The organism is Gelidibacter algens (genome assembly GCF_001678675.1).
Lineage (GTDB): Bacteria > Bacteroidota > Bacteroidia > Flavobacteriales > Flavobacteriaceae > Gelidibacter > Gelidibacter algens.
Genome location: NZ_LZRN01000023.1, coordinates 1 through 57,671 on the forward strand (window position 1 = coordinate 1; position 57,671 = coordinate 57,671).

At 36.2% G+C, this 57,671-nt stretch carries 51 protein-coding genes, 3 tRNA genes, 2 rRNA genes and 1 pseudogene (1 of these 57 running past the window's edge); 2 read left to right on the forward strand and 55 right to left on the reverse strand.

What is annotated here, in order from left to right:
* Positions 1-19: 19 nt before the first annotated feature.
* Together A9996_RS11430 and A9996_RS11435 are read right to left on the reverse strand one after the other, a co-directional pair.
* On the reverse strand, positions 20-436 hold the full coding sequence (locus tag A9996_RS11430) for a hypothetical protein (RefSeq protein ID WP_157487213.1): 417 nt from the start codon (positions 434-436) through the stop codon (positions 20-22).
* Positions 437-459: 23 nt separating this feature from the next.
* A complete protein-coding gene (locus A9996_RS11435) occupies positions 460-2,145 on the reverse strand; it encodes a T9SS type A sorting domain-containing protein (protein WP_169817252.1) in 1,686 nt (561 codons plus the stop codon).
* Between the two features lie 895 nt (positions 2,146-3,040).
* Here A9996_RS11435 and A9996_RS11440 point away from each other — a divergent pair.
* The gene (locus A9996_RS11440) at positions 3,041-4,633 is read left to right on the forward strand and encodes a serine hydrolase (RefSeq protein ID WP_248912343.1); all 1,593 of its coding nucleotides are present in this window, start codon (positions 3,041-3,043) and stop codon (positions 4,631-4,633) included.
* A 458-nt stretch (positions 4,634-5,091) separates the two neighbouring features.
* On the opposite strand, the gene A9996_RS11445 is transcribed toward A9996_RS11440, so the two are convergent.
* The 49 genes and pseudogenes from A9996_RS11445 to A9996_RS11685 form a co-directional block, all read right to left on the reverse strand.
* Complete coding sequence (locus A9996_RS11445) at positions 5,092-5,673, reverse strand: hypothetical protein (RefSeq protein ID WP_066434898.1); 582 nt, start codon at positions 5,671-5,673, stop codon at positions 5,092-5,094.
* A 116-nt stretch (positions 5,674-5,789) separates the two neighbouring features.
* Positions 5,790-6,509 carry a GIN domain-containing protein gene (locus A9996_RS11450; protein WP_083993931.1) on the reverse strand — a complete coding sequence of 240 codons (720 nt, stop codon included), beginning with the start codon at positions 6,507-6,509 and terminating at the stop codon, positions 5,790-5,792.
* Between the two features lie 33 nt (positions 6,510-6,542).
* The gene (locus A9996_RS11455) at positions 6,543-6,965 is read right to left on the reverse strand and encodes an ester cyclase (RefSeq protein ID WP_066434906.1); all 423 of its coding nucleotides are present in this window, start codon (positions 6,963-6,965) and stop codon (positions 6,543-6,545) included.
* A gap of 75 nt (positions 6,966-7,040) precedes the next feature.
* Entirely contained in the window at positions 7,041-7,715 is a 675-nt protein-coding gene (locus tag A9996_RS11460) for a porin family protein (protein ID WP_066434908.1), read from the reverse strand.
* A 90-nt stretch (positions 7,716-7,805) separates the two neighbouring features.
* Positions 7,806-8,354 carry a dihydrofolate reductase family protein gene (locus A9996_RS11465; RefSeq protein ID WP_066434910.1) on the reverse strand — a complete coding sequence of 183 codons (549 nt, stop codon included), beginning with the start codon at positions 8,352-8,354 and terminating at the stop codon, positions 7,806-7,808.
* 88 nt (positions 8,355-8,442) lie between these two features.
* Positions 8,443-8,838 (reverse strand): cytochrome c family protein, encoded by a 396-nt coding sequence (locus tag A9996_RS11470; protein WP_245905338.1) that lies wholly within the window; start codon positions 8,836-8,838, stop codon positions 8,443-8,445.
* Positions 8,839-9,181: 343 nt separating this feature from the next.
* Complete coding sequence (locus tag A9996_RS11475; RefSeq protein WP_066434912.1) at positions 9,182-9,787, reverse strand: YceI family protein; 606 nt, start codon at positions 9,785-9,787, stop codon at positions 9,182-9,184.
* 134 nt (positions 9,788-9,921) lie between these two features.
* Positions 9,922-10,302: a hypothetical protein gene (locus A9996_RS11480; protein WP_066434916.1), complete on the reverse strand. Its 381-nt coding sequence runs from the start codon at positions 10,300-10,302 to the stop codon at positions 9,922-9,924.
* 26 nt (positions 10,303-10,328) lie between these two features.
* Complete coding sequence (locus A9996_RS11485) at positions 10,329-10,817, reverse strand: cupin domain-containing protein (protein WP_066434918.1); 489 nt, start codon at positions 10,815-10,817, stop codon at positions 10,329-10,331.
* A gap of 234 nt (positions 10,818-11,051) precedes the next feature.
* Positions 11,052-11,900, reverse strand: a complete 849-nt coding sequence (locus A9996_RS11490; protein WP_066434919.1) for a hypothetical protein — start codon at positions 11,898-11,900, stop codon at positions 11,052-11,054.
* 280 nt (positions 11,901-12,180) lie between these two features.
* Positions 12,181-12,939 (reverse strand): carboxypeptidase-like regulatory domain-containing protein, encoded by a 759-nt coding sequence (locus tag A9996_RS11495; protein ID WP_066434922.1) that lies wholly within the window; start codon positions 12,937-12,939, stop codon positions 12,181-12,183.
* A 334-nt stretch (positions 12,940-13,273) separates the two neighbouring features.
* Positions 13,274-14,140: an AraC family transcriptional regulator gene (locus A9996_RS11500; RefSeq protein WP_066434925.1), complete on the reverse strand. Its 867-nt coding sequence runs from the start codon at positions 14,138-14,140 to the stop codon at positions 13,274-13,276.
* Between the two features lie 163 nt (positions 14,141-14,303).
* Positions 14,304-14,744, reverse strand: a complete 441-nt coding sequence (locus tag A9996_RS11505) for a YybH family protein (protein WP_066434929.1) — start codon at positions 14,742-14,744, stop codon at positions 14,304-14,306.
* Between the two features lie 92 nt (positions 14,745-14,836).
* Positions 14,837-16,297 carry a hypothetical protein gene (locus A9996_RS11510; RefSeq protein WP_146608966.1) on the reverse strand — a complete coding sequence of 487 codons (1,461 nt, stop codon included), beginning with the start codon at positions 16,295-16,297 and terminating at the stop codon, positions 14,837-14,839.
* Between the two features lie 251 nt (positions 16,298-16,548).
* A complete protein-coding gene (locus tag A9996_RS11515; RefSeq protein WP_146608967.1) occupies positions 16,549-18,537 on the reverse strand; it encodes a tetratricopeptide repeat protein in 1,989 nt (662 codons plus the stop codon).
* A gap of 107 nt (positions 18,538-18,644) precedes the next feature.
* The gene (locus A9996_RS11520) at positions 18,645-20,225 is read right to left on the reverse strand and encodes a T9SS type A sorting domain-containing protein (RefSeq protein WP_083993932.1); all 1,581 of its coding nucleotides are present in this window, start codon (positions 20,223-20,225) and stop codon (positions 18,645-18,647) included.
* Between the two features lie 210 nt (positions 20,226-20,435).
* On the reverse strand, positions 20,436-21,278 hold the full coding sequence (locus A9996_RS11525) for an AraC family transcriptional regulator (protein ID WP_066434942.1): 843 nt from the start codon (positions 21,276-21,278) through the stop codon (positions 20,436-20,438).
* A gap of 71 nt (positions 21,279-21,349) precedes the next feature.
* Positions 21,350-22,009 (reverse strand): hypothetical protein, encoded by a 660-nt coding sequence (locus A9996_RS11530; RefSeq protein WP_066434944.1) that lies wholly within the window; start codon positions 22,007-22,009, stop codon positions 21,350-21,352.
* 419 nt (positions 22,010-22,428) lie between these two features.
* Positions 22,429-23,130: a CPBP family intramembrane glutamic endopeptidase gene (locus A9996_RS11535; protein ID WP_066434945.1), complete on the reverse strand. Its 702-nt coding sequence runs from the start codon at positions 23,128-23,130 to the stop codon at positions 22,429-22,431.
* 83 nt (positions 23,131-23,213) lie between these two features.
* Complete coding sequence (locus A9996_RS11540; RefSeq protein ID WP_066434948.1) at positions 23,214-25,664, reverse strand: TonB-dependent receptor; 2,451 nt, start codon at positions 25,662-25,664, stop codon at positions 23,214-23,216.
* 159 nt (positions 25,665-25,823) lie between these two features.
* Positions 25,824-26,645 (reverse strand): enoyl-CoA hydratase-related protein, encoded by an 822-nt coding sequence (locus tag A9996_RS11545; RefSeq protein WP_066434952.1) that lies wholly within the window; start codon positions 26,643-26,645, stop codon positions 25,824-25,826.
* A gap of 53 nt (positions 26,646-26,698) precedes the next feature.
* A complete protein-coding gene (locus tag A9996_RS11550) occupies positions 26,699-27,988 on the reverse strand; it encodes an OmpA family protein (protein WP_066434954.1) in 1,290 nt (429 codons plus the stop codon).
* Positions 27,989-28,019: 31 nt separating this feature from the next.
* Positions 28,020-28,694 carry a T9SS type A sorting domain-containing protein gene (locus A9996_RS11555; RefSeq protein WP_066434958.1) on the reverse strand — a complete coding sequence of 225 codons (675 nt, stop codon included), beginning with the start codon at positions 28,692-28,694 and terminating at the stop codon, positions 28,020-28,022.
* A gap of 415 nt (positions 28,695-29,109) precedes the next feature.
* Complete coding sequence (locus A9996_RS11560) at positions 29,110-30,123, reverse strand: S41 family peptidase (RefSeq protein ID WP_169817254.1); 1,014 nt, start codon at positions 30,121-30,123, stop codon at positions 29,110-29,112.
* 1 nt (position 30,124) lies between these two features.
* Complete coding sequence (locus A9996_RS11565; protein ID WP_146608968.1) at positions 30,125-30,946, reverse strand: hypothetical protein; 822 nt, start codon at positions 30,944-30,946, stop codon at positions 30,125-30,127.
* A 205-nt stretch (positions 30,947-31,151) separates the two neighbouring features.
* On the reverse strand, positions 31,152-31,859 hold the full coding sequence (locus tag A9996_RS11570; RefSeq protein WP_066434964.1) for a hypothetical protein: 708 nt from the start codon (positions 31,857-31,859) through the stop codon (positions 31,152-31,154).
* A 69-nt stretch (positions 31,860-31,928) separates the two neighbouring features.
* Positions 31,929-32,492, reverse strand: a complete 564-nt coding sequence (locus tag A9996_RS11575) for a DinB family protein (protein ID WP_066434967.1) — start codon at positions 32,490-32,492, stop codon at positions 31,929-31,931.
* 53 nt (positions 32,493-32,545) lie between these two features.
* The gene (locus A9996_RS11580; RefSeq protein ID WP_066434969.1) at positions 32,546-33,082 is read right to left on the reverse strand and encodes a Crp/Fnr family transcriptional regulator; all 537 of its coding nucleotides are present in this window, start codon (positions 33,080-33,082) and stop codon (positions 32,546-32,548) included.
* A gap of 147 nt (positions 33,083-33,229) precedes the next feature.
* Entirely contained in the window at positions 33,230-33,691 is a 462-nt protein-coding gene (locus tag A9996_RS11585; RefSeq protein ID WP_066434970.1) for a lipocalin-like domain-containing protein, read from the reverse strand.
* 50 nt (positions 33,692-33,741) lie between these two features.
* The gene (locus tag A9996_RS11590; RefSeq protein WP_066434972.1) at positions 33,742-34,356 is read right to left on the reverse strand and encodes an FMN-binding negative transcriptional regulator; all 615 of its coding nucleotides are present in this window, start codon (positions 34,354-34,356) and stop codon (positions 33,742-33,744) included.
* Between the two features lie 31 nt (positions 34,357-34,387).
* The gene (locus A9996_RS11595) at positions 34,388-34,852 is read right to left on the reverse strand and encodes a RidA family protein (RefSeq protein WP_066434973.1); all 465 of its coding nucleotides are present in this window, start codon (positions 34,850-34,852) and stop codon (positions 34,388-34,390) included.
* 202 nt (positions 34,853-35,054) lie between these two features.
* Positions 35,055-36,362 (reverse strand): S41 family peptidase, encoded by a 1,308-nt coding sequence (locus A9996_RS11600; RefSeq protein ID WP_083993935.1) that lies wholly within the window; start codon positions 36,360-36,362, stop codon positions 35,055-35,057.
* Between the two features lie 357 nt (positions 36,363-36,719).
* Positions 36,720-37,159 (reverse strand): annotated as a pseudogene (locus A9996_RS11605) (GyrI-like domain-containing protein).
* Positions 37,160-37,410: 251 nt separating this feature from the next.
* A complete protein-coding gene (locus A9996_RS11610) occupies positions 37,411-37,773 on the reverse strand; it encodes a GNAT family N-acetyltransferase (RefSeq protein ID WP_245905339.1) in 363 nt (120 codons plus the stop codon).
* A 238-nt stretch (positions 37,774-38,011) separates the two neighbouring features.
* Positions 38,012-38,413 carry a DoxX family protein gene (locus A9996_RS11615; protein ID WP_066434978.1) on the reverse strand — a complete coding sequence of 134 codons (402 nt, stop codon included), beginning with the start codon at positions 38,411-38,413 and terminating at the stop codon, positions 38,012-38,014.
* Positions 38,414-38,431: 18 nt separating this feature from the next.
* Positions 38,432-39,019 (reverse strand): hypothetical protein, encoded by a 588-nt coding sequence (locus A9996_RS11620; RefSeq protein ID WP_245905340.1) that lies wholly within the window; start codon positions 39,017-39,019, stop codon positions 38,432-38,434.
* 97 nt (positions 39,020-39,116) lie between these two features.
* Positions 39,117-39,722, reverse strand: a complete 606-nt coding sequence (locus tag A9996_RS11625; RefSeq protein WP_248912344.1) for a Crp/Fnr family transcriptional regulator — start codon at positions 39,720-39,722, stop codon at positions 39,117-39,119.
* A gap of 120 nt (positions 39,723-39,842) precedes the next feature.
* On the reverse strand, positions 39,843-40,358 hold the full coding sequence (locus tag A9996_RS11630) for an NADPH-dependent FMN reductase (RefSeq protein WP_066434985.1): 516 nt from the start codon (positions 40,356-40,358) through the stop codon (positions 39,843-39,845).
* 606 nt (positions 40,359-40,964) lie between these two features.
* Positions 40,965-41,046: transfer RNA gene (locus A9996_RS11635), tRNA-Leu, on the reverse strand.
* Positions 41,047-41,311: 265 nt separating this feature from the next.
* Positions 41,312-42,544: a site-specific integrase gene (locus A9996_RS11640; protein WP_346210598.1), complete on the reverse strand. Its 1,233-nt coding sequence runs from the start codon at positions 42,542-42,544 to the stop codon at positions 41,312-41,314.
* 185 nt (positions 42,545-42,729) lie between these two features.
* Positions 42,730-42,804 (reverse strand) — tRNA-Val (locus A9996_RS11645).
* Between the two features lie 41 nt (positions 42,805-42,845).
* Positions 42,846-42,920: transfer RNA gene (locus A9996_RS11650), tRNA-Val, on the reverse strand.
* 61 nt (positions 42,921-42,981) lie between these two features.
* Positions 42,982-44,202 (reverse strand): bifunctional folylpolyglutamate synthase/dihydrofolate synthase, encoded by a 1,221-nt coding sequence (locus A9996_RS11655; protein ID WP_066434990.1) that lies wholly within the window; start codon positions 44,200-44,202, stop codon positions 42,982-42,984.
* Positions 44,203-45,090 (reverse strand): energy transducer TonB, encoded by an 888-nt coding sequence (locus A9996_RS11660; RefSeq protein ID WP_066434993.1) that lies wholly within the window; start codon positions 45,088-45,090, stop codon positions 44,203-44,205. It lies immediately after the preceding gene.
* A gap of 88 nt (positions 45,091-45,178) precedes the next feature.
* Positions 45,179-45,571, reverse strand: coding sequence for an ExbD/TolR family protein (locus tag A9996_RS11665; RefSeq protein ID WP_066434997.1), 393 nt, complete (start codon positions 45,569-45,571; stop codon positions 45,179-45,181).
* Between the two features lie 161 nt (positions 45,572-45,732).
* Entirely contained in the window at positions 45,733-46,428 is a 696-nt protein-coding gene (locus tag A9996_RS11670; RefSeq protein WP_066435001.1) for a MotA/TolQ/ExbB proton channel family protein, read from the reverse strand.
* Positions 46,429-46,490: 62 nt separating this feature from the next.
* The gene (gene nhaD, locus A9996_RS11675) at positions 46,491-47,909 is read right to left on the reverse strand and encodes a sodium:proton antiporter NhaD (protein WP_066435003.1); all 1,419 of its coding nucleotides are present in this window, start codon (positions 47,907-47,909) and stop codon (positions 46,491-46,493) included.
* A 14-nt stretch (positions 47,910-47,923) separates the two neighbouring features.
* Positions 47,924-49,150, reverse strand: a complete 1,227-nt coding sequence (locus tag A9996_RS11680; RefSeq protein ID WP_066435005.1) for a Glu/Leu/Phe/Val dehydrogenase dimerization domain-containing protein — start codon at positions 49,148-49,150, stop codon at positions 47,924-47,926.
* A 259-nt stretch (positions 49,151-49,409) separates the two neighbouring features.
* The gene (locus A9996_RS11685; RefSeq protein ID WP_346210597.1) at positions 49,410-50,282 is read right to left on the reverse strand and encodes an anhydro-N-acetylmuramic acid kinase; all 873 of its coding nucleotides are present in this window, start codon (positions 50,280-50,282) and stop codon (positions 49,410-49,412) included.
* Positions 50,283-50,372: 90 nt separating this feature from the next.
* Between A9996_RS11685 and A9996_RS11690 the strand changes: the two genes are divergently transcribed.
* Complete coding sequence (locus tag A9996_RS11690) at positions 50,373-51,515, forward strand: acyl-CoA dehydrogenase (RefSeq protein ID WP_066435007.1); 1,143 nt, start codon at positions 50,373-50,375, stop codon at positions 51,513-51,515.
* Between the two features lie 62 nt (positions 51,516-51,577).
* On the opposite strand, the gene A9996_RS11695 is transcribed toward A9996_RS11690, so the two are convergent.
* The 4 genes from A9996_RS11695 to A9996_RS11710 all read right to left on the reverse strand — a co-directional run.
* Positions 51,578-52,912: a T9SS type A sorting domain-containing protein gene (locus A9996_RS11695; protein WP_066435009.1), complete on the reverse strand. Its 1,335-nt coding sequence runs from the start codon at positions 52,910-52,912 to the stop codon at positions 51,578-51,580.
* Positions 52,913-53,094: 182 nt separating this feature from the next.
* A complete protein-coding gene (locus A9996_RS11700) occupies positions 53,095-55,542 on the reverse strand; it encodes a helix-turn-helix domain-containing protein (protein ID WP_066435012.1) in 2,448 nt (815 codons plus the stop codon).
* A 142-nt stretch (positions 55,543-55,684) separates the two neighbouring features.
* Positions 55,685-55,793, reverse strand: a 5S ribosomal RNA gene (rrf, locus tag A9996_RS11705).
* A gap of 135 nt (positions 55,794-55,928) precedes the next feature.
* Positions 55,929-57,671 (reverse strand): 23S ribosomal RNA (locus A9996_RS11710) (it continues 1,088 nt past the right edge of the window).

Genomic DNA, 57,671 nt, shown 5'->3' on the forward strand with positions numbered 1-57,671 from the left:
CAATAGTGAACTAATATAGTTAAGAAAAATATCTTAATCCCAAACGCATTGAAAGGGGTACAGAGAGAAAAACAAAATCCAAAAAAACGGAATAAGATGGTAAAACAAAGAGGGAAAGATTTTTTCCTTTGGCAATATCAATGATTTTAGATAAAATAGGAGAAAAGGTCCCAACAGATATCCTTGGCCATTTACCAAAAAAAAGAGCAATCGCCCAATAAACCTTATTTTGTGTACATATCCATAATAGTAAAGCAGAAAAAATATCGCGCTTGCAAAGAAGGCTATCAGTAGTTTCTTTGACTGTTGTGTTCTGGATTTTATAAGAAAAAAGATAATCAGTCCGAGAATTGACATACCCGAAATAAGAATGAAATCTACACACCGTGTCCATATTTCCATCTTCGAAAATTAGAACATAATCTGTAGATTTCAAATTACCACTTTTATAAGAATTTGTTAATTTTTAATCACTTTGAATTTATTTATTTTATCGATTATGAGCGTGTAAGCTCCTTTAGATAACTCTGGAAATGAAATGCCTTGGTCATTTGATACTTTTCCGCTTTTTACTTCTCTTCCTAACATATCGAAAATCATGTAGGGAGTATTATATAGATTCAAACCTTTAATAAATACCATATCATCAGTTGGATTTGGGTACACACTAAAAGTATTCAAAACCTCTTCTCCAATTCCCAAATTTTCCAAACCAAATTTGAGAATATATGAATCTCTCCAGTCAACAGCAGTCATTTCTATTACATTTTCAGGGCTTGGATCTATATCGATATTATATCCGTAATGAGCACCAAGAATTAAATCACCATGAATGTCGATTTCCATTCTGTGAGTGTCAATAAAATCTACACCACCAAAATTTACGGCATTGACAAACTCACCATTGGAACTGTAAATAGCCAAAAATGCATCCGTAGCGTTCAATGATTCCACTTCCAAATTGAATTCCGCTGTTTCAGAGGGATTAAAATCTGTAAGATTCTCATAAAACCCAGAAATAAAAACCTGATCTGCATTAGCAACGACAGATAATCCGAAAACAGGTTCTTCAGCATTAACTTTCAGCACCCACTGCAAGTTTGCGTTAAAATCTAATTTCATAACAAAAGCATTTGGGGCAAATGGCGAATCTAAAATGATATCAGCTCCGTTCACAGACCCAAAATTGACAGCATCCTGCATATCTCCAGTAACGTAGATACTGCCATCTTGAGTCACACTCACAGCTCTAAAGTTCACTCTTCCACCATTAGTACTGTGAGCATTTAAAAAGTTCATATCACCATCCAACACAAGCGTGTAGCCAGAATTATTACCGCCTGTGGAGGTTAAAAAATATTCTTCCGTTTCACTTGGATCTAAATCTATAGTTCCTTTAAATATTCCGGTAATCAGAATAAATCCATTCGATGTAATTTTCATGTCCATGCCTAAATCAAAACCGTTGCCTCCATAACTTTTAGCCTTTATTAGCTCTCCAGATTGATTCAATTCTATAAGAAATATGTCAAAAGAACCTTGACTATTAAAAATTTGCTCGGCAACACCTGGATCTGCATCAAAATTTTCCGAGAAATATCCCATTAAAATCAGCGAACCAGAATCGGACATTTTAATTTCCACAATATCTTCATAAAACTCGCTGCCCATACTTTTAGCCCAAAGAAAGTCTCCATTCGCATTTAGTTTCACTACAAAAATGTCCAAGTCACCTATTGAATTTAGAATAAATTCTTCACTACTAGGGTCAAAATCAACGCTACCTTCGTAAGTGCCACCAATATAAACGTTCCCGAGCAGGTCGGTTGTGATGCTCATTCCAGTGTCGTTACCTGCACTTCCGAAACGTTTAGCCCAAAGAAAATTGCCATCCGTATCCACTTTTTGAACAAAGACGTCCTGCAAATCTCCTTCGGAAGTTAAGTTAAACTCGTTTTCACCCATATCGAAATCTGCAGTTTCATTAAAAAAGCCTGTGGTATATATATTGCCGTCAATATCTACATGTAGTGATTTTAGAACGTCTTCACCGCTTCCTCCAAAACTTTTACCCCAGGTCAGCGTCTGGGAGTATATGGAGCCATTTAATGCAATAAATAAAATTGATAGTAAATAATTTTTCATAATCATCTTATTTTTTAAAAATTAATAATTGCAAATAAACATGAATAGGTCTATCAAATCGTATCATTGGAAGCAATGAGACCTATTTTTTTTACTAATATTTTACCTCCTGCAATTATCAATGCTTAAGGAAATAAAATCTCAACTTTGTTATTCACACATACATTCATTGGCAAAACCAAATCCTATTTCTTGACTTTCCCTACAAAAAATTCAGATAAATTCTTTAATAGTTTAATTGAAATAAAAGATTATTTTTAGTGAACTAATTCGAGGTTATTTTGTAGATGAATTACTCCAAATTTTGGCTAATCAAAGGAATAGTCCTTTAAATAAAAACCATGGAATTTAATTTCTAAACACTTTGAAAGCTAAATATCCGAAATCTAATCGTTTGTTGTAGCTATTCTCTTTAATGATTTTAGTTTGCAAATCCACAAAAAATCAAAACGCATCGCCATAATGTATCCATTCAAAAATTAAATTCTTAAAAGAATAATCGGTTGGACGAAAATTCATTCTACTATTTCAATGTGCGATGTTGCAACCAATACAAAACACTATACAATAATAATTGTGTAGGTTTATTGCAATTTGCATCTCGTCTTACTTCAAAATAAAACCTCCACACATCAGTTAACTACACATTCACATCTTTTGCACAAAGATGAAGTATTAATGTTTTATATTAAGTAATCTAAAATTAATTAGATAAATCATTTTGGAAACGGTTACGCAGCATTATTGTAAAAAAGTAATTTCTTGTAACTTAATTTATCTCTAATCGTCTTAACAGCACATTAAAAATTTTATCAATCAAAATCAACTATTATGAAATCAAAAACAATTAATAAAATCAATTGTAATCATATCCTTTGTATTATTAAACTTTCCTTTGGCATCTGCTCAAAGCTACCTTAAGGAAATAGATGCTTACTTAAAGGCCGAATATCCTTCCAACGGGCCTGGATTCTCATTTTTAATTGCAAAAAAAGGCAAACCCATCTATCAAAAAGCATTTGGAATGGCAAATATGGAATCAAACATCCCAATGAGCATAAATCATGTGTTTGAGATTGGTTCAATGACCAAACAATTCACCGCTGTTTCCATTTTAATGCTAGGCGAAGACGGCAAACTCAATCTTGAAGATGACATCACTAAATACATTCCCGATTATCCCACACAAAATAAGAAAATAACCATTCAACATTTATTAAATCATACTTCGGGAATTAAAAGCTACACAGGGATGGCAAATTTCAGAACTCGTGCAAAAGTGGATATCTCTCCGAAAGAGTTGATTGACACCTTCAAAAACGAACCTATGGATTTTGCGCCTGGGGAAAAGTACCAGTACAACAATTCTGGTTATATTTTGCTAGGATATATTATTGAGAATATTACTGGGGACAGTTATTCTAATTTTATAGAAAGCCAAATTTTCAAACCGTTGGACATGACCTCAACCAGTTTTGGTAGTAGAAAGCGTATTATCGCCAATCGCGCTTTAGGATATTCGGAAATTGAAAATGGATATGAAAATGCTGATTATTTGAGTATGAGTGTTCCTTATGCGGCAGGTGCTATAATGTCCACCACTGGAGATTTGCTAAAATGGCAAAATGCACTTAATACGAATACTTTAATTACAGAAGAAAGTTATATAAAAGCCGCTAATGGCAGTACCCTAAATGATGGTACGCATATTTCTTATGGTTTTGGTCTGGAAGAAGGAGACATCAATGGTTCAAAAAGTATCGAACACGGTGGTGGTATATTTGGCTATACCACCATGGGAATATATATTCCGGAACAAGAAATATTTGTCACTGGTCTTACCAATTGTGACTGTAAAGACATCTCTGGAGTCACAGCACGTATTGCCTCAATAGTTATAGGAAAACCTTATCCGGATAAAAAGAATGCCATAAAACTATCAGAAAATGAACTTACAAAATGGGTTGGAAGTTATAAATTTGAAGATGGGACTATTCGTTTCATAACAATGGACAAAGGTCAACTCTACAGTCAAAAGGAAGGCAGTATGAAATTTGAATTATACCCAATGACACCCACTGACTTCATATTTGAAAGCGGCACACAGTCCTATTCATTCTCTGAAAGAAACGGAAAGAAAGAAGTGAATTTTAAAAGAAATGGAAATGCTTTTTTAGGCATCCAAACTGACAGAAAACCTCCTGCAGTAAAAACCGAAATCATATTATCATCAGAAACTTTAGTAGACTATACTGGTCAATATGAACTTGCACCTGACATGATTCTGGAAATCACAACAAAAGATAACCAGATCTTCGGACAACTCACTGGCCAACCATCATTTGAGCTGTATGCAGAAAAAGAAGATTCATTTTTTATTAAGGTTGTGGAAGCTCAATTACATTTTAATAAAGATAATGATGGCAATGTCACTGATTTGGTTCTCACTCAAAATGGAAGAAACATTGCTGGTAAAAAAATAAAATAGACGCTCAAAAATCAATGAACTCCATCTTATAATTTCATTGAATATTTCAAATCATAAAGGAATAAAGCCGCTTAAAAATTAATTGAGACGGCTTTATCATATGTACGATTAATTAGAACATAGTTATAGTTTTGGGGAACTTAAAAATCCACTACATAGTACACAGGAATTACATAATTTTTAAGATGAACTAAGTTCACTTCATTTTCCAAACCGAATGAATCTTTCACGCACATGATTTCCAAATTCTTTATAAAGAGAAAATCCGAACATGTAAAGATTTATAAATGTATGGTGATACTAATATGGGAAACCATTGAATAATATTCATTTATGTAAGAGGCAGGGCGATGAACCATTTTGAAGCAGATTCCCACGCACCAAAGTGAATTTTAAATACAACTATGAAATGAGCACTAATATATAATCCCAAAATCAATGGTAACAACCATCTTCCTTTATCTTGATTCCTTTCTTTGAATATCATTAGAAGAAGAAATGAATACAAAACAATAATCATCAAAAAAATACGCGATAAGGGTTGGAACAATGGTATAATTTATTATTCTAGTCAATACAGGCTCGATAAATGCTATTCCAGTTGCAATCATTCCTCTTGTATGAATTTCAGTTTGTTTGCGGTATCTAATGGCTATACTAAAAGAAATAATCAAAATCACAAGGTCTTTAAAGGGTATAAATAATGAAATATCTAAATTTTCTTCATTTAAAGAGTGACTGTTATGTGCCAATAATATGAAAGACATTATTAGATATGGAAATATCAAATAGGACAATAGGCTGATTAGTCTATGTGCATAGAACCTCTTTTTCTTTACTAAAACAGGTTGAAGAATGAGCATGAATATCCAAGTTATCGTCATCGCAGAATGGAGATGAAAATAAAACACAAAATCAGGGCTCTCATTGTAAAAACTTGAAAAATATGTTAGCAAGAAGGCTAAAATCACAAGTCCAATGAGCACACTAAAGTAATATCCAGAGTCATCAAAATTAATCAGAGATTTTTTTGATTTCATCTTTAATTTGTATGATATGAGGGTAGAAAGATTGAATAGGTATCAAACTGTAATGAGCGCCTTTCCTTTTGATATTTATTCTAATCGTATCGGAAGGCGCTCAAACATATTTCTGTTTAATTTCTTATCAATTTAGAGTTTGAAGAGAGATTTTGATGAATAATTGAAGGATTGCCTTTATAGTATAAAATGCTATTTCCGCTGCCGTCAATAGAAATCGAAGTATCGACCGTTAGTTGTGCGTTGCTATTTCCCGAAAGATTAATTTTCAAGGCGTCTATCGTCAAATAATAATCGGTCAGTTGGCAGTTGCCAACAAGTTTTGCATCCAATGAACCGACATTTCCAGATAAATCAATCATACAATTACCAGTTGCCTTTAAGTTCATCTGTTCTATATTTACGGAACCAGAGAGGAAGCAATTGCCAGTAAGTTCTATGTTGACATTAGTGGGATTGACCAATTCCTCTACCGTCAAATTTGTATTTCCTTTGAGGTTTATATCTGTTATCTCTTGAGTTGTGATGTAAATTTGTAAGATTTCATTCCCTCTAATTTGGCCCACTCCATCCAGTTTTACCGTAATTTTGTTACCGGATTGGGTTATTTTGATATATTGGTGAAGGTTGGTATTAGCCTTTACCTCAAAATTCTCCTCGGTATCGGAAAAAGTTAAAAACACCTTGAAATTGTCATTAATTTCTAAAGCCGTATAATCGTTATATTCATAATTTTTAGAGGTGACCTCGTCAGAAGCCGTAATGGTGTCTTCTGAACAGGAGAACAATAGGACCATAAACATGATTAGTGAAAGTAGTATTGCTTGTGTTTTCATATTTAATTTTTTAGAGTTATTTATTTATAGTATTTAAGATCCGATTTTACAGCTAGAAGACATCTTTTTTAAATTATTCTCTATCTTCTGTCCATCAATTAGCGCCCAATGACTAACAATTTTGTCCTCCCTTATTTCGAAAAATCGAAACCCTTCCACACTCACTTCGACACCTGTTGCCTCCATATCACGCCACATCCCGATATGTTTTAAGTTCATTTTTATTCTTAAACCACATTTTTTCCCTTCAGTGATATGATCTTCTATAAAAGTCATGTGTTCAAAGGACTCTCCAGTGGCAACAATCCAATTCTTAAGACCTTCTTTGTCGGGTGACAGCGAATTAGGCAGAGAATAATCTATAAATTCGGGATGCAAGAAGTCATTTAATCTATTAAAATTTCTATGATTCCAAATTTCCTCAATAAAGCTTGAAATTATTTTTGAATGTTCCATTTGTTTTGGTTTTAAGTTTAAATGTGCTATACAGGGGATATGGTTCAGGTTCTAAATCGAATAAAAGATTCTATTTTAGTAAAAGCAATATCCTAAAGTGACCATCACACTTCTGTTTTTAAATTTGTTATCCTTATATTCATCTGTGTTTTCAATATTGGATAGCCCATGCAAATATCCTAATTGTATCATGCCCCTTTCTAACACACGCATACCGATTACCGCATTCAAGCTAAAATCAAATTTCTTAAATCCAAGCCCGCCATCTTCTATATCCGTAAATGGTTTGTAATACACTGTTTCTGAACTGCCTTCCACGATTAGATTTGTCTCTGCTTTGCCAGAAATTCCATATCCGAATGAAGGACCTGCACCCACGTAATACTTACTTGATTCTTTGCCAATGTTATAGATAAGAAGAATGGGCATTTCTAAATATTCAAGTTTAATTTCTGCCTTTTGTTTACCGGGAATTCCTTCCACAGAAAAGTCGTGATTCATTTTACCTCCTTTTTGCAGATAGTTTAGAGAGGGACGTAGGGAAAGACTATTCATTATTGGAATTTCGGCAAAAGCACCAATCCCATAGCCCAATTTCCATTCTTTGTCGGGAGATTCGCCTTCTATTACAAAAGAGGATTTGTTTAATGCCCCATGTGCCTGTGCTCCAAACTTAATTTGAGCCTGTAACGAGGCGGTCGATACACTAATTATTGATGAGATAATTGCTATTCTAATTTTTGATTTCATATTCGTTTATTGATTATTGAATTTTGATGATTGCTTTATTTGTTTTGATTATTAAAAAAATAATTTTTAATTTTTGTTTGTAGCCGTTTTTCAATTCTTTTCATATCGCAGATGAATAAGCCCAGATTCGAATTGTTTGCTTGGTAAAGCTTTCAGATTGATTATTGGTGTTCCTCCATTAAAAAGTTTTTTCCCATGTCCAAGAAGGATTGGAATTACGGACACTCTATATTCATCAATTAGATTCTTTTCCATCAAAAGCTTTACAATTTGCCCTCCACCATCACAATAGATATTTTTGCCAGTGTCACTTTTCAATCGATTTATTAAGTCTTCAATATCTCCATTGTAGAAAATTATTCCATTTTCACTTTGCACTTCTTGCCTGGTAAGCACATAGCATTGATGGTGTTGGGCAGGCGGAAAGACCCCTCCTGTTAATCGGAGTACAGTTTCATACGTTATTCTTCCGACAATATAAGTATCCACCGTTCTGTTGAATTCAGCATAGCCATAATCTTCTCCTTCCTTTTCTACGACAGAAAGCCAAGAAAGATCATCATCGATTGTGGCAATGTATCCATCCAGACTCATACTTATATATAGAATCAATTTTCTGTTGTTCCTCTTTATTTTCATATTCAAATATTTTATTTCAAAGGATCTATAAAATTAAAGACGATTGGAAATTTGCTCTATTACAGATTCTACTCATTTTTGCGCAGGCTTATAACACAGGAGGAATCGCTTGAGGAACTAAATTCTCGACCGGTTTGATGCTTTTTAAATACGCGAAAATTGCCTTTATATCTTTATCTGGCATTTGGGCATATGCTTGCCAAGGCATGGGTGGTAACAATGGTCGGCTTCCTTCAAGGCCTTTATATTTTCCGTGTTTGATCGCTATTAAAAATTGCTCTTCAGACCAGGTTCCAATGCCTGTGTCGTCAGGTGTTAAATTTGCGGAAAATGATGTTCCCCAGGGGCCTATAGTGGCGGTATTATTCATATTAAACAGAACATACGCTTTTGCGGTTGCCAAATCATAGGGTGCCAATATCTCTTCTGCATTATGTCCCGACAATAATCTGTTAGGGTCGGGTATCGGGCCTCTTTCTGTCATGATTTTAGGTGAATGGCAATCATTGCACCCCGTAATTATGACTAGTTTTTCGCCTTCATCAATTTAATCTTGAAGATTGATTTTAACTTCGTATTCCGTTTTGGCATCATTACATCCGAATAATCCAAAAAACACTAACATTGTCAACTTTATAATATTTTTTTTCATTTCATTTATTTTATAGTTTCTATTATCCGACAGATTTTTGAGAGATCCTACTATTTATTGTGGTTTCAAACCCGTATTGTATTTAAAAAAGCCGTTTCACAAACCGATTCTCTGCACAACTACATCAAGAAAATGAAAACGTATTTGTTTTGAAATTTTCATACTTCTTTTTGGATTATTTCTTCGCCAAAATATCCAGTTTAATATCTACACCAGGCAAGATGTGGTGTTCGCCTAACTCTGGGTCTGCTGCATAGTTCATGCCCCATTTAGTACGATCTATTTCGAAAACAGAGTCCAGCTTTAGGTTGTTACCTTCCAATATAATGAGTGCAGGGAAGCTAATGGGGTGTGTTTGCCCCAACATGGTAAAATTACCTGTAATGATATAATTGGTTTCTGCGGCAGGATTAGTGCTTGGTTCTACTTTCGTTATTATAAATTTTGCATTAGGATGCACAGCCAAATTGAAAAAGTCTGCACTTTTGAGATGATTTAACAGTTCTGGTTTGACCTCTTCTGGCAGGTCGAAATTCTGTATGGACACGATTGGGATTGTGAAAGTACCACTGAAAAGCCTACCATCTATCACCTCTATATCTTCTCCTTTAACGGAAAAGGATCCCACATGAAACAGGACTGGGCTGTATCCTTTCCACTCGATTTTTGAGCTCGCTTCTTGCAATTTGTAGCTATTTGAGCTGATATCATCATCATCCCCACAACTGGTCAAATTTATTACTACAATCAATGCTAAAATTTTAAAAAATGTTCTTTTCATGATTTTTCTTTTTTAAGGTTTAATTATTAATTTAAAGTTTTTGGTTGAAAGGCTTTTTTACTCCCGACCATATTGATTTCCGGTTTTATAATAAGCAGATTACTTGTCAGCGGACTGTTCTAAATGGCTCATTTCTAAATTAAGGTTTTACTGGCCATGGAGATTGAGACCCTTTTGGTTGCCCAGTCATGTAAACACCCCACTTGTTGTATGAGTGTTTTAATATCTGCATATTCTGCAGTGCTTCTACCATTATACTTTAGCTGCTGCTCCAAATGAGCAGCCACCTGTTCAAATAAAACTGGTACCTGCGGCACTGTTTCCTTTGCATTTGAGAGGTAGGCTCTCATTATTTGCAAATATCCGACCAACACTTCAGTCGCATTAGCATCCAGCGGTATTGTTCGATATCCAGTTTTAAGTATTGCCCTTGCACAATCGACAGAGTGATGTTCCATAATCTGGTTTAAGTGCACACTAAAATCGGTGTTTTTAAAGAGAACAACTCGTTTCATGACTGTGGGGATTCGTAATTAATTATTCAGTGAAAATCGCTATTCAAGACGCCGTACTTCTCTTTGAGTTGAGAGATCATATATTCAATGATTTCAGTAGGTGGCGGTCCTTGTGGCGGCATAAGTTTCACTTCATCATCTGCTGGAACACTAAACTCTAAGAAGTATTCTACAAATTGACCAGGAGTGATAAGCGTAAGGAATCGGGCGCTCTCCGACTCAATCACAAAATGATGTGGTACCTGTCGTGGCGCAAACACAGCATCTCCAACAACTCCCTTTGTAACCGTCTCTCCAATGACAAACGTCATGTTTCCTTTTAGGATATAAAATGTTTCGTCTTCACGAGTATGTACATGCATAGGCGGTTCCACCCCCCTTGGTAGCGTCATGTCTATCAGTGCCATATTCCCACTAGTTTGCTCTGGCGAGATCAGGATTTTGAAATATCCTCCCTGATAGCTTCTTATGGCATCAGCACTGCCCATACCAAGCATTCCTTTTAATGTTTCCATCGATTTAATTTATTTTGAATTATAAGTCAAATATCCTAACTCTAAATATCCTAAACTTGTAAAAAAACGACCTACTTTTTATTTTGATTGATTCTTTTACCTAATTGATATACAGAATACACAGACATAATTTTTGCCCACAATTTAAGTGAGTTCCTGATTGAATGAATGTTTGAAACCTACTGTTTGGAGAGGGCAGTAGGACGTACCAAGGTGAGGTTGATCTTTTCTATACTAGTTTTTAAGCCAAAGGCGGCTATTTAAGAGATCCATGGTTATGATATACTTACTAAGGAAAGGTTGCCCCAGATTACCATCCATAATCATATCTGTTACTACAACAGGACTGTCTATTGTGAGTTCGTTTGCTAAATCATACTTAAGTTGTTGCTCTTCTAGATTTGGGTCCAGACCAAAAACTTGGGCATACTCCTTTGAAATCAGTGATACACCACCCGCCCCAGAGTCGAGAAGCAACCAGGTCATCCCATTCTTTGTGTTGACCCCAATGAACACACTAAAACATCTCCCTGAACATTCTCTTGAAACTCGCATAGGAAATTCTATCATATCGTTCGTTCTAGAAGCAAGACTTTCTGAAGTTTCAATGGTCAGTGTTCCCGATGTCGGGTTTATTGTAATGGCCTTCCCATCAAAAGCATCCAGAGATAACAAACCATCAGGTGTAATGTCCCCGGAAAAGCGGTCTCCAAAATCGATTTTTCCGACGTTGGCAGGAGCCAAGATTGCATTGCTTGCTTTGATTTTAATACTATCGCAATGTGCGCCATCACCTCTGGTTCCAAACATGTTGTAACCCGTGGTACGTCCCCAAAACGTACACTCCATATCTCTAGAAAAATCCTCTGAAAGCATGGTAATTCCACCTCCGGTATCCAAAAGAAAATTACCGGATTTTCCTTGGACGGTTACATGTACCTTCCATAGCGCTTTACGGAAACGTTCGAGTTTAATGACTTGTGGTTGTTCTTGTGACAATTGCGAAGTTGATTTTTGAGGAGCGCAACCATAGTTCAATACTACTACTATAATGGCAACCATGGTCTTTATATTTTTTTTCATATCTTAAGAATTAAACGTGTACTTGGCTCCTCATTATTTTTCTCACCACGAAAATATTATAACTTTTTGATTTCTAAACCTATAAAAAAGCGCCTACCTAAATTTACCAATTCCTATTGAATTATTGATTTTTTAAGCCTACGAATTTTAGAACATATGTGCTAATTTTTACCCTGCAAAGGGTTTAAATTCCTCAATTGGGTCTTATTGGCCTGACTAGACAAGCAAAAAAAAAGCAGTGACTTTTTTTAGTATTGCTTTTTTTAAGTATTGGTAATGATTATTGATTATATGAAAGTCTGGCTAAAGGAGTTCCTGTACTGATTTCTTGCTCAAACTCAATGTTGGAAGTTTCACCATACGCTTGATTGGAATCCAATTTTTTTAGCTTTAAAGATGTTCCATTATAAGTTGCCGAAACCGTATAGGTGCCCAAAGGAATGTCATTAACAACAGAATAACTTGTGACCACTGGGCTACTCACTAGGGTGTTTCCCGTAGAGCCGTCTATCAGTGACCCCACTGGAGTTAAGGTCACGATGATATCATTCTCGTCTATGTAGTAGCCTGGTTCATTATAAAGTTCCAAAGTCGCACCATAGAATCCATCTATTGCTATTGGTTTGGCACCCGATAATTTCCATTGAAAGTTCCGTACCGCTCCTTCGTTACCAAAAGCATCATTTTGGTCACAATGAAGCTCAAGTTTGTATTGTTTTCCGTTAAATTGTTTATTGAGATAGGCAGAAGCATGGTAGGTGCCTACGGTTGCTAATTGTATTTTGTAACGACCATTAGTGTCGGTAACACCATTTGCAGTGGAATGGTAACCTACAAGTGTGTTTTCAATTGCTACCTCAACCCCAGCGATTGGTTGACCATTGGTATCTGTAATTAATCCTGTTGCATAGCCATTAGTGGAATTGTTTTCAACGGAACTACTTTCGCAAGAAAAATTAAAGATAGAAAACATAAAAATTGCCGTATAAAGTAAGGTATTTGTTCTCATTTGGAGGTTTTTAATTGTATTTGATTTCATGTGTTATTGATTAAGATGATATATGTTACTTATTTTTAATTGAAAGAATACATGTTAAATTTGATTTTAAACTCGCTTTTTTGACAATAACCCTTTTAGTTGATGGGTAGTTTTTGTTACCATCAACTTTTGGAAATGGCAAGATTAGCAATTGATGCGTGTCCAATAACGATTCTATCCCCTTCTTGTCAAACTATTTAATTATTTTGATTCACGGGACAAATATCTCAACCTTTAGAACTCTAAACTTGTATAAAAGCGACCTGGTGTATGTCTAAAAGAGAGCGTTATCCCCGCTAAACAGAAGTTTAAGTTCATCCAATTATTTTATGATTCAAGATGGGAGAATTGTAGTGCCTGGCTGTACAAAAGAGCCTCCATGTGTAATGAACAATTCGTTCGTGTTTTTAGAAAGTAGTTTTGTGGGTTCTGTACCCGTAATGCTCTTAAAATCCCTACAGAAGTGAGATTGGTCATAATACCCAGCGTCATAGGATAGTGTGGTAAGCGAGATGTCTGGATTTGTTTGTAGCGAGGTGAACGCAGAATTAAGCCTAATAAGTTTACCCATCTTTTTTGGTGATACTCCTATCTTCACCAGAAAAAGACGTTCCAATTGCCTGGTACTAATTCCGAGTTTTTGTTCAAGTCCTTTAATGGAGAGGGTACCGTTGTTGGCTTTCAACTGTTGAATGGTGTAGTCGACGTAATCGATTAGGTCTGGCTGGGGCAGCAGACGTTTTTCTAAAAAACTGTTTAGTTTGATGATTCGATCTGTATCGGACGGGGATTCCTCCAATTGCTCCAAGAATTCGTTTACGGGACTTCCCCAAACGGCCAAAAGATCCAGACTAGGCCAGTTACGTAATTCTGCCATATTTATGGGGACAAATGCCTGTGCACCACAAGATTTAAACTGTATATTAATAAGACGGGAGTGGCCTGTAAATTTCATCCATACAGGCTTTGTGAGAGGACCCACCAAAATAGCCCTATTTTCACGTTGCATGGGTTCCAATGCGCCTTGAAAACTATACTCATAGGTATCCCCATAATGGAAAAACATCGCAACTTTTCCGTAAGGAATGAGTCGCCATATATTAGATATCTCTGTTACGTTACGCCAATCAATATCGAAGAGCATATAATTTTCGATATACGCGCTCAAGGCAGGACTAGGCTTAAAAGTTTCAGCTTTCATAGGATTTACAAAAAAGCGTGATAAAATTACACAAATTTATCATACTGCTCTGAAAATCAATTGTAAAAATGCGACATCGCTTTGTTTTCAATTCAAAAGCTAGCCTTTTACACGCCACCAAATAGGCCAATCCAGAGCCTCTTACTCTTGAACCTTCGTTTTATCAATCGAGTATAAACTTCCAAGTTTCGTCTTTTTGACGTTTCCAAATGGTACTAAATACACCAAAGTCTTTTACCTGCTTCCCTGTTGAATCTTTATAAACTGTGCTATATGTACCATACGTAAAACCCAAATCACCTGATTTAGACACTTTCACAAACTCGGCTTTCCACCTCAAATTTTTAGACGGTTCTTCTTTATATAGACTATCTATTCCTTTATGTCCCTTTACCAATTTGTTGGATCTTATGAGTGTAGCGTCATTATCCGCAAACGCAAGAAAAGCGTTATGTATCCCTTTTGATTGCACCATTTTTTCGAAATTTTCTTCGGTCTTAAGAATTTGTTGTTTCCATTTTTCCCTGTTATCTGTTTCTTGTGCGTTATTGCAAGAATTTAGTAATACAAGGAGAACCAGCAACGCAATCAGCTTTTTTTTCATATAGCATTGATTTTAAAATTCGATTTATTTTTTAGTTTAGAGTCCTATAATCAAAACCAACTCCTTTCATTCCGTTTTTGAAAACGTATGACCTACACCTTAAAATTTAAAGTTCGAATCTTTAATCCCAGCCTTGCGCTAAAATTACTGTCCAAGTAAGGGTTTCCAAACTGCCACCCTTTGGTTTTGTATTGCAAATCGCTATAGATGCTGATATTCTTGGACAATTGAAAACTAGGTTGTACCAGAGCAGAAAAACCACCTGAAGAGTTGGTTGCAAAAAAATATTGATTTTTCGGTTGGAGCCACAATGCGAGTTTAAAATCGAGATTAAGCCGGTCATTATTTTTTGGTTGGAAGTCGTAAAAGGCGAGGTCAATTGAAGGCAATGTCAAATTTTTACTTCTATTGGCCCCAAGACTTAATAGCAGTTTCCTTTGGTTGATTTTCAAGTACAGATCGGCCCCTGAATAGTATCCAAATGAGGTGGGTATACTTTTTAGTGCAAAGTTGAATGTGAAATTATCATTTAATTGCAACTGATTTATTCCGACGATAAAGGGACTTATAAAATTAAGATACTGCATTGTTCCGGCTTCTCTCAAAAAATCCTTCATCTCCTCCGTCAGATCACTTCCTTTGATTGGACGCCTTATACCGATTCCTCCAGGCCATTCCCCCCTGTCTTCGTAGGGTTCATATGGCCTGTGCAAATCATACACCCATGCAGAAAAATCATAGCCTGTAAAATCCCGGGCCAGAATGTCATTTTGGTCGTGGGCAAGGATGCTGTCCGTAATCCTATTGAACCGTGGTTTTAGGGGTAAGTTTACATAATTGACGGCATGTAAGGTCCCCAATATCATTAGACCTACCGATGGATATCCTGCGGCATCAAAAAAGTTGTCTTCCTTGATTCTTTGAAAATAGGCATATTCACCTTCTACGCCAGCTGCTGATAATCTTACGAGATCGGCAGGATGGTCCTTTTTCAGATTGATCAAATCCTCATCTTTGACCCTCGTCACCGCAATATCAAAACCCTTGCCAAATTCCCAGACCTCATCATAACTATAGATGCCTCTGACTGCCATGACACTTCTATGGAATTCCTCATGCTGGTACGCATATCCATAAGGCAATTTTGTAAGTAGGTAATCGGTCGCCAAAGACGATATATTTGCAAATATCCTATTCTTGACATACCGTTTTGTGGTCGTGGGCTTCAATAGTTTGTTCCATAGGATGTTATGTCCGTAATAAAATGTACCATGGAGATTTCTGGCCATCTCGGTATTTTGATTCATGCTCAAGTTTCGGTATCCTTTCCTGAAATCGAGGAATTCGAGATTCCCATTGTCCATTGAGTTTCCATCAACTCGTCTGTTTGCTTCAGCCTGCCCTGCATCTATCATAAAAGGATAGTCAATAATTGGGAGGATCCATTCGAATGAAGGGTCTAACGTATCTTTTACAATTGTCTGGCTTTTCGAAAGGAGTGGGACCATGCCAAACAAAAATGGTATCAATAATCTACAATGTACTTTTATCATTTTTATTATTAGTTTTAACTGCTTTTGAGAGTGTTAATTAAGAACCCCTAAAGCCATTTAAAGTTATAACACAAATGTCATAACTCATTGTGAAACAAAATTGTACAAATACGACTTGATTATTTTGATGATTTTATCTATAAAACAACTTTGAAGAACATATGCTATTTTTTTTCATTGAAAATCATCGAACCCAAAAAATAATTCTATATAATTTATTTTTTATAAATATCCGTTCATCACATCAAAGTTTAGTTCATTGTAAATAATCCAGCAGGCACGGAAGGACTTGCATTGAAACCAGAAATCACTCCGTAATTTGCGGTTAAACTAAATTCAGACCCCACACTCATTTCGCCTACGCCTATACTCGCTGCTCCTTCAATCGTTTGTTTCATTCCCCAATCACTAATTTCTCCTTTGCTATTTACGGTAATGTAAAAAACAGCAGACATTTCTCCGCTCACAGCAACCAAACCATTTCCTTTGACTACCGGGGGTGTGCCAACACCAATTTCAATCGTGGATTCTTTACTAACAAAGTTCTCAGTATATTTAGCTTTTATACCTATTAGGTTAAGACCTAAAGCGGCATTCTTACAATTCATCTTTAATTCTCCCAACCCAATACTTACACTTATATCGATAGGGCAAATACGCTCAAATGGATTGTTAATTTTAACTTTATTAATAGCTATAGTATCCTGACTACAGGAATCTTCTGCCGTTGCAAACTTATATATCGATTTTAAATGCCCGACATAAATGAGTGCAGCTTGATAATAGGCAGCATTTGCTAAATGTTCATTTAAGCCAGCCAAATAATGCCATTTGCTCTGAAAGTGAAACTGCTCTCTTGCAAAATGTAATATGGCCTTATTGTGGGCCTCTGTCGCAGAAGCGCATTTATACAGGTATTCATCCTTTCTTTTGTTCTCTTGTTTACAAAATGCCAACTTCAAATTTTTTATCTTTTCAGACACATTTCCGCCACCTTCTCCCATCTGGTCGTACAAATCTTTAAGTTGTTTTTCATACGTTTTAGAAAGTAAGGCCAAATCTGCTTCTAAGGCCTGTCTTTGTTCATTGAGGTACATTTCATAATCACCCTTCACTTTGACTAGATAGGTCATGTTATCAGGAGCTGTATATTCTGCCATCAGCATTTTCATCGCTCTAGCTGTTATTGGATGTATTGCGTTAATGCTCTTAATTTTTGTTATTTCAGATTCATCAGCTCCCTTATCACGTTCGGATGCATACAAGTCTGTAAGTTCACTTTCCAACTCGTTCAGTCCTTCCAAATAGCTTTTTTGTTCGGAAACCACCTCCATATATTCATCTGTGGTTCTTTGAATTTTGGGTAATTTAAATTTGTATAAATCAAAATAATCGGGAGTCCCTTTTGTGGTTGCCGTAAAGTCGGGCTTCATTTTTACGCCCAGTTGTTCCGCTAAAAGTTCTGCTGCTTCAGAACTTTCATATTTTAAGGATTCGGTTACCAGCTCAATGGCTTTGGCGGTTTTACCTTGTTGCTTGGCAATTAGTGCTGCGGTGGTGTTTGCACGAGCAAAACGAGCATCTTGTTTTAAACATTTATTTAAATACACCTGGGCACTGTCTATGGCACCAAGTTTAATGAATGCCTGTCCGAGATTGTTCAGGACAATGGTGTTTTTAGGTTGCTTTTTTAATAAAAATTTCAGAATTGGAATTGCTAATACACTTTCATTACTTACCGTTAACAATCCTGCCAAGTTACCCACATTCACCGTATCGATTACATTCCTCTTGGCTGCGTAAGCCGCCAGATAAACACCTTCTTTTTCTGCCCCTTTATAAAAAACAAGGACTCCGGTATTTCCCATCTTTAGCGAATCATTTTCACATTTTTCAATGACTTCTTCTACGGACTTTAATTGTTCAGATTTCATTACCTTCTGAAGCTTTTGAATAATGGCGCCAATATGTTCGTCGAGTTCTGTCGTTGTAAATATATGCTTGGGAAGTTTTGACATTGCAACTGCATTGAGAGGTGGGATTTTTAATGTTGATGAGGCTTTCGGCATGGCCTGTGCACCTGCATTCGACTGCATCATCTGCTTCATAAATTCGTCATTCGATTTATCACCTTGTCCCATTTTTTGCTTTGCTTCGGCGATTTTCTTGTTGAGCTCCTCCTGGCTTATGCCTTGTGCCATGGCATCGACATTAAAAGATAGCACTAGAAATAGCGTCAAAAAATTTAATGATTTAAAGAGTGATGCATAAGAAAAAACAGTCGTCATTGTTGTCTGTAGTATTTTAATGTTAGTCTGGTCTTAAGTTTATCGGTTTGGAACTATCCTCAACTCTTGATGAATTTGAGTGTTGTTGTATTATTCTTAATACCTATGATTTTAATCAGATAGGCTCCAGATGACAACTGTGAAACATCGATTGTCTTTCCTGGATTTTTTAAATTGACCATACATTGTCCGGATTGATTATAAATTGTAAGCTCATTAAAGACGTATTCTGATTTTAGCGTGAGCGTGTTTTTTACTGGATTGGGCTCAATTGACACACCATTTGAATTTTGAACTCCATTTAGTGTCAGATTCTCTGTGAGGTCTACCATTGCAACGAAATGTTGCATCTTTTCCCAAAACATAGAGGGATTGGTATTTGGTACAAATCCACTGATGACAATTTTGTCATTCATTACCTCAATGTCCGTGCATATCTCATCCCCATTTTTATTGGGAATGTTTAATTCTGCTGTGTTTTCCAACTCAAAATGTGGTGAATACAGGTTGAGGTTCAAATTCTCCATTTCCAACGGATTTTTAAAACTTCTATATACCAATATAACGGAGCCATCCCCTTTAAGCTTAAGTTTTGATTTTCTAAAAATAGGACTGGAGGAATTTTTGTTGTCAGGTGCTGGAATCACCACCTGATTCAAAACATTACATGAGGCGTCTAATTTTGAAAACACAATTTCAGAAACAATTGCATAACTTAAATAAGTTATATATAAGCTTTGTGTGGTGTTGTCAAACTGAAGCTCCTCTAATCTTACAGCGCCGTCCTTTTCGATATTCAATGTCTTACTCATCATAATATCACCAGAATCAGAATTAATTTTCTGTAAATAAATACCATCTTTTTGCTGACTGTTTTCATCCCACTTCCTTACATGGCGAGCTAGGAAAATTTGACCTAACTCATTAATGGATTTTCTATAGCCCAAGTCCATCTCATTTCCAATCCCATAGTTTTTCTCCCAAACCAAAAGGCCTGATAAAGGATTTATGCATTTTAGGGTGTGGAATTTTTCGTATTCGTAATCCACAACAATGTTACCGTTTGGCAATACATCCACTTTGTCTTGTGACACTGAAAATGCTCCAGAAAACTTCAAAGTCAATTCATTGTTATTTGATACTGACAGCAATGAATAGGTCTCATTGGAATAATCACTAGCCGTAAAATATAGCTGATTGTTGATTTTGAATAGCGTCAGCACTCTGCTCAACGCAGTGTTCCCCGGTAAATCTAAATGATGCTCGTCTATGACTTCAAGATTTTTGTTCAGATATAATAATCTGTACACAGGTGCCGGTCCTTGGGGGGCATTATCAAAAATTATAGCGTAGCTTTCTTCAAGCGATATCATAGTGGTGAATTGACCAGAAGCATAGTTGGTATTCAAACTTTGAATGACTTCACCATTCCCATTTAATTTGTAGAAATTTAGATGATCTTTTTCAACCACAGGGATCAAAATATTCTCATCATCAACTATGACATTTGTTGGCATACTACTTCCCAAGTCCATCGTAGAATGTGTATCAAACAACTTTGACCAATGTGACGATTGGGAACGCGCCATGTTGATTACAAAAATCAAACATATGACATTTAGTATTTTTCTTGATTTCATTTTTTTTAAACTATTTTTATGGTCGTGATATCAGCCGCCTATTATCTTCTTGCAATTTTTTACTATTTATAAATTCATTCTACTGTATAATCATTTCTATATTTTTTTTATCTTAATGAAATAGACAAATACCAGAGATGCATATATGCCCTCACTAGCTCAAATAATAAATATGAATATTATTAATTGAAGGGTTAGCTATTGGGGGATTTATTTTACAAAACACTCTCCATGCGTTACAAATAGCTCCTGTGAGCTTCTTGAAAAAAGCTTCGTAGGACTTATTCCTGCAATATTTTTAAAATCCCTAGAGAAGTGTGATTGGTCGTAATAACCCGCTTCATAGGATAACTTGGTAAGAGAGATTTCTGGCTCCGCTCGTAAGGAAGAAAAAGCAGCGTTAAGTCTAATAAGCTTACTCATTTCTTTAGGAGATAATCCAATCTTTGACCGAAATAACCGTTCTAGTTGTCTTGTGCTAATTCCAAGTTTCTGCTCTAGTCCTTTTATAGAAAGGTTTCCGTTGTGGGACTTCATATGCTGAATAGTATAGTCAACATAATCAATCAGATTTGTCTGTGGCAATAGGCGCTTCTCTAAAAAACCATTTAGCTTGCTGATACGTTCTTCATCAGAAAGAGATTCCTCCAATTGCTCGATGAGTTCAGCGGTATCCCATCCCCATAATGCCTCAAGGTCCAGGCTTGCTACATTACGGAACTCTTCCATATTTACAGGAAGAAATTGTTGTGCTCCAGAAGATTTAAATTGTATTTTAATGAGACGTGTATGCCCTGTAAACCTTAACCATATAGGCTGTATAAGTTGCCCCACCAAAAAGGCTCGACGCGTATATTGCATCGATTCGGTTACTCCCTTTAAACTATACTCATGTGGGTCGCCATAAAGAAACAGCATAGATACTTTTCCGTACGGAATAAGCCTCCACACATTTTCAACATCAGTAGTATGATGCCAATCAATATCAACAAGCATATAGCTATCGATATACTTGCTCAAAGAAGCACTTGGTTTAAAAATTTCAGCTTTCATAGAAATTACGACATGGGCAATAAAAATTCACAAAAATCATTTGTTAAAATGTGACTAGATTTTATTGAACCTCAAGATTTATCCTCGAGTCCATTAAATACTGCTTGGTTATAAGCGTCTAACTTACCCTTGTTTTCAATATTCCAAATCAAACTTTGAACTTTAGCTGTTATGACAGCATTTTGTTCTAAATTTCCAGTAGTCAATTTTTTCGTATCTAATTTTTGGAGAAGGTCTAACATAGGTTGGTAAGTAGTCACAATTTCTGCTTTGTATTTAAAATCTGTACCTACACCAGGAATACTCCTGGTGTCATTCAAACAATATGCCTTTATAGGAGAAAACAAATATTGACCCTCCGGTACTTCGATGGTAAGTTTTTCTATAAGAATTCCATTTTGAACCTCCTTATTATCTGATACAACTATCAACCCTGGTGGAAGTTCTACACTTATTTTGCTGTTAGTGTTATTTTTAAATGCAAAACACAAAGGCACTAACGTTTCTTTTCCTGGCTCACCTTCCATAGCGTGGCCACCACAATCAGTCTCATCAAATCTATTATAGGTATATATTGGACTATCTAATGTAATTCCCGGAGGTAATAGAAGAGGTGTGCCTTCAGGATCTTCATCAGAATTTCCGAAGCCTTTTGCGGAAACAAAATCAGGCAATCCGCCGTCATCATCTGAAGATGTACCATCCTTTTGACAGCTATATACTAACGTCAATTAACTTAATGCGAATTTGGTGAACAAAAGCATAGATTGCTTTTTAAGAGCTTTTTTTTTATTTTTCATATACATATAAAATTATGGGTGTAAAATTGTTATATATCGAAGACTATAACTTGTATAAAAGCGACATCGCCAGTTAAAAGAATTTATGGCTCCTATTTGAATAGGGATTTTCAAAGATTAAGATGCTTACTATCATTTGATGAAGCATAATTATTATATAAAAATTGCGAAAGGGTCTATGGTTTTGTTTGCTTATCGTTTAAATTTCTTCAAATTTTATGAATAGGACTCTTGTAAATCTTGATTGAAATCAAGATTTACATTCACCTTAAAGAAGTTGAATTTCTAACTATTTGTGAATGTAGAAGCTGTTGAAGATTAGCGTTATTGGATGACGTAAAAAGGGGGCCTTAATACCCAAAAAACAAGTCATTACCAAGAACATAATAACCTAACCCGTCAAAGTAGGCCAATGTTAAAAACATGATGTCTATAAGACCATGAACTATCATGGTGACCCAAAGATTGAAATTTGTTTTGATATAGATGATGGCAAAAATTAAACCGAATATGAAGGTCATTATCAAACCGCTTAAGCCCTGGTATATATGCGGAAGACTGAAAAGCAGAGCGGACATCAACACGATGACGACTGTTTTATATTTAAAATCAGGCAGACCTATTTCCAATTGTCTGAAAACAAAGCCACGGAACAAAATTTCTTCTCCTATAGAGGCGCTTATGATGACATAGAAGAGATACTTCGTGTATTTTGAGGCGTTGTGCGCAATTGATTGAAAAGCGGAATAATCTGTTATCTCTCCAGTTAGTTTATTGACGAGCGGTTGTATTATAAAGTCCATGATGGGCGCTATGCTGACAAAGATCAATAGGCTCATCCCAATTGTTTTTAAAATACCTCTATTTGTTTTAAGTCCAATATTATGGAATGCCTTATCGTTCCAATAGGTTACTAGAAGTACGCAAATAATGATAAATATGAATGTGTATGGGAAGGTCGTCCAAGGGTTAAAAACGAGTCCGTAAATTAAAACGAGTTGAACAAATGCCAGTAATTTTGATTGTTCCGATTTTTTTAGAAATACCTTCATTAGCGTTCCTGGCTTTTAATTTTGAAATTTAGACAAATTAAAGATTTTTTGGTCAAAAATAAAAGTGGTTACAAACCACCCAATTATGCTCCAACCCTGTTTTTTTCACTTTTAGCGCCATCAGATTCATATTGGTTTTTTAGCGTCATGGATGTTCCAAAACTATATGAAAAGGTGAGCGCTACAAATCGGGAATCCAGTTTGTTTCTCCATTTGGCATCCGTATTCTTGAGATTTTTAATAATGCCGTTATTGAGATCGGAGTAAAATATATCATTGAGCGCCAATTTAATGCTGGCTTTGTCTTTAAGCAACTTCTTTTGAACCCCGAGATTGATTTTTGACTTTGACAAAAGGACAAATTGCGCGTTCGTAATATCCGTGTGGTAGGTCCCACTAATTTCTGCTGACCATCCTTTTTCAAATTTTAGACTGTTGTTTAGTGATACATACCAGAAAGTACCAGACGAGGTAAAGTCTTCGGTGAACAATTGCCCTTTAAATTTGGCATGGGTAATTTCGTTATAGGCGCTGGCGGACCACCATTTAAAAAATTGGAGTTGCGCATTCATGTTTATAGTGAAAAATTCACTTGTCCCGATATTGGCTGGTTGACTAAAATAAATGCCCTCTTCTATTTTTATGGTTTCTGCAATATCATTTTTAGAAAAGGTATAATTTAATGTAGTAGAAAAAATGTCTTTATAACGATAGGACAACTCATAAGTATCGGTAAATATGGGTTCCAAAAATGGATTGCCTAAATAAAAGGTAAATTTATCCAAGGGTCTAATAAACGGATTTAACATTTGAAAAAAGGGGCGATTTATTCTTTTCCCATAATTCATAACCAATGAATTGTGATTGATAGAATCCAGATCATATTTTATATAGACTGTAGGAAACAGATTAGTGTAATTATTCTTAAATTTTGAAGCGGGCTTCTGTATGTTACCGAGTTGATGTCCTTTGGATTCCGTGTTTTCTAGGCGCAGACCTGTTTGAAATGTAAAGCGATTATAATTGGTATTAAAATTAACATAGGCCGCATTAATAATCTCATCGTATTTAAAATGGTTGCTAGAGTTGTAGTTAGGGATATCTTCTTCGTCAATTATATCCCGATACTCCGCCTTATTGTCGGTTTTTGTATAACTTATTTTGTAACCTGTCTCAAAAGCGGAACCATCTTTAATTGGCAAGATATAGTCGGTTTTTAAAGCATAAATGTCAATATTTGAAGGCAAATATCCTTTGAGTTTATCTTGACTGGACAATGAGTGGTCCGTTTGGTACACATAGTTATTGAAGGCTTGCTTGGTGGTAGTCTCATATTTTAAATAGTCAAGATCCACATTTATTTTTTGGCCTAGACTGTCCAATTCATGACGCACATTGACATTGATTGCCCCGTTTTTGAATTTCTCTTGCAGCGTGTTATTGGCAACAATGGTAGAGTCTAACACCGAGGAGGGGTTTGTGATTTCACTGTTAACATCAAACCTACTATCGATCGTTCTCAAAACACCATTTAGGCCAAGGCCAATCGTTGTTTTATCTGAGGCGTAGTAATCCATTCCTATTTTGGCGTTGGATGATTCTCTTTCGGTATCAATGAAACTGTTTTGATAAAACAAACTTTTGGTAGTGCCGTCATCATTCTTGAACTTTCTGAAAATGAATAGATCATTAAAGGGGTTTTGTTTTCGATAACCTATGTTACCAAAAAGTCGCACCTTATTATTCATATAATTGAAATTGAAGTCTTGACTATTGCCAGTTCTTTTCCCTTGAGAAATTCTGGAAGTCAGACTGGCGTTGAATCCTTTTGCATTGGATCGTTTCGATATTATATTGATAATTCCTGCGCCACCTGTTGCATCGTACTTGGCCGGAGGATTGGTCATTAACTCAATTTTATCCAAGGTTCCTGCTGGTAAGGACCTTAAATAGGTTTCTAATTCAGCTCCCGATAAATACGTGGGTTTGTCATCTATAAAAACCTGAACGCCCGATTTCCCCTTAAAGGTAATCGTCCCGTTTTGGTCCACTGTTATTCCTGGAGATTTCTCCAAAACATCCATGGCATTGCCTCCAGCGGCCGTAATAAATGCCTCTACATTGACCACTGTTCGGTCAATTTTATTCTCTACGAATAGTTTTTTCTTTGTAATAACCACTTCGTCAAGGTTATTGACATCCATGGCCATCAAAATAATGGGAGGGAGGATCCTATTGCTATTTTGAATGGAAAGACTAATACTTTCACTTTGATAAAATTTGAACTCCACATCTTCAATTAATACTTTATAATCGTTCTCTTTTAAATTCGTGAATTGATAGATGCCCTCTGTATCGGTCATTTCAATTTTTACAATGGCATCTTCATTAGCTTGAATTAAGACAATCTGAATTCCCATTAAAGGTTTTTGGTCTCTGTCAAGTACTTGTCCACCGATGCTAAAACCGGTCTGCCCATTAATAAATGCTGTAAAAAAGAGGCATATAATTAGATATTTGAATTGATTTTTCATAATCATGAATGTTTGAAAAATATGATAAAAGTGATATAATGGAAAGGTTTTGAATTAAGACTGCCTATTCTATGCTGTTAGTGCTATAAGATAAAAATGAGCTTAAAATAAAACTTGATATATTTAATCCAACTATTTTTAATTTAAAAGACATGCCTTTCATACCGTTACTTCATTCTCCAACATAGTATCCCTACTTTCAAATCTGGTTGGGTTAGTTGTCAACAGATCATTCATCCATAGATCGATAGATTTTAGTAAATCTTCAGACGAGGGATTACAAAATGCTTTTTGTAAACAATCTTTTGCGGTTATTTCCCCTTCTTTTATAAGCTCCAACGTAGTCTCCATCCCTTTTCCTTTTTTGGATACATGCGTTATGATATTTAAGTCCATCATTTGACTAGCGTTCCACTTCTTATTTGAATTGATAATTTCTTTGGCTTTTGCAAATCCCACTTTAGGTGTTAAAAAATTATAGGCGCCCAATACAGGGACAATTCCTATATCAGATTCTGGAAAACCAAACTTAATATGTTCTTCTGCAATCACATATTGAGTTGCCAAGGCATATTCAAAAGTTCCACCGAAGGCATTCCCATTAAGCACACTAATGACAATGGCGTTGGTGTTGAAACTAATGCTCAAATGATACGCTATTTTAGCACATTTATAAGCGTAATCCATCAGGAGCATTTTATCATTGTCGTTAATGCATTTCAATAGAAACTTCACATCACTCCCTGCATCATTATTCAGCTTATATCGTGATTTTAAGATGATATATCTAATTTTTTCTTCCTGAATCCATTCTTGAAGCAATTGAAGCGAATTATAAAACTCACAAACTGTTTCATAGGAATAACATGAATTTTGATTTGAGCCAATGCGCAAATAAAGAAGGTGTTGTTTCTCATCGATATGGATTTTTATTTCAGTTCCAATTTTCCTGGAAACTCTTTTCTTTTTGCAAAGTGACATGTATTATTACTTTTTAATGATTTCGATTAATAAGCTAGATCTACATGTGGTGCTTATAGTTTAACAAATTCCACCCTTCTATTTTCTGCCTTTCCAGTACTTGTTTTATTGTCTCCGACTGGTTGAGAAGCTCCCTTTCCATCTGTTTCAATAGAGGCCGCATCGATTTTAAAATCTGCAACAAGAGCATTTTTGACAGCTTCCGATCTGCGTTTTGATAGTGCAAGATTCGATTCTGCATTGCCGTCATTATCTGTATGCCCTATGATTTTTACTTTGATGGCATTGTCTTTAATGGCGGCCGCAATTTCTTTAAGAATTCCATAAGAAATGGGCTTAATTTTATCTGACCCGGAGTCAAACTGAATCCCTGTGGTAACAAAATGCCCTTCGTCCATTAACTTGGATCGTGTGTCTGCTTTACCTTCCGACAACTTAATATTACCAATGTAATATGCAGGCATCCCCTCCCGTGTCATGGCTTCAAATTGAATTTGATTGAAATCATGGCTTAATGGCACTGCAATAGGCACATCCAAGACTTTTTGTGCATCATACCACATACGCAATCTTTCGCCCTGTATCGTCATCGCAACATGTATTACACCTCCATTATAATAGTCTCCAAAACCTTCAAATCGAAATCTGTCGGTTTTCAATTTGGACAGTTTTTTCTCTGTTGCTTCCAATCTTATATCCGCATACTTATGTTCGAAATTTGTCTTAAAAGACAGCATATTATTCAATTTATGACCATCATAACTTAATTTTAATGCCTTATCTCCACCATCGTAAATTTGAAATTGCCAAGGTTTAAAAGGAGCAATGGCATTACGTTTAGGATCTACTGGCATATTTACGAGCAAATCGTACTCCAACGTGAAATTAGCTGGAAATTTCATGGTAGGGGTTAGGGTTCTGCCCGCAACTAATTTTAACCATCTGCCCGCCAAACCTTCTACGGTGACCACCTCTGCGCTACCATTTGTAAACCATTTCAGTGGAAACTCGCCAATGACATCTTGCTCGAAATTTTCGGCATAGATGATGTGTTCACCAGGCACAAAATCAAATTTTGAATAGGTGGTAATGCCTGTTTTAGTATTTGTTGGCCCATCTTGTTCTTCTCCATCGGAATCCTTTTTAGATTCACTTTTCTTGTCATTTTTGTCTTTTTTTTCGCCATCAACAGCATCTTCCACTTTTTCCGCACTTTTTTTGACAATCAAGTCACTGCCTTTATCTGCTGCCTTCTCTTTAAGTTTCTTTAAAAATCCTTGCGACGAGGCAGTCGTTCCTAGGCATAATGCGAATACTATCACAAATAATAGTCTTTTACTCATTTTATTTATTAATTAATTGAACTTCTATTTATTATTCTTTTATAAATTTCAAGGAATTGCCGTCATCAAATTTTAACACATACATCCCTTTGGCTAAGCCCTGCGTGTTTATTTCTCCTTCATTTTTAATAACGCCTTTTTCTATTTCTGAACCTATGGCACTATAAATTTTAAAATTTTTATCTTCAGTTAATCCTGAAATCGTTATAAAATCTGTTGAAGGGTTTGGATATACTCTAATGGAATTGTTGGTGACAGCATCATTTAAGGACAGGGTAGATAAATCAATTTTAGAAACTTTACTATCGGTATATTCAGTAATATAAAGATCATTCCCATTAATCAATAATGCCACAGGTCCACTTAATCCAGTTATGACATCTGTTACCATAGGTGTTGGTTCAGCGATATCTATTTTAGAAACTTTGTTGCCACTAAATTCAGCAATATACAGGTCGTTTCCATTGATTACTATTGCTAATGGCCCATCTAGTGCAGTCACAACATCTGTAGCTGTTGGTATAGTTGCTGTGATATCTATTTTAATAATTTTATCAGCGAGCGTTTCCACAATGTACAGGTCATTTCCATGCACCGCCATTGAACGTGGACTGTTTAATTCTGTTATGACATCCGTAGTTTGGGCTGTAAGTTTAGGGGAGCTTAAAAATAAAATGGTTGTTAAAATGTAAAATAAGGGTTTCATCTTTAGATAATTTAATGTTTAATATTTAGTTTAAAGTTTTGTGACACTCATAGCAACAATGAACACTCTTTTTCATACTACTTGCATAAGTTGACGGGACGAAATTAAATTATCTTAAAAGGTTGAACTTGTAAAAATGCGACGTTAAGACGAATCTATTTGAGAATCAAATAAGAAAGGATGTCAAGAAAGGAAGCGGTTTTCAACTTAATGGCCACTTACTTAAATCTTATATAAATTTCCAAGAATTGCCTTAACAATTTTAACTATTCCTGCTTCCAAACTTGTTTTATATGGTTACATGAGTTTATACTGTTTAAAATTTTACGACAGTTTCTAAAGATAATAATGTCAACAAACACCTGATTTATTATTGAAAATTCAATTGTGTTTTTTGTTTCTATTCTTTTGATAATTATCTTAACTCATCGATAGCGGTTTGCAAGGTTTGGTCAATTCCGGCGTTGATATCACTAATATTGTTGATACTTAACACATCAGGAGCCAATCCAATACCCTCATACGACATCCCGTCATATAATTCTGTTTTTTGTGTGACGATGGTGTAAAACCAGCCGTTTGCCAACTCTCTTCCTATCATAGTGCCTTGGGCGCCATTTGATGTATCTCCCATCAGCGTGACGTTTGGCAGTGTTTTAAAAGCCATTACAGCACGTTCACCTGCGCTAATGGTGTAGTTATCCATCAGTACAATAATGGGTTTGTTTATATATTCCCCATTAGGGTGAATGGACCATTCATGCCAATCGGTATAGTCGTTGGCACCTTTTCCATTTTTGGTTTTACTGCGGAATACATAACGGGATTGATCCGTCAATCTGCCTATTTCAGAAAAACAGTAGGTAAAATCGCCTCCATCATTATGGCGCATATCAATGATATAACCATTCACGTTATTATATTGGTTCAGAAAATCATTTAGTTTAAAGAAATTTTCTTCCACATGGTCAAAATAAATGTAGGCCAAATTTTCGTTCTTTATATTACCATAGATGTAGCTGTTTTCATCTCCTTCCTTATATCCAGATTCAAGATAAATTCTCACCACAGGAAGACTGAACAACTCATCATCAATGAGCTCATTCCTTATTCTGTTTGAATAAAAAACATCTCGTCCAGGGGCTGTTAAGCTTACATGTCCGTCATCAAGTTTACCCAGCATTTGTGATAGTATGGAAAACAATTCGGAGTCGGTAGTATTTGAATTGACCATTGGCCGAAACGCATCATATTGGGCTTTCCAATCCACATTTCGCTCTTCGAAGGGCGCATATTCTTCATTGAAAGTCGTCCATAGGTTTTCAAAAATGGCTTCTGGATTATTTGCGGGTTCCTCTGTATAGGTATCACATCCCATAAACGTGAGAGTGATAAAAAGCATTGTTATGATGTGTTGTATTGATTTCATATTAAAAGTTGAAGTTTGCATTTAGATTAATTGATTGGCGATTGGAAACTAGATTTCTTGGTTGGCTCGAATGGATGAATTCTAACATATATGCAACACCTAAAGACCATTTTTCATTTAGATTGTAGTTGTACCCTGCTTCAAAGTCAAATGTTTGTAATCTATTCCAAGTAACCAGTTGTCCGTCTTCTATAAAGGACATCAATGTTTTAAATTGAGAATGTGAGGTGGTGTTTTCGATGAATTGGTCATCGTTGACTAGGTAGGGGGAACGTGCCAACCACATTACTAGCGGCAGCTGCACGTTGGCAGTAAATTGACCTTTCTTTCCTATGTTGTGCTGATACCTTCCAAAAACACCTAAACCAAGTGTGGAATAATAGCCAAAACTACTGGTTCTACCATAGACATAGTCCAAGGCTTGCACGTCCATTACAAACAGCCCGCCTGCAGTGAACGTAGAATTTCCTGACTCCTTAACGTTTTTCCCAATAAGATAATCGACATCAATAAAATTAAAGCTGTGCGCATGTGCGGTATGTGTTTCGCCATGAATGGTGAAATCATATGGATCCGATACCGAAGGATTAAAATTACCATATCGAAGGCTGATTTTTTGGAACAGATTTGCTTGCCTGATGTATGCCATTCCCACATTTAAAACGGTCATATCTGTATGAATAAGGGGAGAGAAAATCAAATCCTGACGGGATAGGGAACTCGCTCCGATTGTAATCGAAAGTGTGTTTTTTACTTTTTGCTCTTGTCCAAAAGAGACTGAGGTTAAAAGCAACATAACTATGTATAATATGATAGTTCTCATATGGTCTAATTGTATTTTTATTTTTCCCTAGTGAAGGAATGAAGTGTCTTTTTTAAGGATTACTTATTTGGTTTCTAAAAAATTGAGATGCAAAACTAACCCTATCATGAAGGTTGAACTTGTAAAAATGCGACACTGTAGGTTAAGGTCTTTTTTTGTAATGGCAAGAAGTGGATAAGATGAAGATTATTTGAGAATCAGATTTCTAACGACTACATTGATTTTGTTCATTTTTAGAATCGTTCACATTCCATAACTTAATGATATCTATCAAATGGGTGTAGATTACGATTGGAACTATGGTCGCAGGTAATAAAATAAATGGGAAATAATTAATTGCTCTATTTGGTTGTTCAAATCCAAACATCTGAATTGGCAGGTCACTTGATAAAATACCATTTACCATTATGAACAGTACCAAAAACAAGCTAATCACATTCCATATAATCAGCATTTTTCGGCTAATTAAGCTTTTAAGTGTTAAAACTCCTACAATTGGGGCTGATATTCCTGCTAAAATTTCAAAATTACGTCCTTCAAATGTCATTAATCCCGGAACCATTTTATGTACAAATAAATAGAATAACACGATTTCTACTGGAATTCTAACTACATGCAAAAAGGTGCTGATATTCATTTGTCGGCTTTCAATCATCAAAGTTCTCTGCTTTTTAAACATTCCAAAGATGATAAAACATACAACTGGAATTAAAACCCACAAAAATCGCGGAGGAACTATATCTGTCTTTTGGTAATAACCAGTCAATGCCAAAATCGATTGTCCTAAACCCCATAAGATTATCAGGAACGTCAATTTAACAGGTTTACCATTGGAAACATGGAACATGCCAATGGTAAACATTGCTGTCAATAGAAAAAGCCAATTTATCCAATTTGGTAAATTTTCAATCATATATACAATTTCAAATACATGTTTTCCATTGACAATTAACGTTCAGATTCTTCAATGAAGTCGTCAAATTCATGCTGCCTTTAGGTTTTTGCTGTCCAATACTTTATTTGCTTGTGCCATATGACGTTCATTATGATAAATAACAAATCTAAAGGTATCTCCCAGTTTTAATTTAATCAATTTCGAAATGCTTATGGCTGTTTTGGTTTTGTTCAAATCTATGTGTCTTGATGTGTCCAAGAGTTTCAACATCTCCTCTTGTTGCCTAATAAAACGTGCAATTGTAGTCCTGTCTAATTGACTTCCGATGGGATTTTTGTCTTTAAGCGTTTTCATTTTGTTCAGTTTGTCTTTTGGCAACATCATTTTTGCAAAATAGTTGCCTATAATACCCGATTTGAAATTTACGTTTGGTAGACTTTTTGAATTTTCGATTCTACTTTTAAGTTCAGGGATATAAAAATCTCCGTATAAATTTAAATGTTCAAAACATTCTAAAATACTCCAACTATCATATTTAATTTTGTGATTTAATTTTTCGTTTGAGAAATTGCTGAATTTTTCGGCTTCATTGATATTTAACCGTGTTCTTTCTACCAAGTCCTGTATCAATTGTTCAGATGTTGTTGTCATTATCTTTTTTTGCCAAAATTCGGAGTTACCCTTTTCAAAAACATTGATTTAGATTAAGACTTTTTGATTCTTGACAATGTTTCGGGAGTCATTCTCAAATATGAGGCAATGTACTTGTTCGGGATTTCTTGAAACAACTGCGGACTTCTTGCCAGCACTCTTTTATATCGTTCTTTAGGGGATGCCGTTAAAATATCGCGCTCTCGTTCCATCTGTTGCACTATCAAATTCATAAGGATTAGTTGCCAAATCTTGGTGTTCTCTTCAGAACTTTCTACAAAGCTCATAAAGGCTGGCTTTTTAATTACCTTTAATTCTGTTCTTTTTATGGCTTGGATATATACATCCGATGGTTTTTCGGTGATGAAGGAATCTAATGACGAAATAAAATTATCTATGTAACCAAACCGGATAATGTTTTCTTCAAATTCGTCCAAGACGTATATTTTCAAACTTCCACTGACAATAAAGTATAGATTAGTGTCCACACTGCCGGAAACCTTTAAGTACCCCTTTCTGTTTAATTTCAGTGTTTTATCCCACAAATTCTGCTGGTCAATTTTCTCTATGAAGTTTAAAATTGGATTCATTATTGAATGGGTTGTGTTCGTCTTAATATTATATTCACTTGATTTTTAGGATAATTCCGACGATAAATTACTAGTCTAAAAATAATGAAACTCTTATTGGTAAAGCTAAAAATAATTATTTTTCATATTCATAGTGCTATAAGCCTTTTATTGCACCTTCATAAATTCGGTGTAATAATGAGAGGGAGAACCTTCACCGTTACACGTACTTTCCGGGTCGGCATCATATCCAATACGAAGTTTATTGTTTACCAATTTAGAAAGCGATGGATTGTTTGTATGTTCGTTAATAATGATGGTCAAATTATTACCATTTAATTTCCAAGTTCCCATAGCACTGTCATATTGCACGCAATTGCCTTCCGTTTGGTCATGGGCTGTTGTGCTTAAGGTTCCGTTTGCAGACAATGTAATTCTTCCGGTTTGTTCACAAATAGAATATTCATAGACGTGTTGTGTTCCGGTAGAACACACATGAATTTCTTTAATGGGTTTCCATGCTCCAATAATAGAATTTGTTTCAGAAACGGAATTATCCTTTGGGGAACAAGAAATTAAAAGGAATAGGCTGATTAAAGAGAGGTTGAGTGTAAGGTTTTTTATTAGCATGGTATGAATTTTAAAAGGATATTGCTTTTATATCGTTGTAAAAGATGTTTCTATTCGGTAAGAGTACCTTTCATATAAGTAGCAATCAATGTTTCGCTCGAATGATTACTTTTAGAAAGAGATTCAATGATTTTTTTTCGTTCGTTTTCCGTTTTGTTCTGACTCAATTTTTCTTTAGCTTGCAATTCACTCATATTAATTTCAAATGCCACAATTCCATGCATCATTTTTGTTCTAAAATCTTGTGGTAATTTATTCCATTGTTGCTTGTATTCTATTTCATAAGTGTCAATTGTTCTTTCCAATAATTCAGAAACATTCTCCATTTCGGTAATTAATTGCCCCTGTCCATACGCATGAACTGACATATAATTCCAAGTCGGGACATTCAAATCCTTTTCATAATGTTTTGGCGAAATATAGGCATGGGGTTCGCTAAAAATGACTAAAACAGGCGTGTTTTCAATATCTTTCCACTGTTCATTTGCTTTTGCAAAATGGGATTGTAAACTTTTTCCTTTGTCGGTTTGAGTCACTAAAAAGGGGAGATGAGAAGCAATTGGCACCTTATTTTTCACAGTAATGATTGTACCAAAGCTAAAGCGCTGAATGAATTCAACGATTTGCTTTTTATCAGATTGACGGTTGTTTTTCGGAATATACATCACGGTTCAGATTTATATTAAAGGATGTATTTTATTCAATTTCAATAGTAAATGAAGCTGTTAGACCTACACTAAAATTTCTGGGTAGCTTTTCAACACCAAGAATCGCTCGGGAATGTTTTCCTTTTTCCTCCAGCACTTTTATGAATACATCCGATACTCCATTAACTACAATTGGCGAATCGTCCCAATTTTTCCCTGACTGAAAATAGGCATCGATATGGTTTAATCCAATGATGTAATCAAATCCGATTTTATGTTCAACTTGCGCCAATACATTCAGGGCACACATCTCCATGGCCTTATACCCGTCTTGGGTTGAAATTTCGCAACCCAATCGGCCTTGATACAGATATGTTTCATTTAAAATTGGAAATTGAATTGCAACGTATGCTATATTCTGTCGTACGTTGATAGAAACATAATTTCCTCCAGGTGTTGTAATTCCTGGTAGTTCAAGTTTTAGTTTTTCAAGATTTTCTTTTGGGTTGCTCATATGTTTTCAAATATAATTGATGACCTGTTTTTGAATACATAACAAAAATATTTGTGTCTTTTACGGTGCTATCATCTTTCATTTCTGTTTAATGTTTAATTTAAAACTAAGGCTATCATTACTGCATGTGAGAGGTTTATTTGATTAAGCATTATTTATTGTCATTTTAAATTTTATAAACCTTCAGAAAAACAATATGGATTTAGTTTATTTCCAAAACAGAATTGGTATGTCCATTCGCTTTAGTGGTGCGTGGATTATCGGGATCGATAATCCATTGACCGTCTACAATAAACTTATAGTGTACAATTCCTGTAGCAACTTCAGCTTCTACGCGCCATACATCTTCATGCTTGGTCAATGACAAGGGAGTGCCCCAAAAATTAAAAGATCCTGAAACCGACACTTCTTTGGCATCTTTGAACCCCTTTAATATAAAATTTGTTTTTCGGAATTGTGGAGCGGCCAATTCTATATTTTTTATTTGTGTGGCTAAAATTTCCTTTTCCATACTATTGTATGTGGTCTTAAAAATTGTATCTAATGCAGACCGGTGTGCGATGTGCAAAGCCATATTGGAATTAACCTGGATATCGGGCACAACCCCAATCCCATCCCAATTTGTTTTACTAATGGGATTTATAGATTGCATATAGGGAACGGCCACACTATAATTTGAATTTGCCAACACTTTTTCGGTCGGATTGGCTCCCCCTTTGGTAATTTCTCCAATCACTATACCCCTATTCTGTTGTTGTAGGTCATAGGAGAGCTCTTCACCGCCTGAAAAAGTCCGACCACTGGTCAAAATATAAATGGGCTTATCCACGTATTTTTGATAGGGTAACCAGGAGTAGGTCCAAAATTGTTTAGTCGAATTGGACTTGCGGACGTAAAAGTCAAAGAGGTGGACAGATTCTTTAAAAAAATAGCTGCACAGAAAAGGAATAGCATTCTCATCCAAACTACCCCTACAGTTTCTTAGATCGAGGATAAGAGCCTTGGTATCTACAACTTTTGCCATAGCAGCTACCAAGGTGTCTGCACATCTATCCAACGGACCAAAAAGAGGCATTTCTATATATCCAATATTACCTTCTATAATAGCTGTCTTTGTAACGCCAAAGCTGTTTTCCTTTAGTATGTTTTCCAACCACTGTTCTTGTTCTTGAGCTTCTTTCGAGGGATTACTTTCGGTGGAGGTCTCGTTCCCATTATATGAAACACTCAAGTGAAGGTCTTTGGAAATACCCCTCAAATCTTTTGTTAGCTGGGCCGCAAAATAAGAACCATTTGTTATTGTATCATAGTTGCCCGCAATTAAATTTTCCAATACTATGCTCTCCATGGATAAAGCTTTTTCAGGAAACACATACCTCTCCGATAAAACCTTTCCTATATCCAACAATATTTGCTTTTTATGGTCATTGGTTAGTTGCGCTATCGAAAACGTCGAAAAAGAGAGAAACAACCCTATTAAAATTACCAGCGGAAAATCACCTTTCATCATTTAATAAATTAAAAGTTTAGAATTCATGTTTAAAAAGTAGTATCTAAAGTAACATTAACATGCTAATACTTAATACTCAATAATTTTGGTTTACATCTCTAATGAATGAATTGGCCATTCCATATTTTACAATCCTACATTACTTGGCAATCCTATTCTAGTTTTTCGGTTTCTACAAATGCCACTATGCTATGGGGCCCAAAACTGGAAAATATTCCTTCGTAATCTGTATTACATTATTAATAATATTTGCACTTACAAACCATAATTTGAAAGATTTTGTATCTAAAAAAAGTGCATTCATATACTCAGATATATAGCACATGGATATTAAAGAAGCACTTTGTTTCTGCTCTTTTATTTTATCGCAATGTAAACATCTACTGTTGAAACGTCTTTTTTATAAATTTCAAAATCGGCCGTGTATTTTCGATTTAGTTCCTTATCTTTTTTCCATACCTCTTGCCAAATTCCCACCACGGCATGTTGCAATTCCCCTTTGGCAACAAATTTTTGATAATTTCCATTTTTAAATTTACGCCCTACGAAACCATTTGGAACTGGGACAAGAGAATTTACCTGCATTCCGATTATACATGCATATGCTTCAGTGTAATCCGATTCATAGTCCGTATAAACCGAATAAATGGTGTCACTTTTTTTGTTAGGAATTTTATCCTGGACATTTTCACTGTAGAAACGATTCCAAAGCTTGGGTATATCGTGGGTAGATTGCCCATCTGATTTGTTGTTCTAGTAGCTATTCCGATTATTTCAAAACTTTCAAGAGGTATCATTTATATTTTTTTATAGTTTTAACTTAATGTTCTCCCTATTTATGTAAAGCTATGCTAGGGTCATCGTTTACAATTAGGAGTGGATTATTTATATACAGGATAGAATATTTTGGGAAATAAATTCACCAGCTAAATGAATTTTATATGGTATTGAAATGAGTTTTTTCTTTATTCAGATACACATTCGACTTAAATTTCTCCATATATAAATCAGGTTGTGTTAGCTTGGTAAAGCCGTATTTTTCATAAAGTCATTCTGCTGTGCTCGTTAATAAAATCCAACGTCTTAAACCTTGCAATTCGTTATGACCCATCATTGTTTCCATGAGCCATTTACTCAACCCCAATCCTCTGTATTCTTTTAAAATAAATACATCCCCTAAATACGCGATAGTAGAAAAGTCTGAAATTACTCTTGCGTATCCAATTAATTTTGAGTGAAGATAGATTCCAAAATTCAAGGAATTATTCACCGATTTTTTTACTTTATCAATTGAAATTCCGTAGCTCCATCCAGATTCCTTATTCAAAAAAGCGTGAATTACTGATATGTCCAGTTTTTTACTGTCAGTTGAAATCAGATATTCATTTTTATAAAGTTCTATAATTTTCAATTTAAAAGGTTTTTAAATTAATGTCAATTTAAATTAATTTGTTGATACATTCATTGTCAATAGAGATGTTTAAAATGGAACATCTCCGAAATCTTCTTTTGAGAATTAGCTAAGTAAATTATTTTCACTGCTTTAAAATTGTAAAAATGCGACACCATTAAGTTGTTTGTTGAACTCACATTCTGTTTTTAAAGTACTATTTGATTTGTTAAAAGAATGAGAGCATTAAGGGACTTTATTAATCCCATTTGTTCTGTATGGAGAGACAAAATTTACCTCCACCTGTGGAGAATAATGCCATCGCTATTAAAAAATAGATTGCCAGAAGTTCCAAGGCCCAACCCCCAAATGGATTCAATTTAAACAGACTTCCCAGTTGTGTAAGACCAATTGCAGTCAAACAATTTACTGCAAAAATCAACGAAGCCAAACGTGTCCTAAATCCTATAAGTATTAAAATTGGAGCTATAACCTCTCCAATGTAAACACCATAGCCTAAAAATTGAGGCAAACCAATATTCTCCAATAATCCTGTGATAAAAGCAATACCATTCTGTAATTTGCTAATACCATAAACGAGCATTGGAAACCCAATTCCCAACCGTATTAATAGCGAGCCTAAATCTAAATTCTTTGTCATAATTTTAAGTTTTTACTTTTATGAATTATATTTTATGAATAATCCCATATTCATAAGTTTTTTTGAAGCATTGTTGAATTGGTCAAAATTAGCTCCTAGACCAAACATTATTGTTTTGTTTTTTAAACCCATCCTTAACTGTTGAAGACCGCGTTGGTATTCATCGAGATTTAAGTTGGCAATTGCCAAAAGATTGAAATATACTTTCCAATTTTTCGAGATTTCAGGAGTGTAATTGACTACCAAAGACTGTTCTAGTGTAAAACCGTTTTGATAGGTTGGGCCTGCCGAAAAGCTTATGGAAACATCAGTTTTATAATACTGGTACTGAACTGACATAGTGGCAAATTTTCCAGGGTTTTTAATTCCTATTGCCGTGTTCACTGAAAATACCTTATTGAACTTATAGGATGCCATATTCCTTATGAAATAAATGTTATTTACTTCCGTCTCATATTCGGCATCAAAAAGTACAAGATTATTTACTGTAAATTTATCGTTGACATTATACTTCACCACATGTAAATATGTGAGCGAACGATGCCCTAAAAGTATTTCTGGAGTATAGTTCAGTTCCTGTCCACGAGAAACATTTGTACAGAACACATAAAAAAAAATACAGGAATTATTTTACTAATCATTGTCTTTGCCGTTTAATTTAGACAAAGATATTGTACGTTATTTCGAAAAAAATTAAGGTATCTTAAGAAAGGTCGTCGGAATGCTTTTTTCGTAAATGGCTCAAAAATTCAGGTGTTATTCCCAAGTAAGAGGCCACCATGTATTGTGGTATGCGCTGTTCAATATTTCGATAGTCTTTTATGAATATTTGATAACGTTCATAAGCATCAGTACTCAATTTGTGCATCATTCTTTTTTGTAAGGCAACGTAGGCATTTTGAAGTTTCATTCGGAAAAAATTGGATACCGTAGGTGATTCTAAATATAATTTTTCCAGTTCTTCTTTATAAATCTGTACAAGTGTGGTATCTTCAATTGCTTGAATAAACATACGTGAGGGTTCTTGGCTTAAGTAACTATACAGGTCGTTAATCCACCAGTTTTCTATTCCTAATTGTAAAATATGTTCATTACCATTATCGTCAATATAAAAACAACGCATACAGCCTTTCACAATAAAATTCATGGTATTGGCAATGTGTCCGGGTTCTAATACATAGGATTTTTTCTTTATTTTGTTTATGATTAATTGCGGTACTAGCAGTCTTTCCGTTTCTGTGTTTAGAGTAACGGTTTTATCGATATCTATCAGTAGCTTTTCTATATGATGTTCATTGTTCATCTTCATTTATGTTGACTTGTTTTTGAAACTTAACCATAGTTTAGATTGATTTTATGTTTATATTTAATTACACTAATCTACACTTCGAAGTCTAAAGATAAATTTAAGCTTATTTATAATCAAAAATCAATATACAGTACGAGAAAATGAAGCCATTAAACTGTCAATCTCATGCAATAATTTTATGTCGGTAATTGTAAAATCCTCGTTGATTTTTCCTTTTGCTCCTTGAATCAGAAGTCTTGAACCCATCGGGACATTTGCTCCCAAAGTCTCAAGTATTAAAGCCAAAGAATCGAAATTTTTTTCTCCAGAAGCAGATGCCACAATCATAGCGACAGATTTGGTTTCAAAAAGTCTTGTTGAAACGTTCCATTCGAGTGCATTTTTTAAACTACCTGGTAAACTAAAGATATATTCTGGTGTGCAAATTAAAATACCATCTGCCTTTTCAATTTGAGTTCTGAAATGCAATACTTCCAGTGGTAAATGTTCATTATCCAGTTGAGTGCTAAAATGAGGTAATTTATCGATACCATCAAAAATCTCAAACTTTAAAATGTGAGAAAATCTATTACTTAAAAATTGCAGAATTCTATGATCTGTAGAATGCTTTCCAACACTACCTGAAATTGCTAAAATGTTTTTTTAGTTGACATTGTATAATTAATTTCAAAATACAATTTCCACTTTTAAAATTATCATTTTAAGTTGTATTAATTGATAATTTAAATAGGAAGATAGTGAACTTTTATATTAAAGAAACATCAGGTTCGCTCCAGTATCAGTTTCAATTTTTCCATTTGCAGTGTGCACTTTAATTGGCATTCCATATATATAAATACTATCTAAATTGAGAAATACCAAATCGGGTTTTCTCTTAAAAATATCATTCATGATTGATTACAGATATAGGAATTTCCAATAGATAAAAACATAGGATAATCTGCCAATACTTTTTGTAAGTCTTTAGCTATTTGACCATCATTATCTATTATTAAATAACTATTCAATCAATCCTCTTTAAAAGAATGAAATATCAATTATTTTTTAATTAAATGTAACGATTTGACTTACAATTGTTAAGGTTTATCATTAATGGAATAGGATATATTTAGGTTTGAACTGATTTGAAGTGATTTTTAATTAACATCGCTAAATAATCAAATGTTGTACCTATGTTGTACCTGACCATTTTTTCGAAAGTTTTTTAAATGGAAAAAGCCGAAGATTTCTCTTCAGCTTTTGTACGGGCGGGGAGACTCGAACTCCCACACCTCGCGGCACCAGATCCTAAGTCTGGCGTGTCTACCAATTCCACCACGCCCGCATTTTAAAAATAATTAGACTTTTATTAGGATAACTCCTAAGTCTGGCGTGTCTACCAATTCCACCACGCCCGCATTTTCAATAATTTTAGGACTTTTATTTGGTTAAGTCCTAAGTCTAGCGTGTCTAATGCCGTGATAACAACAACGTTTTATAAATCATGACTCAGTTTATTTTACATTAGAAAATCTTGACATATCCTAAAAATAATACAATTTGATTCTTAATCCATATAAAGAACTAATTAGATTAAAACTTCTCCCACTCTAATTAGTCTCATTATTATTTAATATCTCTTGAACGATTCTCATGTCCTCACTTATTTTGTCATCTAAAACTCTAGCATATATTTGTGTTGTGGTTAACTTGGTATGCCCCAAAAGTTTGGCTACAGTTTCAATCGGCACTCCATTGGATAAAGTAATTAAGGTAGCAAAAGTGTGTCTTGCAACATGAAAAGTCAACTTTTTTTGAATGTTAAGTTTCCCTGCAATCTCTTTAAGATATAAGTTGGTCTTTTGATTTGAGTATATTGGAAGGACAGCATCCCTTGAAATTAAACGATAATGTTTAGCATATTTATTCAAAATCATTTGCGCTTTATCCAAAATAGGTATTTTGACAAGAATGTTTGTCTTCACTCGTTTGGTTCTTATCCAAAGTCCTCCGTCATTACCTTTGACAATGTGACCTTTATTCAGTTCTTGAATATCAATATAAGACAATCCTGTATAACATGAAAAAATGAACATATCCTTAGTGATTTCTAAACATGTTCTATCGAAGGATGCGCCCTCAATTGCGATCAATTCATTTTTGTTAAGTATGTCTCGTTCTGTTTTTAAAAATCTTATGGTAAAATTTATAAATGGATTTCTTATCAGCCAATCTAGTTTGATAGCCAAATTTATAAGTTTCTTCAATCTGGTCAAGTGCTTCATAACTCCGTTATGATTCAACCTGCTTTTTTTTCTTAGGAAGCATTCAAAATCACTAATGAATTCAAATGATATATCAATTAGATTGACATCTTTTGACTTCATGGAACTTTCCAAAAATTCAAGTAAATATTTTTCTGTGGTGAAATAGTGGCTTAGAGTACTCGTTTTGATAACGTTTGCCATTACCCTATTATGATAACTTATTAAATCGACTAAAGTTTTTTGATCGTTGCCATCCCTGTAGTAATAGGTTTTTATCGCATGAGCAGTTATAGCCTTCTTCTCAAGGTTTAACTGTCTTTGGCATTCCAACAATTTAAAGTAAACTTGCTCAATATGGGCGTTTACCTGCAGGCTTTCGTTTGATCTTCCGATCATTCTTTTTGTAGTTTTACTCCAATACTTAATTGGAATAGACCTACCCAAACTGATTTCTAAACGTTTACCATTTGCAGTGACTCTGACATATAATGGTGCATTGCCAGATATTTTTTTTTGATACGTTCTGCCAGAACGTAATTGATAAATGTGATGTTCGCATAGTTCGTTTTTTAATATTCATTAAAAACGAAAGTCAAACCATACGCAAAATAGAATTAAAACCTAAAAGATAATAATCCAAGGTAACCGAATAGGTCACCTAAACTTTGATATTAAATGGAATCATTTAATATTCACTAAAATGTATTTAACTGAAAATCATATATTTACACATAATATGATTCAAAAAAATACTTTAAAAGTGGTCCATATTGGATTCGAACCAATGACTTCCACGTTGTCGACGTGACACTCTGAACCAACTGAGTTAATGGACCTGCTGCTTATAAAAAAAGTCCATACATTGTATGAACTTTAGTGGGCGATGAGGGGTTCGAACCCCCGACCCCCTCGGTGTAAACGAGGTGCTCTGAACCAGCTGAGCTAATCGCCCTGTTATGGGATTGCAAATATAGATTAGTTTTTGATATCGCAAAAGCTTTTTTCAAAAAAAATTAAATTATTTCAGCTACCACAAAGGTGCTGCCACCAACATAAATAACGTCAGATGCTGCAGCGTGTTGTTTTGCAGCACTTAAAGCCATTTGAACGCTCTTGTATGCATTTCCCTCAATTCCATGATCACTAAAAATATCCCGCAAAACTGCTGCCTCTAAACCACGAGGAATATTGGGTTTACAGAAATAATACAAAGCATCTTTCGGCAATAAAGGAATGATAGACGCCACGTCCTTGTCATTAACCACACCAAAGACCAGATGGAGCCGTTCAAAATTCTCATTTAAAAGTTGCGTCATAGCATATTGCAGGCCCTCTTTATTGTGGGCGGTATCACAAATAATTTTTGGATTCTCTTGAAGTATTTCCCAACGCCCATGTAAACCGGTATTCTTTACCACATTTAGAAAACCAAGCTTGAGCGCTTCTTCAGAAATTTCAAAGGACTTTTTGCGCAGGATTTTTATGGCCAAAAGAACAGTGGTCTTGTTTTTTTCTTGATAATTCCCTTTTAAATCGCTCACATAGCTTTTTTCATTCTCTTGCTGATCTGCAAAGTAAATCTCAGCATGACGCGCATCAGCAAGCTCCTTAAAGACATTCTCAGTTTCGTACTGGGTTTCACCAATAACGACGGGTATGTGAGGCTTTATAACACCTCCTTTTTCAAAAGCAATAGCTTGCAAAGTGTTGCCTAAAAACTGGGTGTGGTCCAAACCTATGTTTGTAATTATGGAGACTTCAGGCGTAATGATATTGGTAGAGTCCAAACGTCCTCCCATACCTACTTCAATAATAGCAATATCCACTTTTTCTTCAGAGAAATACTCAAACGCCATACCCACAGTCATTTCAAAAAACGAGAGCGTATGGGTTTCAAAAAAATTTTGATGCGAATTGATGAACTTCATAACAAAAGCTTCGCTTATGTCTTTTCCATTGATTTTGATGCGTTCTCTGAAATCTTTTAGATGTGGTGAGGTATAGAGCCCAACCTTGTAGCCCGCTTCCTGAAATATGGAGGCCAACATATGGCTTGTGGAACCTTTTCCGTTGGTGCCAGCCACATGAATGCTTTTAAAATTATGCTCGGGATGCTGGAGGTGTTTTGCTAAGTGCAGTGTGTTGTCCAAGTTGGCTTTATAAGCCGATTTGCCTTGGTTTTGATACATTGGTAACTGCTGAAACATCCAGTTGACAGTATCTTGATAAGTCATCTATTGGGTTACGCTAAAATCTATTTTCACAAAACCTGTTTGGGTCACTGGCGCTTTTGGATCTGCTGGCCACTTATAGGTCATGGCAGTTTTCCGCGCAGCTTCGTATAGGCATAAATCGCCAGTTGTGCCTTTTTTTCCAGGAATGGCATTTACCACACGTCCGTCTCTATTAACATGAATTTCAACAACCACACGCCCTTCTTCATCACAATCAGGTACTACCTTGTCATTTGTGGGTCTTCCTCTTCCGTTTAATCCGTAGCCGCTTCCGTTACCGCCACTTCCTGTACCTGGCTGACCAAAATAACTTGGTGCGTACGGATCGCCATCTAATTGTCCTTTATCTCCAGGTTTGCCGTCATTACCCTCTCCACCAGAAGTTTTGCCGTCCGATTTTTTGACGCCACCAATCAAGGCATCTAATTTCGCCTTTTTATCGGCTTCCTCCTGACGTTTCTTAGCTTCAGCAGCTTCTTTTGCTTTTTGTGCGCGTTCCACTTCAGCTTTTGCTTTTGAATCGGCTTTAGCTTTGGCATCTGCAGCTTCCTTCTGCTTTTTCATCGCAATGGCTTCTGAATTATCTTCAGTCATCACTTTCTCAGCAGGCAGCTCTGATTTTTTAGGAGCTTCTTGTGTTGCTTCAACCTTTGTTTCTTTAACAACTGGTTCGCTTACCACTTCTTTAGGTTCAGACTTTACAGGTTTCAGAGGCTGAACATCTCCACTACCAACTTCTGAATTGCCAAAGTTTACAGCAACCCCATACTCTAAAGGTGGATCCATATATGGAGGTCCAACCACAAATAATAACAACAGCAAGATCACCACAATAAGTGTGGTAATCTTTGCTGAATTGCGTTCATGTTTGGTCTCTAAATATTTCATGTGTGTGTTTTGTTAGTCTTAATAGTCACATGTTGTTCGCAAATCTTCTTCATTATTTTCCAAAACTTTTAGATTTGCTCTTTTCATATCAATTGGGCTTTACCGCCAAAATGACTTTAAATTTATTTCTATTGGCAATGTCCATCACCTTAACGACATTTTCTATGGAAACTGATTTTTCAGCTCTCAAAACTATGGTGGGCTCTTCTAAATTGGCCAGTGCCTCTTGTAACTCAAGCTCCAAAATGCTTTCGCCTACCAATCTTTGATCAATATAGTAATTCAAATCTTTAGTAATGCTCACAGCGACTGATTTTTTATTCTCCGTTTTTCCATCTGCTTTTGGTAACAGAATGTCTATGGCATTGGTGGTCACTAAAGTTGATGCCAACATGAAAAATATTAATAACAAAAAGACAATATCTGTCATTGATGACATATTGAATTCTGGCGTTACTTTATTTCTTCCTCTTATATTCATAAATTCGAATTACTCAAAATTATTCTTATTCCTTATTTTAGATACGGAATGGATTTGCTCTAACCTTATGTTGATATGGCACTCATTCCAAAAATCGTCAGAACTATTTCAATTCACAAATTTCAAGAATTGAAACTGCAGCCTGAATACTGGCAAATCCTTTAAATCGGCTCGTTCAAGTGATCTAAAAACTCTAATGAATGGGCTTCCATCTGATAGACTACTTTATCGGTTTTAACCACCAAATGGTTGTAGGCCATATAGGCAACAATACCCACAATCAATCCGCCAACCGTTGTCGTCATCGCGGTATAGAGTCCGTCTGCCAATAATTTAATATCAATTTGTCCTCCAGCATTTGCAATTTCAAAGATGGATAAAATCATCCCGATAACGGTACCCAAAAACCCAATCATAGGCGCAACTCCAGAAATTGTAGCAAGAACACTTACGTTACGCTCCAATTCATAAACTTCCAAACGACCTGCATTTTCAATGGCGGTATTAATATCTTCCAAAGGCTTCCCAATACGACTGATGCCTTTATTGATCAATCGTGAGACTGGCGTATTGACCTGAGCACACAAAATTTGCGCTGAGTCTGTTTTACCATTGGTCACATGGTCTTTGATTTGATTCATAAAATTTGAATCTATTTTTGAAGCTGCTTTTATAGCGAATAATCGTTCAAAATAAATATAAATTGCAAAAACCAGCAAGACAAACAAGATGGCTATAATTACCATTCCCGCCGTTCCGCCGCTTCCGATCAATTCAATAATAGATAAAGTTTTTTCTACTGATTCACCATCCGGAACAAGTTCTGCTCCTCCTTGAATATCACTCTGTAATATCATATTTTTATTGATTTAATTTATGTAATGAATGTTTAACGTCTAAAATTTAACTTAAGTATGTTTTAAATAATTGTTCTGGTAAACATAAAGGTTATAGCGCCCGCTAAAAAGCCGATGAGTGCCAACCATGATATATTTTTCAAGTACCAGAAAAAATCTATTTTTTCCATTCCCATAGCTACTACGCCTGCTGCAGAGCCTATGATGAGCATGCTCCCCCCTGTTCCTGCTGAATAAGCCACAAAATGCCATAGCTCATTATCAGTTCCCTCAGAAAACATTCCTAAACTTGCGGCCACCAAAGGTACGTTATCAATAACTGCGGAGGCTACCCCCAACAATAAGATCACCAAGTCCGATACCCCAGCGTGACGCAATTCAGTACCAAGCATTGGCATTGTTGTCTGTAGAGATGACGCAAATTCAAACAAAATACCCAATGATTCCAAGGCTGCCACAGCCATTAAAATTCCAAGAAAAAATAGAATACTTGGCAATTCAATTTTGGCGAGGGAGGCGTGCACAGGACTATGATGGGCATGGGCATCACTCTCAAGAGAATCTGTACTTGTGATACTGAATTTAGAACTGCTATACAATTCAGCAAAAATAGCAACTACACCTAAAGAGAGCATCATCCCCACATAGGGCGGCAAATGCGTTATAGTTTTAAATATTGGCACAAAAACAATTGCCCCAAGTCCCAGAAACAACATTGTTGCGCCAAACCTACTTTTGGGCTTCTCTTCCAATATGGCATCATCACTAACCAAATCACCTTTAAATACCGGTAAAAATGATGCAATAAGCGTAGGGACCGCCATACATACAACAGCAGGCAAAAATAAATATACAAAGAGGTGCCCTGTGGTAACTTTGTTACCAATCCAAAGCATGGTGGTGGTCACATCTCCAATTGGAGACCATGCGCCACCAGCGTTGGCAGCGATAATTATAAGGCCTGCATAATACAGACGCATGTCTCTATCTTTGACTATCTTTTGAAGAATGGAAATCAAGACAATGGTGGCAGTAAGGTTATCAATAATTGCAGATAGTAAGAAGGCCAAAATTGAAAAGATCCAAAGTATTTTTATCTTCTTTCTGGTCTTGACATAACTTTTAATAGTAGAGAATCCATCAAAATAATCAATGATCTCAACAATGGTCATTGCGCCCAATAGAAATACAAGAATTTCAGCCGTTTTACCTAAATGGTGAAGCAGCGTCTCTTCCATAAAGTGCAACTTACTCTGCGTTGGATTTTCTAAATTTTCCACTGGTAAACTTGAAAAACCTTCAACTAAACTATGATCAACAGAGTCAAACCAATCTGGAAAGCTATCCAAACCTAAAGAAATTAAGGCCCAAGCAGCTGCCATCATTACCAACGCTGGGATAAGCTTGTCAATCTTGAGGCTATGCTCTAAGGTAATGGCCAAATAGCCAATGACGAATACTAAAACAATTGCCGTTTCCATTTATCCTAAAAATATTATATAAGTTGACTCAATGCTATTTCAAAAGCCGTTTCGCTTATGCCTGTTTTACTTTGATTTTTACTATACACCTTTTCAATGGCTTGTTTGATTAGGTTTGATGTGTCGCTAAAAATGGCATCATCGGTCATTTGCACCTTTTGTTCCATAAAGTAGGCAAACACTCTCGCCATACCACAATTGGAAATAAAATCAGGAATAAGGCTGATCTTATTGTCAGTATATTCCATAATAGGTCCGAAGAATATTTCTTTATCTGCGAACGGTACATTGGCACCACAGGAGATCACCTCCAAGCCAGTATTGACCATCTGATCAATTTGTTTTTGGGTGATTAATCGTGACGCCGCGCAGGGTAAAAAAACCTCTGCCTTTAAGGACCATATTTGTTTATTAATGTCTTCAAAAGGAATGAGATCATCGCTGATGAGCGTGTTCCCTGTTTTTTTGAGATATAGTGTTCTTATTTCTTCAAATGAAAAGCCCTCCTCTTTGATGAGTCCTCCTACAACGTCGATAATACCCACGACTTTGGCGCCCATTTGAGACAGATAAAAAGCTGCAGCAGCACCCACATTTCCGAAACCTTGAACAATGGCACGCTTACCCTCAACGGATTCTCCATGGGCATCATAAAAATGCCTAACAGCCTCAGCGACACCAAATCCTGTGATCATATCTGCCACAGTATATTTTCTACTGACATCAGGAGAGTACTTTGGATTTTCAATAACCTTGATCACGCCATGGCGTAATTGGCCAATGCGATTAATCTTATCTGCTTGGGTGGGTTTAAAATGGCCTTCAAAAACGCCTTCTTGAGGGTGCCAAACGCCAGTTTCTTCGGTCATTGGAATTACTTCATGCAGCTCATCAACATTTAAGTCGCCACCAGTACCGTAATAACTTTTCAATAATGGAGAAATGGCTTTATACCAGCGCTCCAAAACGCCTTTTTTTCTAGGGTCATGTGGGTCAAAATTGATTCCAGATTTGGCGCCGCCTATAGCTGGTCCTGAAACGGTAAATTTCACTTCCATTGTTTTCGCCAAAGACAAGACTTCATTCATGTTAAGACCTTTACGCATACGTGTCCCACCTCCTGCCGCACCACCGCGCAAGGAGTTGATGACTGTCCAGCCTTCTGCCTCAGTTTCTGGATCTTTCCAATTAAATACAATTTCGGGTTCTTTGTCTTCGTACTTTTGAAGTAAATCTTTCATTAGTGGTTATTCTGTAACAAATATAAAAAACTATGAATCCATTAAGTTTAATTTTTCAATAATTTTATGGACAATATATTTTGCCAGATGAATGGTTTTTAGTAAGCGCCCGTCACACTGCTCAAGCAATTCACTTCATTGCGTAATTTGAGCACACCCAAAAATCCGAAAACCAAGGCTTCTTTAAATTCAATAAGTTTTTTATTCTGGAATCACAATTTTGTTGTTTGAAAAATTGTTGAGGCGTTCCATCAAAAAATTAGTTGTAAACGCCTCCACCGGTCACTAAAACCGAGACATGATTTTTTTTGTTGATTTCATTGGCTATTTGAATTGAAACATGTTCGACAAAAGTTCTTAATGTATCTTCTGTTGTTAACTGAAATGAATCAATGAGCGGGAAAACTTCTTTTTGAACCCATTCCAACCCTAATGATTTTGGAAACTCCTTATGATAAAAAGGTAATGAATTTAAGGCTTCCAATAGCCGATGATTGATCTTTCCTCCTGAAGCCAATCTACCTCCGTCATCAAAATCAAATCCCAATCGATTGACATAATGATTTAGGACTATATTTGCAGGACAAATATCGTAAGCGATTCGTTCTCCGTCATTTTCTGTAGAAATATTTGCAAATCCACCAAGATTCAAGCAAAATTCATGGTTGGAAAACAGCAATTTATCACCTACTGGAACTAAAGGGGCGCCTTGACCACCGAGTGCTACATCCTCTACCCTAAAATCGCATACCACTTTGGAGTTAATCAAGGACGCCAATTTTGGCAAATTACCAATTTGGTACGTTAGTCCATTTTGAGGCTGATGCAATGCCGTGTGTCCATGGGAACATACTGCATCGATATGTGAAAGTTGATTTTTTTTTATAAATTGATTAATAGCTTCACTTAAATATAAGGTATAATCTTCATCTATCTGATTCAATTCTTGAAGAGATAACGATGTCAATTCCTTCAATTTATGAAGCCAGGATGTAGGATATGGAATAGTTTCACATTGATGAATCTCAAATTTCCATGTATCAATAAAAGAAAATGTCAGGCTTGCCAAATCTATACCATCAAGTGAAGTTCCAGACATTACACCAATAACTTTATAATGATTCTTTCTCATATTGGTAAAACTACAAATCCTTATTGAAATAATTCTACGAAAACGTTATCTTTGCAATCATTTTTATTAAATCAACAATAAAATTATATTATGGATTTTAACCTTACCGAAGAACATCTAATGATACGCGACGCCGCTCGAGATTTTGCCCAAAATGAATTACTACCTGGCGTCATAGACCGTGATAATCAACAAAAATTTCCTAAAGAACTCGTCAAAAAGATGGGCGATTTGGGGTTTATGGGAATTATGGTCAATCCAAAATATGGCGGGAGTGGTATGGATGCGATTTCGTATGTCTTGATTATGGAAGAATTGTCTAAAATCGATGCTTCAGCATCGGTCATTGTTTCTGTAAACAATTCTTTGGTATGTTATGGACTTGAGGCATTTGGAAATGAAGCACAAAAGCAAAAATATTTGACCAAATTAGCGACAGGTGAGTTCGTTGGTGCTTTCTGTTTAAGCGAACCAGAAGCTGGCAGTGATGCGACTTCACAAAAAACGACTGCCATAGATAAAGGTGACCATTACGTCATCAATGGAACCAAAAACTGGATTACCAGTGGTGGACGTGCCGATGTTTATTTGGTCATCGCACAAACAGACAAGCATAAAGGTTCTCATGGTATCAACGCTTTTATTGTAGAAAAAGGCATGGAAGGTTTCCATGTTGGTCCCAAGGAAGATAAATTGGGCATCAGGGGAAGTGACACCCATACACTCCAATTTAATGATGTAAAAGTGCCAAAGGAAAATAGGATTGGCGAAGACGGATCAGGGTTTTTATTTGCCATGAAAACACTTTCTGGAGGACGTATCGGGATTGCTGCGCAAGCGTTGGGCATTGCCTCTGGTGCTTATGAATTGGCTTTGAAATATTCAAAAGAACGCAAAGCCTTCGGAACTGAAATCTGCAACCATCAAGCCATTGCTTTTAAATTGGCAGATATGTATGTGGATATTGAAGCCGCGCGTCATTTGGTGATGAAATCAGCTTGGGATAAAGATAATGGTATCAATTATGATGTATCTAGTGCCGTGGCAAAATTATTTGCTTCAAAAACCGCCATGCAACATACGGTGGAAGCCGTACAAATCTTTGGCGGCAACGGTTTTGTGAAAGAATACCATGTAGAACGCTTGATGCGCGATGCGAAGATTACACAGATATATGAGGGAACTTCCGAAATTCAGAAAATTGTAATTTCTAGGAGTTTGATAAAGGCATAAATGGTATCATAAAAGTACGGAAGCCCAATACTAATATTGGGCTTTCATTTTGGATATTCTCTTTAAATCTTAATGATTTTACGGATTATGGTTTGCGAGGTTTGTGGATTTGAGAGTTTAACAACATACATGCCTGAACTTAAATTTGAAATATCAATGATATTAATATCTTGAAATTGAGCAATTTGTTTTGCAAAGATATCATACACCAGAATATTAAAATGTGAATTTGAAGTAGTTTCGAAATGAATCACGTCTTTGGTAGGATTTGGATAGATTTTAACTTCGCCCAATAAACTTTCCTCTACCGATAATGCGCTACAGATGACATCAATTGGACTATTGTATTGATTACCCGAATCACCATTTCCCAAATTACCGTAATAATTATATCCCCAACCCCATAATGTAGCATCTGATTTTGTGGCAAATGAGTTTCCTAACCCTGCTTCAATTGTTTGCCAATCAGAATCCACGCCAATTTGAGTTGGAGTATATACGCTTGTTAAATTTCCATGTCCCAGTTGTCCGCTAGAGTTATCTCCCCAAGACCACAACGTTCCATTTGTTTTTAGACCCAAAGTAAATCGATTTCCCGAGGATACGTCTGACCAATTTGTTTCTGTACCCACTTGCACGGGTGAAAGACTTCCCGATTGCCCTTGAGCATTGGCGCCCCAAGCCCATAATGTGCCATCCATTCTTATTCCTGCACTATTTACGCCTCCTAAATTTAAGGTCTGCCAATCGGTGAAAGTTTCTATTTGAACTGGGACAACTTGGTCATTAAGAGAGCTATTTCCTACTTGCCCGTTGGTGTTCAAGCCCCATACCCATAACGTACCATCAGACTTTATGGCTCCAGCATGCCCTAATCCCACCTCAATTTTCGCCCAATTAGTCTCAATACCAACCTGGGTAGGGCTGTGTTTATCAATAAATTGGTTATTGTCACCTAATTGTCCATGATTATTAATTCCCCAAGCCCAAATGGTGCCATCCGTTTTTAGCGCTAGACTTAAATCAGAACCAGCTGAAATAGATTGCCAATTGCTGTCAGTGCCAATTTGAACAGGAGACCAACTCCAAACATTTGTACCATCACCCAGTGCTCCATAATTATTATTACCCCAAGCCCAAAGTGTACCGTCCGTTTTCAAAGCAAGTACGTGGTCATAACCCTCTTCAACAGCCATCCAATCGGTATCAGTTCCAACTTGAGTGGGCGCACTTATGAACGCAATAGTTGGAGTAAAACCAATACCCAATTGGCCAGCATTTTCGCCCCATCCCCATAACGTGCCGTCTGTTCGTATTGCATGTGCAGTGCCTCCGTTGTCTGTGATTGATTGCCAACATTGTGAGAAAGCGGAAACATTCATTAAAAACAGTGTCATAACAAGAGTTATAAAACGATTTGAGATAAAAAAAGCTGATTGTCTTAAATAATTACAAGTTGTTTTCATAATTTTTTAGTTTTAGATTATTTACTGAATAGACTTTTGAAATTTTACTTTTCTATAAGCATCAAGTATTTTGACCTTCCATTGACTAAATCTAAATAATTGATGAATTGAGGTTATGCATGTTTTTCCAATGCCTTTATAACCACTCGTATGTCATTAAAACTGTATTTTTCATCAAGCTGCTTTTTTAAATCGGATAGGTTTTCAAAAGCAAGTTTGGGAATCATACTTGAAAGTTCATCATACTTTTCTTTAGAGATTAAATCAATCACTCTAACTTCTCCCGAAGAAACAAATGTCGATAAATGGCTGAAGATTGTTGTTTCGGTTAGTTCCCGTTCTTCGGCGATGTCCGAGATTGATTTTCCAGATTGGAACATCTCTAAAGAAACATTATTGGAATCTCCTCTTTTAACAGGAGTGTTTGGTTTTTCATAGGTTTGAATTTCGTTGGAGTATTCCATTTCAATATCATTTTCGTCACAATAATCACGAATAACATCCAAAATTTGCGTTCCGTATTTCTCTACACGAGTTTTTCCAAAACCATTGATATTTAAAAGTTGCTTTCTATTGATTGGAAGCATTTCACAAATTTCATATAATGCTTTCTGAGTAAATATTTGATAGTGGATAAGGTCGTTATCATGGGCAATTTGGTTACGTAATTCCCGTAAGAGTTCAAACAATTCGATGTTGACAGTTCCATCAATAACAGAGGTTCTTGGTTTTTTTGGTTTGGCCTTCTTTAGAAATACGGTGTTTGCCCGTAGTTCCAAAAAAGAATTTGCAGAGAATCCTTGAATAAAACCATTGAAATAAGATAGTTTTACCAAAAGTAAATCTTCAATCATATCAAGATTTTTGGTCAGATCTTTTTCAACCGCAGAGTTATCTGTAGCGAATTTTAGATTTTTTAATGTTCCAACTATCCACATATCCGTTTCTATTTTGAAGTAGGCAATGGCCCTTTTAAAACGTTCCTGGAGATTGTCATTCGTTTCTGGTAGAGAGTCCTCCTCGCAAATTTGATTCAACTGACCTTTAAAGCCTGAATTAATCTTTAAAAGATTGGTGATTGCAGTCTTCATGGTGTTTAAAGGGACATTCAATTGGCCTTGAATATGAACTCTATTCTTATAATAAATATCCAACAAGCGGTTTATAGGATACAAAAACTCATAAAAATCAAAAATTTCATGGATTGCATCAAGTTGAAATATACGTCTAGCGATTTGAAGGGCATGTATGTCTGGTTGATGGGCTTCGGCAATTTTAGTAAAAGAGGTTACTTGCTGATCGTTAATGATTTGGCCAGAATTAATTTTATTTTTTAGAACAAGCCCTTCCAAAGATTTACATCGGCTTAAAGCAACATATGTCTGGCCATGTGCAAACGCGCCTTGGGCATCAATAATGGCTTTTTCGAAAGTCAAACCCTGACTTTTATGAATGGTAATAGCCCAAGCCAACCGCAAGGGCATTTGTATGAATGTGCCAATGCTATCTTCAGCAATCGCTTTAGTATCAGCATTTAAAGTATACGTGATATTCTCCCAAGTTTCAGGTGTAGTCTCAATATTATAATCATCATCAGGACATTTGACCACAACTTCATCCTTGTCAAGCAAAATAACTTTTCCAATTTTTCCATTGAAATATCGCTTTTCAGGTGAACTATCATTTTTAATGAACATTACTTGAGCTCCGACTTTTAGCTTTACTTCCTCCTGATTTGGAAAAACATATTCTGGAAATATCCCATCCACCTTCGCTTTATAAGTATGTGCTTTTGTTTTTAATGCGTTCAGTTCTGCTTCATTTACATGTTCCGCCCTGTTATTGTGTGTCGTGAGTGCGATATATCCTTCTTTGGGATCTGGTCTAAAATCTTCAATATAACGTTTATTCAATTCATCCGCCGACGCTTGACTTAAGGTATTATTGCGAATCTCATTCAAGATTTCAATGAATTTGGGATTCTCTTGTCGATAGATATGTTTTAATTCGATGGTAGTCGCTTGGCACTGCTGATATGCGTGACTACTAAAAAAATAGCCGGTTTGATAATATGACTTTAGCAATTGCCATTCATTATCCTTGATCACTGGGGAAAGTTGCTGCAAATCGCCAATCATCAAAACCTGCACCCCACCGAAGACTTTTGCTCTATTCCTATACCGTTTTAAGGTTTTATCAATACCATCCAGAACATCCGCTCGTACCATGGAAATTTCATCAATGATCAATAGATCCATCGATTTAATGATATCAATTTTTGTTTTGCTGAACTTTTTATTAAAACCAGAAGTGTTGCGAGCATCAGTATCGGGCAAAATCGGCCCAAAAGGCATTTGAAAAAAGGAATGAATGGTAACACCTTTTGCATTAATGGCGGCCACACCAGTAGGTGCGACAACAACCAGTCGTTTTAACGAATTTTTTTTAAGAGTATGCAAAAAGGTAGTCTTACCTGTACCAGCCTTTCCTGTTAGAAAAATACACTGATTGGTATTATTGACGAAGTCTGAAGCTAATTCTAATTCTTTATTCGAGTCCATGTAAATCGCATCGATTAGAAACACTGAATTTACACAAATTCCACAAGTTTTAGACTCTGCAGGCTAAGAAATCATTAGACCTTGAGATACGTTCACGACAGTAAAAAAAAAGTCCCCAACATCACTGTTGGGGACTCTCTAAAAAAGGCGACGACCTACTCTCCCACGAGATGCAGTACCATCGGCGCAAACGGGCTTAACTTCTCTGTTCGGAATGGTAAGAGGTGAGCCCCGTCGCTATAACCACCTTAAGTCATAGCTGCGGCGTAATGAATTGTATCATTACCTACAGCGTCACAAATGCATGTGACAAATATCTTGACATATTGAAAAAAGGGCATCAGATGCCTGTATACATAAAAAAGTTACTTACTAAAAGAACGGCGTACAATAAGCCTATGGGCTATTAGTACCACTCGGCTATGACATTACTGCCTTTACACCTATGGCCTATCAACGTGGTAATCTTCCACGGCCCTTTAAAGAAATCTCATCTTGTGGTGGGTTTCGCGCTTATATGCTTTCAGCGCTTATCCCTTCCGAACGTAGCTACCCAGCAATGCCACTGGCGTGACAACTGGTGCACCAGAGGTTCGTCCAACTCGGTCCTCTCGTACTAGAGTCAGATCCACTCAAATTTCTAACGCCCACAGTAGATAGAGACCGAACTGTCTCACGACGTTCTGAACCCAGCTCGCGTGCCACTTTAATGGGCGAACAGCCCAACCCTTGGGACCTTCTCCAGCCCCAGGATGTGACGAGCCGACATCGAGGTGCCAAACCCCCCCGTCGATATGAGCTCTTGGGGGAGATCAGCCTGTTATCCCCGGCGTACCTTTTATCCTTTGAGCGATGGCCCTTCCATGCGGAACCACCGGATCACTATGCTCTACTTTCGTACCTGATCGACCTGTATGTCTCTCAGTCAAGCTCCCTTATGCCATTGCACTCTGCGCACGGTTACCAAGCGTGCTGAGGGAACCTTTAGAAGCCTCCGTTACTCTTTTGGAGGCGACCACCCCAGTCAAACTACCCACCAAGCACTGTCCCCTTTGTTCAAGGGTTAGACTCTAGACAAGCAAAGGGTGGTATTTCAACAATGACTAACCTACGCCTGGCGACGCAGGATCGAAGTCTCCCACCTATCCTACACATTACTTATCCAAAACCAATACTAAGCTATAGTAAAGGTGCACGGGGTCTTTTCGTCCCACTGCGGGTAATCGGCATCTTCACCGATACTACAATTTCACCGAGCTCATGGCTGAGACAGTATCCAGATCGTTACACCATTCGTGCAGGTCGGAACTTACCCGACAAGGAATTTCGCTACCTTAGGACCGTTATAGTTACGGCCGCCGTTTACTGGGGCTTCAATTCAGATCTTCGCCGAAGCTAAACCCTCCTCTTAACCTTCCAGCACCGGGCAGGTGTCAGGCCCTATACATCATCTTTCGATTTAGCAGAGCCCTGTGTTTTTGATAAACAGTCGCCTGGATCTTTTCACTGCGGCCCCACCGGAGTGGGGCGACGCTTCTCCCGAAGTTACGCGTCAATTTTGCCTAGTTCCTTAGCCATGAATCTCTCGAGCACCTTAGAATTCTCATCCCAACTACCTGTGTCGGTTTGCGGTACGGGCTGCTTCACTCGCTTTTCTTGGAAGTCGCTTTTCTGGATTATCACCTTGGCCGTAGCCTCAGTGTACTATCGCGGCATTACTGCTCGCTTCAACGTGCTATTCCGTCAGCACGCACCAAATATACGCCTCCGTCACTTTTAACGTGAGCAGGTACCAGAATATTAACTGGTTGTCCATCCACTTCCCCTTTCGGGTTCGCGTTAGGCCCCGACTAACCCTCAGCTGATTAGCATAGCTGAGGAAACCTTAGTCTTTCGGTGTGCGGGTTTCTCGCCCGCATTATCGTTACTTATGCCTACATTTTCTTTTGTAGCTTCTCCAGCATGCCTCACAGCACACCTTCGACGACACTACAATGCTCCCCTACCATCCCGTAAAAACGGGATCCATAGCTTCGGTAATATGTTTATGCCCGATTATTATCCATGCCGAACCGCTCGACTAGTGAGCTGTTACGCACTCTTTAAATGAATGGCTGCTTCCAAGCCAA

Bases quoted from the DNA above. Each gene is read 5' to 3' on its own strand.
- A9996_RS11435 (WP_169817252.1), bottom strand. From the start codon at position 2,145: ATGAAAAATTATTTACTATCAATTTTATTTATTGCATTAAATGGCTCC.
- A9996_RS11445 (WP_066434898.1), bottom strand. From the start codon at position 5,673: ATGAAATCAAAAAAATCTCTGATTAATTTTGATGACTCTGGATATTAC.
- A9996_RS11450 (WP_083993931.1), bottom strand. From the start codon at position 6,509: ATGAAAACACAAGCAATACTACTTTCACTAATCATGTTTATGGTCCTA.
- A9996_RS11455 (WP_066434906.1), bottom strand. From the start codon at position 6,965: ATGGAACATTCAAAAATAATTTCAAGCTTTATTGAGGAAATTTGGAAT.
- A9996_RS11460 (WP_066434908.1), bottom strand. From the start codon at position 7,715: ATGAAATCAAAAATTAGAATAGCAATTATCTCATCAATAATTAGTGTA.
- A9996_RS11465 (WP_066434910.1), bottom strand. From the start codon at position 8,354: ATGAAAATAAAGAGGAACAACAGAAAATTGATTCTATATATAAGTATG.
- A9996_RS11470 (WP_245905338.1), bottom strand. From the start codon at position 8,838: ATGACAGAAAGAGGCCCGATACCCGACCCTAACAGATTATTGTCGGGA.
- A9996_RS11475 (WP_066434912.1), bottom strand. From the start codon at position 9,787: ATGAAAAGAACATTTTTTAAAATTTTAGCATTGATTGTAGTAATAAAT.
- A9996_RS11480 (WP_066434916.1), bottom strand. From the start codon at position 10,302: ATGAAACGAGTTGTTCTCTTTAAAAACACCGATTTTAGTGTGCACTTA.
- A9996_RS11485 (WP_066434918.1), bottom strand. From the start codon at position 10,817: ATGGAAACATTAAAAGGAATGCTTGGTATGGGCAGTGCTGATGCCATA.
- A9996_RS11490 (WP_066434919.1), bottom strand. From the start codon at position 11,900: ATGAAAAAAAATATAAAGACCATGGTTGCCATTATAGTAGTAGTATTG.
- A9996_RS11495 (WP_066434922.1), bottom strand. From the start codon at position 12,939: ATGAAATCAAATACAATTAAAAACCTCCAAATGAGAACAAATACCTTA.
- A9996_RS11500 (WP_066434925.1), bottom strand. From the start codon at position 14,140: ATGAAAGCTGAAACTTTTAAGCCTAGTCCTGCCTTGAGCGCGTATATC.
- A9996_RS11505 (WP_066434929.1), bottom strand. From the start codon at position 14,744: ATGAAAAAAAAGCTGATTGCGTTGCTGGTTCTCCTTGTATTACTAAAT.
- A9996_RS11510 (WP_146608966.1), bottom strand. From the start codon at position 16,297: ATGATAAAAGTACATTGTAGATTATTGATACCATTTTTGTTTGGCATG.
- A9996_RS11520 (WP_083993932.1), bottom strand. From the start codon at position 20,225: ATGAAATCAAGAAAAATACTAAATGTCATATGTTTGATTTTTGTAATC.
- A9996_RS11525 (WP_066434942.1), bottom strand. From the start codon at position 21,278: ATGAAAGCTGAAATTTTTAAACCAAGTGCTTCTTTGAGCAAGTATATC.
- A9996_RS11535 (WP_066434945.1), bottom strand. From the start codon at position 23,130: ATGAAGGTATTTCTAAAAAAATCGGAACAATCAAAATTACTGGCATTT.
- A9996_RS11540 (WP_066434948.1), bottom strand. From the start codon at position 25,664: ATGAAAAATCAATTCAAATATCTAATTATATGCCTCTTTTTTACAGCA.
- A9996_RS11545 (WP_066434952.1), bottom strand. From the start codon at position 26,645: ATGTCACTTTGCAAAAAGAAAAGAGTTTCCAGGAAAATTGGAACTGAA.
- A9996_RS11550 (WP_066434954.1), bottom strand. From the start codon at position 27,988: ATGAGTAAAAGACTATTATTTGTGATAGTATTCGCATTATGCCTAGGA.
- A9996_RS11555 (WP_066434958.1), bottom strand. From the start codon at position 28,694: ATGAAACCCTTATTTTACATTTTAACAACCATTTTATTTTTAAGCTCC.
- A9996_RS11560 (WP_169817254.1), bottom strand. From the start codon at position 30,123: ATGAAATCAATACAACACATCATAACAATGCTTTTTATCACTCTCACG.
- A9996_RS11565 (WP_146608968.1), bottom strand. From the start codon at position 30,946: ATGAGAACTATCATATTATACATAGTTATGTTGCTTTTAACCTCAGTC.
- A9996_RS11570 (WP_066434964.1), bottom strand. From the start codon at position 31,859: ATGATTGAAAATTTACCAAATTGGATAAATTGGCTTTTTCTATTGACA.
- A9996_RS11575 (WP_066434967.1), bottom strand. From the start codon at position 32,492: ATGACAACAACATCTGAACAATTGATACAGGACTTGGTAGAAAGAACA.
- A9996_RS11580 (WP_066434969.1), bottom strand. From the start codon at position 33,082: ATGAATCCAATTTTAAACTTCATAGAGAAAATTGACCAGCAGAATTTG.
- A9996_RS11585 (WP_066434970.1), bottom strand. From the start codon at position 33,691: ATGCTAATAAAAAACCTTACACTCAACCTCTCTTTAATCAGCCTATTC.
- A9996_RS11590 (WP_066434972.1), bottom strand. From the start codon at position 34,356: ATGTATATTCCGAAAAACAACCGTCAATCTGATAAAAAGCAAATCGTT.
- A9996_RS11595 (WP_066434973.1), bottom strand. From the start codon at position 34,852: ATGAGCAACCCAAAAGAAAATCTTGAAAAACTAAAACTTGAACTACCA.
- A9996_RS11600 (WP_083993935.1), bottom strand. From the start codon at position 36,362: ATGATGAAAGGTGATTTTCCGCTGGTAATTTTAATAGGGTTGTTTCTC.
- A9996_RS11615 (WP_066434978.1), bottom strand. From the start codon at position 38,413: ATGACAAAGAATTTAGATTTAGGCTCGCTATTAATACGGTTGGGAATT.
- A9996_RS11625 (WP_248912344.1), bottom strand. From the start codon at position 39,722: ATGAAGATGAACAATGAACATCATATAGAAAAGCTACTGATAGATATC.
- A9996_RS11655 (WP_066434990.1), bottom strand. From the start codon at position 44,202: ATGACTTATCAAGATACTGTCAACTGGATGTTTCAGCAGTTACCAATG.
- A9996_RS11660 (WP_066434993.1), bottom strand. From the start codon at position 45,090: ATGAAATATTTAGAGACCAAACATGAACGCAATTCAGCAAAGATTACC.
- A9996_RS11665 (WP_066434997.1), bottom strand. From the start codon at position 45,571: ATGAATATAAGAGGAAGAAATAAAGTAACGCCAGAATTCAATATGTCA.
- A9996_RS11670 (WP_066435001.1), bottom strand. From the start codon at position 46,428: ATGATATTACAGAGTGATATTCAAGGAGGAGCAGAACTTGTTCCGGAT.
- nhaD (WP_066435003.1), bottom strand. From the start codon at position 47,909: ATGGAAACGGCAATTGTTTTAGTATTCGTCATTGGCTATTTGGCCATT.
- A9996_RS11680 (WP_066435005.1), bottom strand. From the start codon at position 49,150: ATGAAAGATTTACTTCAAAAGTACGAAGACAAAGAACCCGAAATTGTA.
- A9996_RS11685 (WP_346210597.1), bottom strand. From the start codon at position 50,282: ATGAGAAAGAATCATTATAAAGTTATTGGTGTAATGTCTGGAACTTCA.
- A9996_RS11690 (WP_066435007.1), top strand. From the start codon at position 50,373: ATGGATTTTAACCTTACCGAAGAACATCTAATGATACGCGACGCCGCT.
- A9996_RS11695 (WP_066435009.1), bottom strand. From the start codon at position 52,912: ATGACACTGTTTTTAATGAATGTTTCCGCTTTCTCACAATGTTGGCAA.
- A9996_RS11700 (WP_066435012.1), bottom strand. From the start codon at position 55,542: ATGGACTCGAATAAAGAATTAGAATTAGCTTCAGACTTCGTCAATAAT.